Annotated in this window: 43 protein-coding genes (1 of these 43 running past the window's edge); 28 read left to right on the forward strand and 15 right to left on the reverse strand. The window is 70.7% G+C overall.

What is annotated here, in order from left to right; all coding sequences use genetic code 11:
* From dapF to hflX, 4 genes are all read left to right on the forward strand, one after another.
* Window positions 1-532, forward strand: partial view of a diaminopimelate epimerase gene (gene dapF, locus ACWDRW_RS14190; RefSeq protein ID WP_451723040.1) — the 3' portion only. Its footprint begins 338 nt before the window's first position; 532 of the gene's 870 nt are visible here — the last part of the coding sequence; its start codon lies beyond the left edge, outside the window; its stop codon occupies window positions 530-532.
* 552 nt (window positions 533-1,084) lie between these two features.
* Window positions 1,085-3,217 (forward strand): RelA/SpoT family protein, encoded by a 2,133-nt coding sequence (locus ACWDRW_RS14195; RefSeq protein ID WP_451723041.1) that lies wholly within the window; start codon window positions 1,085-1,087, stop codon window positions 3,215-3,217.
* A gap of 108 nt (window positions 3,218-3,325) precedes the next feature.
* Complete coding sequence (locus tag ACWDRW_RS14200; RefSeq protein WP_451723043.1) at window positions 3,326-4,834, forward strand: M1 family metallopeptidase; 1,509 nt, start codon at window positions 3,326-3,328, stop codon at window positions 4,832-4,834.
* A 158-nt stretch (window positions 4,835-4,992) separates the two neighbouring features.
* Complete coding sequence (gene hflX / locus ACWDRW_RS14205) at window positions 4,993-6,492, forward strand: GTPase HflX (RefSeq protein ID WP_451723044.1); 1,500 nt, start codon at window positions 4,993-4,995, stop codon at window positions 6,490-6,492.
* A 97-nt stretch (window positions 6,493-6,589) separates the two neighbouring features.
* On the opposite strand, the gene ACWDRW_RS14210 is transcribed toward hflX, so the two are convergent.
* Window positions 6,590-7,756 (reverse strand): trypsin-like serine peptidase, encoded by a 1,167-nt coding sequence (locus ACWDRW_RS14210; protein ID WP_451723045.1) that lies wholly within the window; start codon window positions 7,754-7,756, stop codon window positions 6,590-6,592.
* Window positions 7,757-7,918: 162 nt separating this feature from the next.
* Window positions 7,919-9,142, reverse strand: coding sequence for a trypsin-like serine peptidase (locus ACWDRW_RS14215; protein ID WP_451723047.1), 1,224 nt, complete (start codon window positions 9,140-9,142; stop codon window positions 7,919-7,921).
* Between the two features lie 832 nt (window positions 9,143-9,974).
* Between ACWDRW_RS14215 and ACWDRW_RS14220 the strand changes: the two genes are divergently transcribed.
* The 4 genes from ACWDRW_RS14220 (at window position 9,975) to ACWDRW_RS14235 (ending at window position 16,945) form a co-directional block, all read left to right on the forward strand.
* The gene (locus ACWDRW_RS14220) at window positions 9,975-11,516 is read left to right on the forward strand and encodes a diaminobutyrate--2-oxoglutarate transaminase family protein (protein ID WP_451723184.1); all 1,542 of its coding nucleotides are present in this window, start codon (window positions 9,975-9,977) and stop codon (window positions 11,514-11,516) included.
* A gap of 247 nt (window positions 11,517-11,763) precedes the next feature.
* Window positions 11,764-13,674 (forward strand): IucA/IucC family protein, encoded by a 1,911-nt coding sequence (locus tag ACWDRW_RS14225; protein ID WP_451723049.1) that lies wholly within the window; start codon window positions 11,764-11,766, stop codon window positions 13,672-13,674.
* 132 nt (window positions 13,675-13,806) lie between these two features.
* A complete protein-coding gene (locus tag ACWDRW_RS14230) occupies window positions 13,807-14,646 on the forward strand; it encodes a GNAT family N-acetyltransferase (RefSeq protein ID WP_451723050.1) in 840 nt (279 codons plus the stop codon).
* 310 nt (window positions 14,647-14,956) lie between these two features.
* Window positions 14,957-16,945 carry an ATP-dependent DNA helicase gene (locus ACWDRW_RS14235; protein WP_451723052.1) on the forward strand — a complete coding sequence of 663 codons (1,989 nt, stop codon included), beginning with the start codon at window positions 14,957-14,959 and terminating at the stop codon, window positions 16,943-16,945.
* Window positions 16,946-17,088: 143 nt separating this feature from the next.
* Here the strand turns inward: ACWDRW_RS14235 and lexA are convergent, their stop codons facing one another.
* Entirely contained in the window at window positions 17,089-17,868 is a 780-nt protein-coding gene (lexA, locus tag ACWDRW_RS14240; protein ID WP_250079895.1) for a transcriptional repressor LexA, read from the reverse strand.
* A gap of 577 nt (window positions 17,869-18,445) precedes the next feature.
* Between lexA and nrdR the strand changes: the two genes are divergently transcribed.
* Both nrdR and ACWDRW_RS14250 read left to right on the forward strand, forming a co-directional pair.
* Complete coding sequence (gene nrdR, locus ACWDRW_RS14245; RefSeq protein ID WP_451723053.1) at window positions 18,446-18,994, forward strand: transcriptional regulator NrdR; 549 nt, start codon at window positions 18,446-18,448, stop codon at window positions 18,992-18,994.
* Between the two features lie 165 nt (window positions 18,995-19,159).
* Window positions 19,160-22,054 (forward strand): vitamin B12-dependent ribonucleotide reductase, encoded by a 2,895-nt coding sequence (locus tag ACWDRW_RS14250; protein WP_451723055.1) that lies wholly within the window; start codon window positions 19,160-19,162, stop codon window positions 22,052-22,054.
* A gap of 81 nt (window positions 22,055-22,135) precedes the next feature.
* On the opposite strand, the gene ACWDRW_RS14255 is transcribed toward ACWDRW_RS14250, so the two are convergent.
* Complete coding sequence (locus tag ACWDRW_RS14255; protein WP_451723057.1) at window positions 22,136-22,669, reverse strand: TerD family protein; 534 nt, start codon at window positions 22,667-22,669, stop codon at window positions 22,136-22,138.
* A gap of 155 nt (window positions 22,670-22,824) precedes the next feature.
* On the opposite strand from ACWDRW_RS14255, the gene ACWDRW_RS14260 reads away from it, so the two are divergent.
* The 3 genes from ACWDRW_RS14260 to ACWDRW_RS14270 all read left to right on the forward strand — a co-directional run bounded on the left by ACWDRW_RS14260 (window position 22,825) and on the right by ACWDRW_RS14270 (window position 25,111).
* Window positions 22,825-23,430: a YdbC family protein gene (locus ACWDRW_RS14260; RefSeq protein WP_451723058.1), complete on the forward strand. Its 606-nt coding sequence runs from the start codon at window positions 22,825-22,827 to the stop codon at window positions 23,428-23,430.
* A gap of 106 nt (window positions 23,431-23,536) precedes the next feature.
* Entirely contained in the window at window positions 23,537-24,196 is a 660-nt protein-coding gene (locus ACWDRW_RS14265) for a histidine phosphatase family protein (protein ID WP_451723059.1), read from the forward strand.
* Between the two features lie 12 nt (window positions 24,197-24,208).
* Window positions 24,209-25,111: an ADP-ribosylglycohydrolase family protein gene (locus ACWDRW_RS14270; RefSeq protein ID WP_451723060.1), complete on the forward strand. Its 903-nt coding sequence runs from the start codon at window positions 24,209-24,211 to the stop codon at window positions 25,109-25,111.
* A gap of 319 nt (window positions 25,112-25,430) precedes the next feature.
* Here ACWDRW_RS14270 and ACWDRW_RS14275 read toward each other — a convergent pair whose 3' ends face one another.
* Window positions 25,431-26,978, reverse strand: a complete 1,548-nt coding sequence (locus tag ACWDRW_RS14275) for an MFS transporter (protein ID WP_451723063.1) — start codon at window positions 26,976-26,978, stop codon at window positions 25,431-25,433.
* A 184-nt stretch (window positions 26,979-27,162) separates the two neighbouring features.
* Here ACWDRW_RS14275 and ACWDRW_RS14280 point away from each other — a divergent pair, with 184 nt between their 5' ends.
* The 3 genes from ACWDRW_RS14280 (at window position 27,163) to ACWDRW_RS14290 (ending at window position 29,276) form a co-directional block, all read left to right on the forward strand.
* Window positions 27,163-27,786 carry a TetR/AcrR family transcriptional regulator gene (locus ACWDRW_RS14280; protein WP_451723065.1) on the forward strand — a complete coding sequence of 208 codons (624 nt, stop codon included), beginning with the start codon at window positions 27,163-27,165 and terminating at the stop codon, window positions 27,784-27,786.
* An 81-nt stretch (window positions 27,787-27,867) separates the two neighbouring features.
* Entirely contained in the window at window positions 27,868-28,569 is a 702-nt protein-coding gene (locus ACWDRW_RS14285; RefSeq protein ID WP_451723066.1) for a ribonuclease HII, read from the forward strand.
* 68 nt (window positions 28,570-28,637) lie between these two features.
* Window positions 28,638-29,276, forward strand: coding sequence for a hypothetical protein (locus tag ACWDRW_RS14290; protein WP_451723067.1), 639 nt, complete (start codon window positions 28,638-28,640; stop codon window positions 29,274-29,276).
* A 509-nt stretch (window positions 29,277-29,785) separates the two neighbouring features.
* Here ACWDRW_RS14290 and ACWDRW_RS14295 read toward each other — a convergent pair.
* The gene (locus ACWDRW_RS14295; RefSeq protein WP_451723069.1) at window positions 29,786-30,412 is read right to left on the reverse strand and encodes a hypothetical protein; all 627 of its coding nucleotides are present in this window, start codon (window positions 30,410-30,412) and stop codon (window positions 29,786-29,788) included.
* A 515-nt stretch (window positions 30,413-30,927) separates the two neighbouring features.
* On the opposite strand from ACWDRW_RS14295, the gene ACWDRW_RS14300 reads away from it, so the two are divergent.
* From ACWDRW_RS14300 to ACWDRW_RS14335, 8 genes are all read left to right on the forward strand, one after another.
* Entirely contained in the window at window positions 30,928-33,087 is a 2,160-nt protein-coding gene (locus tag ACWDRW_RS14300) for a RecQ family ATP-dependent DNA helicase (protein ID WP_451723071.1), read from the forward strand.
* 93 nt (window positions 33,088-33,180) lie between these two features.
* Entirely contained in the window at window positions 33,181-34,674 is a 1,494-nt protein-coding gene (locus ACWDRW_RS14305) for a DUF4192 domain-containing protein (RefSeq protein WP_451723072.1), read from the forward strand.
* A 719-nt stretch (window positions 34,675-35,393) separates the two neighbouring features.
* Complete coding sequence (locus ACWDRW_RS14310) at window positions 35,394-37,313, forward strand: glycogen debranching N-terminal domain-containing protein (RefSeq protein ID WP_451723185.1); 1,920 nt, start codon at window positions 35,394-35,396, stop codon at window positions 37,311-37,313.
* A gap of 203 nt (window positions 37,314-37,516) precedes the next feature.
* Entirely contained in the window at window positions 37,517-38,275 is a 759-nt protein-coding gene (locus ACWDRW_RS14315) for an NUDIX hydrolase (protein ID WP_451723075.1), read from the forward strand.
* A 125-nt stretch (window positions 38,276-38,400) separates the two neighbouring features.
* Window positions 38,401-40,218, forward strand: coding sequence for an ABC transporter ATP-binding protein (locus ACWDRW_RS14320; protein WP_451723076.1), 1,818 nt, complete (start codon window positions 38,401-38,403; stop codon window positions 40,216-40,218).
* Window positions 40,219-40,381: 163 nt separating this feature from the next.
* A complete protein-coding gene (locus ACWDRW_RS14325; RefSeq protein ID WP_451723078.1) occupies window positions 40,382-41,269 on the forward strand; it encodes a FadR/GntR family transcriptional regulator in 888 nt (295 codons plus the stop codon).
* 447 nt (window positions 41,270-41,716) lie between these two features.
* Window positions 41,717-43,258: an RNA polymerase sigma factor gene (locus ACWDRW_RS14330; protein WP_451723080.1), complete on the forward strand. Its 1,542-nt coding sequence runs from the start codon at window positions 41,717-41,719 to the stop codon at window positions 43,256-43,258.
* A gap of 134 nt (window positions 43,259-43,392) precedes the next feature.
* On the forward strand, window positions 43,393-44,253 hold the full coding sequence (locus tag ACWDRW_RS14335; RefSeq protein WP_451723081.1) for a S1 family serine peptidase: 861 nt from the start codon (window positions 43,393-43,395) through the stop codon (window positions 44,251-44,253).
* A 112-nt stretch (window positions 44,254-44,365) separates the two neighbouring features.
* Here ACWDRW_RS14335 and ACWDRW_RS14340 read toward each other — a convergent pair whose 3' ends face one another.
* The gene (locus tag ACWDRW_RS14340; protein ID WP_362253502.1) at window positions 44,366-44,596 is read right to left on the reverse strand and encodes a DUF7455 domain-containing protein; all 231 of its coding nucleotides are present in this window, start codon (window positions 44,594-44,596) and stop codon (window positions 44,366-44,368) included.
* Between the two features lie 439 nt (window positions 44,597-45,035).
* On the opposite strand from ACWDRW_RS14340, the gene ACWDRW_RS14345 reads away from it, so the two are divergent.
* From ACWDRW_RS14345 to ACWDRW_RS14355, 3 genes are all read left to right on the forward strand, one after another.
* Entirely contained in the window at window positions 45,036-47,159 is a 2,124-nt protein-coding gene (locus ACWDRW_RS14345) for a DNA gyrase/topoisomerase IV subunit B (protein ID WP_451723083.1), read from the forward strand.
* Between the two features lie 143 nt (window positions 47,160-47,302).
* Window positions 47,303-47,773 (forward strand): DUF485 domain-containing protein, encoded by a 471-nt coding sequence (locus ACWDRW_RS14350; RefSeq protein WP_451723085.1) that lies wholly within the window; start codon window positions 47,303-47,305, stop codon window positions 47,771-47,773.
* Entirely contained in the window at window positions 47,770-49,362 is a 1,593-nt protein-coding gene (locus ACWDRW_RS14355) for a solute symporter family protein (RefSeq protein ID WP_451723086.1), read from the forward strand. The genes ACWDRW_RS14350 and ACWDRW_RS14355 overlap by 4 nt, the downstream gene beginning before the upstream one ends.
* A gap of 89 nt (window positions 49,363-49,451) precedes the next feature.
* Here ACWDRW_RS14355 and ACWDRW_RS14360 read toward each other — a convergent pair whose 3' ends face one another.
* Genes ACWDRW_RS14360 through ACWDRW_RS14375 form a run of 4 tightly spaced genes read right to left on the reverse strand, consistent with a single transcriptional unit; the run spans window position 49,452 to window position 54,113 of the window.
* Entirely contained in the window at window positions 49,452-50,132 is a 681-nt protein-coding gene (locus ACWDRW_RS14360) for a response regulator (RefSeq protein ID WP_451723088.1), read from the reverse strand.
* On the reverse strand, window positions 50,129-51,802 hold the full coding sequence (locus tag ACWDRW_RS14365) for a sensor histidine kinase (RefSeq protein WP_451723090.1): 1,674 nt from the start codon (window positions 51,800-51,802) through the stop codon (window positions 50,129-50,131). The genes ACWDRW_RS14360 and ACWDRW_RS14365 overlap by 4 nt, the downstream gene beginning before the upstream one ends.
* Window positions 51,803-51,857: 55 nt before the next feature.
* Entirely contained in the window at window positions 51,858-52,802 is a 945-nt protein-coding gene (locus ACWDRW_RS14370; RefSeq protein ID WP_451723092.1) for a sucrase ferredoxin, read from the reverse strand.
* A 54-nt stretch (window positions 52,803-52,856) separates the two neighbouring features.
* Complete coding sequence (locus tag ACWDRW_RS14375; protein WP_451723094.1) at window positions 52,857-54,113, reverse strand: citrate synthase; 1,257 nt, start codon at window positions 54,111-54,113, stop codon at window positions 52,857-52,859.
* 110 nt (window positions 54,114-54,223) lie between these two features.
* Here ACWDRW_RS14375 and ACWDRW_RS14380 point away from each other — a divergent pair, with 110 nt between their 5' ends.
* Window positions 54,224-55,414 carry a citrate synthase gene (locus tag ACWDRW_RS14380; protein WP_451723095.1) on the forward strand — a complete coding sequence of 397 codons (1,191 nt, stop codon included), beginning with the start codon at window positions 54,224-54,226 and terminating at the stop codon, window positions 55,412-55,414.
* On the opposite strand, the gene ACWDRW_RS14385 is transcribed toward ACWDRW_RS14380, so the two are convergent.
* The 4 genes from ACWDRW_RS14385 to ACWDRW_RS14400 form a co-directional block, all read right to left on the reverse strand.
* On the reverse strand, window positions 55,411-55,995 hold the full coding sequence (locus tag ACWDRW_RS14385; protein WP_451723096.1) for a DUF6082 family protein: 585 nt from the start codon (window positions 55,993-55,995) through the stop codon (window positions 55,411-55,413). The two genes, ACWDRW_RS14380 and ACWDRW_RS14385, sit on opposite strands and share 4 nt — an antisense overlap.
* A gap of 205 nt (window positions 55,996-56,200) precedes the next feature.
* Window positions 56,201-56,437 carry a hypothetical protein gene (locus ACWDRW_RS14390; RefSeq protein ID WP_451723098.1) on the reverse strand — a complete coding sequence of 79 codons (237 nt, stop codon included), beginning with the start codon at window positions 56,435-56,437 and terminating at the stop codon, window positions 56,201-56,203.
* A gap of 97 nt (window positions 56,438-56,534) precedes the next feature.
* On the reverse strand, window positions 56,535-57,083 hold the full coding sequence (locus ACWDRW_RS14395; RefSeq protein WP_451723100.1) for a DUF6082 family protein: 549 nt from the start codon (window positions 57,081-57,083) through the stop codon (window positions 56,535-56,537).
* 219 nt (window positions 57,084-57,302) lie between these two features.
* Window positions 57,303-57,539, reverse strand: coding sequence for a hypothetical protein (locus tag ACWDRW_RS14400; protein ID WP_451723101.1), 237 nt, complete (start codon window positions 57,537-57,539; stop codon window positions 57,303-57,305).
* Between the last annotated feature and the right edge of the window lie 132 nt (window positions 57,540-57,671).

Here is a 57,671-nt window from a genome sequence, read left to right on the forward strand (position 1 = left end):
GGGCGTGAAGCGCGTCCGCGTCGACGAGGACGGCGACGTGACCGTCGGCATGGGCAAGGCGCTGCTTCCCGAAGGCGACGTCACGGTCAGTGTCGGTGAGCGGAGCTGGCCCGCGCGCAACGTGAACATGGGCAACCCGCACGCGGTGGCTTTCGTGGCGGACCTCGCGCACGCGGGTGACCTGTACGCGCCGCCGCCGTTCAGCCCGGCCTCCGCCTACCCGGACGGGGTCAACGTGGAGTTCGTGGTGGACCGCGGCCCGCACCACGTCGCCCTGCGGGTGCACGAGCGCGGCTCCGGCGAGACCCGCTCCTGCGGCACGGGCGCGTGCGCCGTCGCCGTGGCCGCGGCGCGCCGGGACGGCGCCGACCCGACGATCACCGGTACGCCCACGACGTACACCGTCGACGTCCCCGGCGGCACGCTGGTGATCACCGAGCGGCCCGACGGAGAGATCGAGATGACCGGACCCGCGGTGATCGTCGCCGAGGGCGAGATCGACGCGGACTGGCTGGCGACCCTGGCCCGGTGACCGCTGACCGCTGACCGCTGGCCAAGCGCGGCACCGGGCGCTGAACCGCTGACCACGCGCCCGCCGGGCTCTGACCGCTGGCCAAGCGCGCCGCCGGGCTCTGAACCGCTGACCACGCGCGGCACCGGGCTCTGACCGCTGGCCAAGCGCGCCGCCGGGCTCTGACCGCTGGCCAAGCGCGCCGCCGGACGCTGGGCCTCTGAGCGCCGCCGACCGCTCCCCGGTGGCCGCCGACCGCCGCCGACCGCTGAGCCGGGCAACGACTTGATATCGGTGTGCCGGGTGCCCGGTCTGCGGAGGCCCGTCCTCCGCGGCCACCCGGTCGAGGATCGAATCCCAGGTCGGCCGCAGGTCGCACGGTTCGAAACCGTAAACCTGCGAACCTTCGCTCGAATGGGTGATCCGTTTCACGCTCGGCGAGAGGCGGTCAGCCGCGCGTGATGGGCTCGGTAGCATCAAGCACCGGCCCGGACGGGGGATGCGTTGCCACCCCCTGTGCCGTGTCCGCCATTGGGGCACCCCGTCCGCCGGTCCACGCAGCCGGAGGTGCCCATGAGTGCGGAGGCCACGAACCCCGCGACGCCAGGTCCGGTAGCCGGGCCCGCCGCGCGCTGGCGGGCCCGGATCGACCTGCGGCGTCTGGGCCGTGCCGCGCTGCTCGGCCCGGCCGCCCGCGACCGGCTGCCGGACGCCATCGGCCATGTCGCCGAGGCCCACCGCGCCCATCACCCCGACGCCGACCTCGAACCGCTGCGCCGCGCCTATGTGCTGGCCGAGTCCTCGCACCGCGGCCAGATGCGCAAGAGCGGCGAGCCGTACATCACGCACCCGCTCGCCGTGACCCTCATCCTCGCCGAACTCGGCGCCGAGACCACGACGTTGACCGCCTCCCTGCTCCACGACACCGTCGAGGACACCGAGGTGACGCTCGATCAGGTCGGCGAGCAGTTCGGCGCCGAGGTCCGCTATCTCGTCGACGGCGTAACGAAGTTGGAGAAGGTCGACTACGGCGCCGCCGCCGAGCCGGAGACCTTCCGCAAGATGCTCGTCGCCACCGGCAACGACGTCCGCGTGATGTCGATCAAACTCGCCGACCGGCTGCACAACATGCGCACCCTCGGCGTGATGCGCCCCGAGAAACAGGCCCGCATCGCCAAGGTCACCCGGGACGTCCTCATCCCGCTCGCCGAACGGCTGGGTGTGCAGGCGCTCAAGACCGAGCTGGAGGACCTGGTCTTCGCGATCCTGCACCCCGAGGAGTACGAGCACACGCGGGAGTTGATCGTCGACAACGCCTCCCGTGCGGACGATCCGCTCGCCGAGGTCGCCGACGAGATGCGCTCGGTCCTCAGGGACGCCGACATCCAGGCCGAAGTCCTCATCCGGCCGCGGCACTTCGTCTCCGTGCACCGGGTGGCCCGCAAGCGCGGCCGGCTGCGCGGCGCCGACTTCGGGCGGCTGCTGGTGCTGGTCGGCGAGGACGCGGACTGCTACGGCGTCCTCGGCGAACTGCACACCTGTATGACGCCGGTGGTCTCGGAGTTCAAGGACTTCATCGCCGTACCGAAGTTCAACCTCTACCAGTCGCTGCACACCGCGGTGGCGCGCGCGGACGGGCAGGTCGTCGAGGTCCTCATCCGCACCCACCAGATGCACAAGGTGGCGGAGGCCGGGGTGGTCGCGCTCAGCAATCCCTACGCCCCCTCGTCCGACGAGCCCGTCGACGGCGAGCGCGCCGACCCCACCCGCCCGGGCTGGCTCTCCCGGCTCCTGGACTGGCAGGAAGCGGCACCCGACCCCGACACCTTCTGGTCCACCCTGCGCGAGGACCTCGCCCAGGACCGTGAGATCACCGTCTTCCGGCCCGACGGCGGCACGCTCGGCCTGCCCGAGGGGGCGACCTGTGTGGACGCGGCCTACGCGCAGTACGGCGAGGACGCGCACGCCTGCATCGGAGCGCGGGTGAACGGCCGTCTCGCGACCCTGAGCACGGTGCTGCGGGACGGCGACACGGTCCAGCTCCTCATGGGCCAGGACCCGGCCTCCGAGCCCTCCAGGGAGTGGCTGGAGCACGCTCACACCCCCGCGGCCCGGATCGCCATCCAGCGCTGGCTGGCCTCCCACCCCTCGCCGGAGGACGGCGGCGAGGACCGCCGCGCCGTGGAGGGGGCGACGACCCCTCGCCCCACGACGGAGGCGCTGTCCACGGAGGGTTCCCCGACCGCCCGCCCGGCGGCCAACGTCGTCGCCGAGCAGCCGGACGCGACGGTACGGCTCGCGGGCTGCTGCACGCCGGTGCCGCCCGACGAGATCACCGGGTTCTCGGTGCGCGGGGGAGCGGTCACCGTGCACCGCGTGCAGTGCGCGGCGGTGGCCCGTATGAAGAACACGGGCCGGCCGGAGGTCGGGGTGCGCTGGGGTGACACGACGGAAGTCCGGGTGACCCTGGTAGCCGAATCGTTCGTCCGCCCGCACCTCCTGGCGGACCTCACCGAGGCGATGGCCCAGGAGGGCGCGGAGATCGTCTCGGCGACGGTGGAGCCCCCCACCCAGCAACGCGTCCGCCACACCTACACCGTCCAACTCCCGGAGGCGGGCCACCTCCCCGCCCTGATGCGGGCGATGCGGAACGTGGCGGGGGTGTACGACGTGAGCAGGACCCAGACGCAGCCGGGGCTGTCGTAGGGCCCCAGTACCTGGGACGGGCAGCGTCGCCGACGCGCGACTACCCGTTCGGGTGGGCCGGTCGCGCGTCTCCGCTGTCTCGCGTGTCGCCGCTGGTAGCGGTGGTCCATGCCGCACACCCCCCGCCCTCACCGCCGCAAGGCCGCCGCCCTGCTCGCCTCCGCCGTGTCCGTCTGCCTCCTCGCCGCGAGCGCACCCGCCGAGCCCCGGGGCCTCGGTGACCGCCTCTTCCCCCACCTGGGCAACCCCGGCTACGACGTCGCCTCGTACGACCTCTCCTTCACCTATCCGGGCAGCAACAGCAAGCCTCTCCAGGCGGTCACCACCATCGACGCCTGGACGACGGAACCGCTCGACCGGGTCAACCTCGACTTCAGCCACGGCGAGGTCCACTCCGTGGAGCTGGACGGCGAACCGGCCGCCTTCACCACCGCGGGAGAGGACCTGGTCGTCACCCCCGAGGACCCCCTCCCCAGTGGCAGCTGGCTGCGGATCACCGTGCGGCACACCAGCGACCCGATGCCCGCGAAGAACCGTGACGGCGGCTGGGTGCGCACCGCGGACGGACTCGCCATGGCCAACCAGGCCGACGCCGCCCACCTGGTCTTCCCCGGCAACGACCACCCCTCGGACAAGGCGATGTTCACCATCCGGGTGACCGCCCCGAACGGCTACACCGCCGTGGCCAACGGCATCCCCACCGACGTGGACCGTTCCCGCGCGGCGACGACCTGGACGTACCGCACCCAACACCCCATGGCCACCGAGCTGGCCCAGGTGTCCGTCGGCCGCTCCACGGTCGTCCGCCGGACGGGACCGCACGGCCTGCCCGTCCGGGACGTCGTCCCCACCAAGGACCGCGAGCGCCTGGAGCCGTGGCTGGCCAGGACGCCGGACCAGATCTCCTGGATGGAGGGCAAGGTCGGCCGCTACCCCTTCGAGACGTACGGCGTGCTCATGGCGGACGTGGACACCGGCTTCGAACTGGAGACCCAGACCCTCTCCCTCTTCGAGCTGGACCTGTTCACCGAGCCCGCCTACCCGGCCTGGTACGTGGAATCGATCATGGTGCACGAGCTGGCGCACCAGTGGTTCGGCGACAGCGTCAGCCCTCGCACCTGGTCCGACCTGTGGCTCAACGAGGGCCACGCCACCTGGTACGAGGCCCTGTACGCGGAGGAGAAGGCCGACCGTCCCCTCCAGGCCCGGATGAAGGCCGCGTACGGTGCCTCCGACCGCTGGCGCGCCGCCGGCGGACCCCCGGCCGCGCCCAAGGTGCCCAGCCCCGGCCAGAAGATCGGCATCTTCCGCCCGAACGTCTACGACGGCGCCGCGCTGATCCTCTACGCCCTCCGCCAGGAGATCGGTCGCCCGGCGTTCGAGCGTCTGGAGCGGGCCTGGGTCGCCCGCCACAAGGACGGCGTCGCCACCACCGACGACTTCGTGGCGCTCGCCTCGGAGATGTCGGGGCGCGACCTGAGCGGCTTCCTGCACCCGTGGCTGTACGGCGAGAAGACCCCGCCGATGCCCGGCCACCCGGACTGGGAATCGGTGATCCCCGCGAAGGCCCCCACGAAGATCCCCGCAAAGGCTCCCGCGAAGATCCCCGCGAAATAAGGCGATGACGAGACGTCCCGTGCCGTGCGACCATCTTCAGGTCGGCGGCGCCCGGTACGGGACCCGGAGCCCCAGCGGTTCCGCGGGAATCTCCCGGGGCATTCGTACGTTGTGCACAATGACCGCCGTAACGGAATCCTCAACGACGTAAGGACCCAATGACCTCCTCTTCTTCCCCTTCCCAGGACACACAGCGCAAGCGTCTGGCGCACGATCACCCCGACGGTCTTCGGGCCGATGCCCTGATGGAAGAGGACGTCGCCTGGAGCCACGAGATCGACGGAGAGCGGGACGGCGACCAGTTCGACCGCTCCGAGCGCGCGGCTCTGCGCCGCGTCGCGGGCCTCTCCACCGAACTCGAGGACGTCACCGAGGTCGAGTACCGCCAGCTCCGTCTGGAGCGGGTCGTGCTCGTCGGTGTCTGGACCTCTGGGACCGTGCAGGACGCGGAGAACTCCCTCGCCGAGCTGGCCGCCCTCGCCGAGACGGCGGGCGCGCTCGTGCTCGACGGTGTGATCCAGCGCCGCGACAAGCCCGACGCGGCCACCTTCATCGGCTCCGGCAAGGCCCTGGAGCTGCGCGACATCGTGCTGGAGAGCGGTGCCGACACCGTGATCTGCGACGGCGAGCTTAGCCCCGGCCAGTTGATCGCCCTCGAGGACGTCGTCAAGGTCAAGGTCATCGACCGTACGGCCCTGATCCTCGACATCTTCGCCCAGCACGCCAAGTCCCGGGAGGGCAAGGCGCAGGTCGCGCTCGCGCAGATGCAGTACATGCTGCCAAGGCTGCGCGGCTGGGGTCAGTCGCTGTCCCGTCAGATGGGCGGCGGCAAGGGTGGCGGCCTGGCCACCCGTGGTCCCGGTGAGACCAAGATCGAGACGGACCGGCGCCGGATCCGCGAGAAGATGGCGAAGATGCGCCGGGAGATCGCGGACATGAAGACCGGCCGCGAGATCAAGCGCCAGGAGCGCAAGCGCCACAAGGTGCCCTCGGTCGCCATCGCGGGCTACACCAACGCCGGTAAGTCCTCCCTGCTCAACCGCCTCACGGGCGCGGGTGTGCTGGTCGAGAACGCCCTGTTCGCGACCCTGGACCCGACCGTGCGCCGCGCGGAGACCCCGAGCGGCCGGCTGTACACGCTGGCGGACACCGTCGGCTTCGTCCGGCACCTGCCGCACCACCTGGTCGAGGCGTTCCGCTCCACGATGGAGGAGGTCGGCGAGTCCGACCTGATCCTGCACGTGGTCGACGGTTCGCACCCGAACCCGGAGGAGCAGCTGGCGGCCGTGCGCGAGGTGATCAGGGACGTCGGCGCCATCGACGTACCCGAGATCGTCGTGATCAACAAGGCCGACGCGGCCGACCCGCTGACGCTCCAGCGGCTGCTGCGGATCGAGAAGCGTGCCATCGCCGTCTCGGCCCGCACCGGCCGGGGCATCCCGGAACTGCTCGCGCTGATCGACAACGAGCTGCCGAGGCCGTCGGTCGAGATCGAGGCGCTGGTGCCGTACACCCACGGCAAGCTCGTCGCCCGTGCGCACGACGAGGGTGAGGTGATCTCCGCGGAGCACACCCCGGAGGGCACCCTGCTCAAGGCGCGGGTGCATGAGGAGCTGGCCGCGGAGCTGGCGCCGTACGTGCCGACTCCGGCGGCCTGAGTACGCGGAAGGCCCGCTCCCCGTGTGTGGGGAGCGGGCCTTCTTTCATGCGCGGGGCCTCGACACGGGCCCTCATCCGCGGGCCTTCCAGGTGCGGTCACCGGCCGCCGTACGTCTTGCTCATGTTCTGGTAGAGCGCCTCGGCGCCCTCGCCGAGCTGCGGTCCGGCCAGCCAGGTGTTGTCCTCCGGGCCGATGGAGGTGTTGGAGACCAGCTTGGTCTCGCCGTCCACCACCCGGAACCAGCCGCCGCCGGACGAGCCGCCGGTCATCGTGCAGCCGATGCGGTACATCGTCGGCAGGGTCGGGCTGAGCGAGAACCGGCCCGGCTGGTCGAGGCACTTGAACATCTTCAGACCGTTGTACGGCGGCGCCGCCGGGTAGCCCCAGGCGCCCATCGTGCCGGACTCGGTCGCGGACGGCGCGGAGAAGTCGACGTCCAGTGCGGCACCGACCGTCTCCTCCAGTGACTTACCGCCCTGCTCCGGCTGCACGTGCAGCACCGAGTAGTCGTACGCGGCACCCGCGCCGCCCGTGGCCGAGCCGCCCTGGATCCACTCGTTCGAGGTGGAGGCCCAGTCCGCCCACCAGTTGCCATAGGGGGCGATCTCGGTGGCGTTCGCGCCGGTCAGCTCTGCCTCGGACTTGCCGAGGTCGTTGTAGGCCGGGACGAAGGCGATGTTGCGGTACCAGCCGCCGTCACCACCGGCGTGCACGCAGTGCCCGGCCGTCCACACCAGGTTGGACTTGCCCGGGTGGTTGACGTCCTTGATCACCGTGCCGGAGCACACGGCCGCGCCCTCGGGGGTGTCGAAGAAGACCTTCCCGACGGGGGCCGCGTTCTTGTGGTACGGCGTCTTCTCGGCCACGGCCTCGACGGGTGCCGGCTCCGGGTCGCTGACGCCCTGGTCGGCGGAGGCGTCCTTCACCGAGACCGTCTTGTCGGCCTCCTTCGCGGACCGCATCCGGTCGGGCTCCCACAGGCCCTCGATCACCGGGTTGACGAAGTCCTTGGCCTCACTGAGCCACTTGTCCTTGTCCCAGTCCTGCCAGCCGCCGTCCTTCCACTTGTCCACGTCGATGCCGTGGTCCTTGAGCTTGTCGGCGATGCCCTGGGGCACCTCGACCTTGCCCTGGTCGGTCGCCTGGGAGGCGCTCGGCTTGTCGCTCGCCTGATCGTCGCCGGAACCGCTGCACGCGGTGGCGGTCAGTGCCACGGCCGCGAGAAGCGCGGTGGCGGCGAGACGGGTACGTGTGGAACGCATGGTGCGGTGACCCCCGTAGAACTGCTGTGATGATTGATCCGGGCGTGCCTCTGGCACGCGACACCCCACTATGCCCGGGGAGTTGAGGGCGAACGGCGGCGGGACCGTGAAGGTTTTCCGGTCCCGCCGCGGCGGTTGCCTATCGGACCCCCGGGCGGGCGATCACTGCCCCGCGAACTTCCCGCTGACCTCGTCGAAAATGCCCTTGGCCTCCTTGCCGAGCCGCGGCCCGGCCAGCCAGCCCGACTCCACCGGGCCGATGGAGGTGTTGGAGACCAGCGCGGGCTTGCCGTCGGAGCCGGTGGCGACCCAGCCGCCGCCGGACGAACCGCCGGTCATCGTGCAGCCGATGCGGTACATCGTGGGGTCGGTCTTGTTCAGCGACAGCCGACCCGGCTTGTCCTGGCACTGGTACAGCTTCTGCCCGTCGAACGGCGGGGCCGCCGGGTAGCCGGTCGCGGTGATGCTGTCGACCTGCGGCACGGCGGGCGCGTTGAAGTCCACCGGCAGCGCCGAACCGGCCATCTCCTCCAGCGACTTGCCGCCGCTGCCCTCCTCCGGCGTCACATGGATGACGGCGAAGTCGTAGCCGGCGCCGTCACCGCCGGTCGCACCGCCCTGCTCGATCCACTGATCCGAGGTCTGCACCCAGTCGCCCCACCAGACACCGTAGGGAGCGATCTCCTCCCGGGCGGCGCCCTCCAGGGCGGCCGTCTCCATGGCGGAGTCGTTGTACGACGGCACGAACGCGATGTTCCGGTACCAGCCGCCCTTCTTGCCCGCGTGCACGCAGTGGCCCGCGGTCCACACCAGGTTGGACTTACCGGGGTTGGCCGGGTCCGCCACGACCGTCGCCGAGCAGACCATCGTGCCCTCGGGCGCGTCGAAGAACACCTTGCCGGCCGTCGGCGCGCTGTCGTGGTACGAGGCCGGCACGGCCTGCGCCTCCACCGGCGCCGGAGTCGGATCCGTCACGCCCTGGTCACCGGAGAGGTCGCTCTCCTCGACACCCTGGTCGGGCTCCTCGGCCTCACGCATCCGGTCCGGGTCCCACAGGTCCTCGATGATCGGGTTGACGAAGTCCTCGGCCTCGCGCAGCCAGTCGTCCTTGTCCCAGTCCTTCCAGGCGCCGTCCTTCCACTTGTCGATGTCGATCCCGTGGTCCTTGAGCCGGTCCTTGATGTCGTCCGGGATCGAGATCTTGTCGTCGCCCGCCGCGGCCGTCGCGGACGATCCGCCGCCACCGGCCTCGGCGCCGCCCGAGTCACAGGCGGTCGCGGTGAGCGCGAGAACCGCGGCCAGGGCGACGGCGGCCGGCAAGGGGGAGGTGCTGCGCCGCGCGCCCCTCCCTCGGCGAGCGGTGGACGACGGCCGTATCGATCGCATGATCTGACTCCCCCTGAGGTGAACGAACTCGGCGGCACTGCCGCGCTTCCGCGTCGCGCACGGCGACGACCGGTGACGGCACCACACACTATGCGCTCGCTGCGGGGGACTTCCGCCGGAACGGCAACGGTTTCGCTACAGGCTGCTGACCTGGACAACCTCCGTGGCAGATGGGTTGCGGTGCGGTCGGAGCCGGTTGCGGACGGGAGTGTTTCGGGAGGGTCGGAAGGGGTCCGGGAGCGGAGGGCAACTGGAGGCGGGCGGATGACAGTTGGCGCGGCGGGCTGCGGTTGCGGCTCGGACGGGGCGGGGACGGAGGCGGGGATGGGGGTGGATCAAGGCTGTGGCGGCCGGGGCCTGACGCGTCCGCTTCGCGACGGCGAGGGCACCTGGGTCCGTCGCGGACATCGGGCCGAAGCTCCCGTCCTGGTAAGGATCTTGACGCAACCCGTAACCGAGTGAGCGTTGAGCGGTTGGTAGCGGTGGGGGTTCTGCTGTCCGAGCGCGCCCCCGTGCCCATTTCCCCGGAGCTTCGAGTGAAGGCTCGCGGGGGTGCGTATGTCGGGACGGGCGAGGACACACGTGACCTGCTCGCCCCTGGACGGCGGGAGGACGGGGAGCGGTGGCTGTGACCGAGTCTGCGCATGGAGGGCCGGCCAGGGCGCTGGGGGTGCGTGAGGCAGGAGAAACAGACAGGGAAAAGGCTGGAGCGCCTGCGCCTGTGCCAGCGCCGGGGGCGGGTGAAGCGGACGGACGCGAGTCGGGCGGGCGCGACTCGGGCGGATGCAATTCGGGTGGGCGCGAGTCGGGTGGGCGGCGGCAGCGCGAGGGGCTGGGCGAGCGCTCCTCCTGGCACGAGGGCATCCTGAGGCGGCAATCGGCGCGCGAATCGGCGGCGCGGACTTACGCGCGCGCCCTGCCGATCGTCCCCGTACGGGCACGCGGGATGACGATCGAGGGTGCGGACGGGCGGCGGTACCTGGACTGCCTCTCCGGAGCCGGGACTTTGGCGCTCGGCCACAACCACCCGGTAGTCCTGGAAGCCATCCGCAAGGTCCTCGACTCCGGCGCCCCTTTGCACGTCCTCGACCTGGCGACCCCGGTCAAGGACGCCTTCACCACCGAACTGTTCCGCACGCTTCCACCCGGACTCGCCGACCACGCCCGCGTGCAGTTCTGCGGGCCCGCCGGAACGGATGCCGTCGAGGCCGCCTTCAAGCTCGTCCGCACCGCCACCGGCCGTGACGGGATGCTCGCCTTCACCGGTGCCTACCACGGGATGACCGCGGGCGCCCTCGAAGCCTCCGGCAACGCCTTCGACGTGCGCGTCGCCCGCCTGCCCTACCCCCAGGACTACCGCTGCCCGTTCGGCGTCGGTGGCGAACACGGCGCCGAACTCGCCGCCCGCTGGACGGAATCCGTCCTCGACGACCCCAAGTCGGGGGTACCCATCCCCGCCGGCATGATCCTCGAGCCCGTGCAGGGCGAGGGCGGAGTGATCCCCGCGCCCGACCCCTGGCTGCGCGGCATGCGCTGCCTCACCGCCGACCGTTCCATCCCGCTGATCGTCGACGAGGTCCAGACCGGCGTCGGACGCACCGGCGCCTTCTGGGCGGTGGAGCACAGTGGGGTCACACCCGACGTGATGGTGCTCTCGAAGGCCATCGGCGGCAGCCTCCCGCTGGCCGTCGTCGTCTACCACGAGGACCTCGACGTCTGGCAACCCGGCGCTCATGCGGGCACCTTCCGAGGCAACCAACTCGCCATGGCGGCCGGCACGGCGACCCTCGCTTACGTCCGAGAGAACGCCCTCGCCGAACGCGCCCACCACCTGGGCGCCCGCATGCTCTCCGAACTCGACGGACTCGTTGCCGAGTTCGCCTGCATCGGCGACGTCCGGGGCAGGGGCCTGATGATCGGCGTGGAAGTGGTGGACCCCGGCGAAACGCAAGGGCACCCGCCCCAGGCACCGGACGCGCTCCAAGCCCCGGAAGCGGGGCGAGCACCAGCCGCGGTCCGGGCTCCGGAGGTGATTTGGGCCCCGGAGGGGAGCGGGGCCGCGGAGACGATCCGGGGAGCGGAGGCGATCCAGGACCCTCTTGCGCACCCAGACCCGGAACCGAGCCAGTCCCCGCTGCGATCGCGTGCCGCTCGCCACCCCCGCCCGCCTGCCCCCGAACTCGCCGCCGCCGTCCAGCGGGAGTGCCTGAGACGAGGACTGATCGTCGAACTCGGAGGACGCCACAACAGTGTCGTACGGCTCCTGCCACCGCTGACGATCAGCGACGAGCAGGCGGCCGCCGTACTGGACCGTCTGACCGACGCCGTGCACGTGGTCGCGCACGCTCACACCGAACCCAGGCCTCACCACTGACACCTTCCTCTCCACCAGAACCACCTCTCCAGGAACAGAGCAGACGTTGGGAACCGACCAGACGTTGAACACCACCCGCGCATCCGACGAGCACCCCCCAAGGAGAGCGGACACCCCGGCGGACGCCCGCCTGTCCCACCCCGAGCCGTCGTTTGCGCCGACGCACGTCTCCGTCCCCTCACAGGGAGGCAGCCCGGAGTCGGCACCTCCGGCGACCGAGGACAGCTCGCCGTCAGGGAGCACCCTGGTGCCCTCACCGCCGCACACTCCCGCGCAGGGCGGTGCTCCCGACGCGGAACGGCTGCGCCGTCCCGCCCCCGACCTCCTGGAGCACCCCGACCCGTACGCCACGGCCCAGGCCGCCGCCGTGGAGAACCTGCTCCGCTGCTGGGTTCGGGAAGCAGGCCTTCCGGCCCCTGCGGACGGCACCCTGCGAATCCCTCTCCCCGCAAGCGGCACGGCCCTGATCGCACCGGTCCACTACTGGTCCCCAACGGGCTGGCACCGCTTCGGCCTCCCGCACCTGGCAGGTGCCCCCGAACAGTCCCCGCCCATCGACGCGGTCACGGTCGCCGCACTGCTGTCACGGGAGGCTCGGGGCGGCCCCGAAGCCATGGCCCCCCACGCCTCCCCTCACGGCACCGACCTCGTCGCCCGAGTAGCCGACTCCGTCGGCCGTACCGCCCTGTTCATCCGCGACCGCAGAGAGCGGCCCGCCGACGGCCCCGACCTCTTCCTCAGCGCCGAGCAGGCACTCGTCCTCGGACACCCGCTGCACCCCGCTCCGAAGAGCCGAGAAGGCCTCTCCGACTCCGAAGCGCGGCTGTACTCACCCGAATTGCGCGGCTCCTTTCCCCTTCACTGGATCGCCGTGGCTCCCTCCGTACTCGCCGCCGACTCGGCCTGGACCGAACGTGGCCGCCCGGTCACCGCGCCCCAGCTCACGACCAGACTCGCCGGCCCCGGGCTGCCCCTGCCCGACACCTACGCCGCACTGCCCTTGCATCCCTGGCAACTCCGCGAGGCCCGACACCGTCCGGAGATCGCCGCGTTGTTCGACGCCGGACTGCTGCGGGATCTCGGTCCTCACGGCACGCCGTGGCATCCCACCTCCTCCGTGCGCACCGTCCATCGGTCCGGCGCCCCCGCCATGCTCAAACTCTCGCTGGGCCTTCGCATCACCAACTCCCGTCGTGAGAACCTCCGCAAGGAACTGCACCGCGGTGTCGAGGTCCACCGCCTCCTTCGCTCCGGGCTGTCCGGGCAGTGGCAGACCGCGCACCCGGGCTTCGACATCGTCCGTGACCCGGCCTGGCTCGCCGTCGACGGACCGCAGGGTGACCCGGTGCCCGGACTGGACGTGATGATCAGGCACAACCCGTTCCACCCCGCTGCCGATGTCTCCTGCGTCGCCGGGTTCGTCTCCCCCCGCCCGCGGGCCGCGGCGACCGACCCGGTCGGGCCCATCCCCATCCGACCGCAGGTCGCGCTGAACAACGCCACCGAACACCACCGGCCGACCGCCTCGATCCCCACCTGGCGTTCCCGGCTGGCCGAAGTCGTCACACGCCTCGCCGCCCGGACCGGCCGACCCCGAGGCGCCGTATCCGCCGAGTGGTTCCTGCGCTATCTCGAACACGTGGTTCGCCCGGTGCTCTGGTTCGACGCCAAGGCCGGCATCGCACTGGAGGCGCATCAGCAGAACACCCTGCTCCTGCTGGACACGGACGGTTGGCCCGCCGGCGGCCGGTACCGGGACAACCAGGGCTACTACTTCCGTGAATCGCGTCGCGCGGAACTCGATGCCCGACTGCCCGGCATCGGCGAGCACAGCGACACCTTCGTCTCCGACGAGGTGACCGACGAACGCTTCGCCTACTACCTCGCCATCAACAACGTGCTCGGCCTCGTCGGTGCCTTCGGCTCTCAGGGCCTCGCCGACGAACGGTTGCTGCTCGCGGCCTTTCGCCGATTCCTCGGCGACGTGGCCTCCGGCCCCGCGTGCCTGCGAACCTCACTCCCGGCTCTTCTGCTCGACTCACCCACCCTGCGCTGCAAGGCCAACCTCCGCACCCGGCTGCACGGCCTGGACGAACTCGTGGGTCCGGTCGACACCCAGTCCGTGTACGTCACCATCGCCAACCCCCTCCATGTCTGAGCTGTGCCGTAGGACGGCCGGAACCGCCACAGCCGCCTGAACCCGAAGCCCGCGCACCTGACTTCCTGATCAATTCACCCCCCGCGTTTCCGAGGCACATGACCCACCCCGTCTTCTGAGAGGAGCGTCGCCGTGGCTCTCAACGACGCGAGCACCGACGCGAGCACCGACGCCGGTATCGACCCCGCCACCGCAGTCGGCACCGATACGGCCCCCAGCGTCTGCCCTAGTGGGGACAGCGAGGACACGCTGGAGCTACGCCTGCCGGACGAACTCCTCGCGCTGCTCGCGGCGACCGAGGACGCCGGGGCCGACGACGAGGCCGACGCCGACGAGAGCGGTGACGAGGGCGCGGGAGTGGCACCCCTTACCCAGCCCGCAGTCGTCGTGCCACCCGGCGACGACCTCCTCGACCAAGTCGTCGACTGGGGGCCGATCACCACGGCTGCGGGCGTCTTCCATCTGGTCCCCGTACGCCTCGGCCGAGACCTGCCACTCATCTGCCGCTGGATGAACGACCCCGCCGTCGCCGCCTTCTGGGAGCTGGCCGGGCCCCAAAGCGTGACGGAGGAACACGTGCGGTCCCAGATCACCGGGGACGGGCGTAGTGTGCCGTGCCTGGGTGTGCTGGACGGAACGCCGATGAGCTACTGGGAGATCTACCGGGCGGACCTCGATCCACTGGCCCGTCACTACCCGGCGCGACCTCACGACACCGGGCTCCACCTCCTGGTCGGTGATATCGCCGAGCGAGGGCGAGGCCTCGGCTCCACACTTCTCAGGGCCGTCGCCGACCGTGCCCTCGACGTGCGTCCCGCCTGTGCGCGAGTCGTCGCGGAGCCCGACATTCGCAACACTCCTTCCGTAGCCGCTTTCCTTGGCGCCGGTTTCCGGTTCTCCGCCGAGGTCGACCTGCCCGCCAAGCGAGCCGCCCTCATGGTCAGGGACCGGGCCTTGCGCGATCTGCTGTAACGGCACGCTGCGGTGTCGTCACTCTTGGTACACCGCTCGGACCGCGGGGGTTCCCGCTCTCCGCCGACTGATTTCACGTGCCGCCGAGCCCGAATCACGAGCCACCCCGAATGAGCCGCCACCCCGAATGACCCGCCACCTCCGTGGCCCGCCACCCTCACCCGTCACCCCGTGTCGCCCGTCACCCCGCATCACCCCCGCACCACACAGACTCGACCCACCCCACCCGAGGACCCCAGGACTTGATCCAGCCCTCCGCCACCGCCGTGATCACCCGTTTGTCAGTGCCGGGCCGTAGGGTGGTCGCGCTATGACGAAGCCCTCACTCCCCGAACTCCTGCACGCTGCCGTCACTGCTGTCGGCGGTACGGAGCGCCCCGGCCAGGTGACCATGGCCGAGTCCGTCGCGGAGGCGATCGACGACAACTCCCATCTGCTGGTCCAGGCCGGCACCGGCACCGGAAAGTCGCTGGGCTACCTGGTTCCCGCGCTCGCGCACGGGGAGCGCGTCGTCGTCGCGACGGCCACTCTGGCCCTGCAACGCCAGCTGGTGGAGCGTGACCTCCCGCGCACGGTCGACGCACTGCACCCGCTGCTGCGCCGCCGTCCGGAGTTCGCGATGCTCAAGGGCAGATCGAACTACCTGTGTCTGCACCGCCTCCACGAGGGCGTTCCCCAGGACGAGGAGGAGGGCCTCTTCGACCAGTTCGAGGCGGCGGCACCGACCAGCAAGCTGGGCCAGGACCTGCTGCGGCTGCGGGACTGGTCCGACGAGACCGAGACGGGTGACCGCGACGACCTCACGCCCGGCGTCTCCGACCGGGCCTGGGCCCAGGTGTCCGTGTCGTCGCGTGAGTGCCTGGGCGCCACGAAGTGCGCCTACGGCGCCGAATGCTTCGCCGAGATGGCCCGCGAGCGCGCCAAGCTCGCCGAGGTCGTCGTCACGAACCACGCCTTGCTCGCGATCGACGCCATCGAGGGCGCCCCGGTGCTCCCGCAGCACGAGGTGCTGATCGTCGACGAGGCACATGAGCTGGTCTCCCGCGTCACCGGCGTCGCCACCGGCGAGCTCACCCCGGGCCAGGTCAACCGGGCCGTGCGCCGAGCCGCCAAGCTCGTCAACGAGAAGGCCGCCGACCAGCTCCAGACCGCGGCCGAGGGCTTCGAGCGGCTCATGGAGCTGGCCCTGCCGGGCCGTCTGGAGGAGATCCCCGAGGATCTCGGCTACGCGCTCATGGCTCTGCGGGACGCCTCTCGCACCGTGATCTCCGCGATCGGCGCGACCCGGGACAAGTCCGTCCAGGACGAGGACGCGGTCCGCAAGCAGGCCCTGGCCTCCGTGGAGACCGTGCACGACGTGGCGGAGCGGATCACGAACGGCTCGGAGTGGGACGTCGTCTGGTACGAGCGCCATGACCGCTTCGGTGCCTCGCTGCGTGTGGCCCCCATGTCGGTCTCGGGGCTGCTGCGCGAGAAGCTCTTCGCGGACCGCTCGGTGGTCCTGACCTCCGCGACCCTGAAGCTGGGCGGCGACTTCAACGGTGTCGGTGCTTCCCTGGGGCTGGCCCCGGAGGGAACGGAGGGCGAGGACCTGCCGCAGTGGAAGGGCGTGGACGTGGGCTCGCCGTTCGACTATCCCAAGCAGGGGATCCTCTACGTCGCAAAGCATCTGTCGCGCCCCGCCAGGGACGGCGACCGCGGGGACATGTTGGACGAGTTGACGGAGCTGATCCAGGCCGCCGGGGGCCGCACGCTCGGGCTGTTCTCCTCCATGCGGGCCGCCCAGCTCGCGGCGGAGGAGCTGCGTTCCCGTATCCCCGAGTTCCCGATCCTCCTGCAGGGCGAGGAGACGCTCGGTGAGCTGATCAAGAACTTCGCGGCCGACCCGAAGACGTGCCTGTTCGGCACGCTGTCGCTCTGGCAGGGCGTCGACGTACCCGGTCCCAGCTGTCAGCTGGTCGTGATGGACAAGATCCCGTTCCCGCGCCCCGACGACCCCCTGATGAGCGCCCGCCAGAAGGCGGTGGAGGAGGCGGGCGGCAACGGCTTCATGGCGGTGGCCGCGACCCACGCGGCGCTGCTCATGGCCCAGGGCGCCGGTCGCCTCGTACGGGCGTCGGGAGACCGGGGCGTGGTCGCCGTGTTGGATCAGCGACTGGCCACGGCGCGGTACGGCAACTATCTCAAGGCCTCGCTGCCGGACTTCTGGTACACCACGGACCGTAATCAGGTCCGCAGGTCGCTGGCCGCGATCGACGCGGCGGCACGGCAGGCGGAGGCACAGGCAGGAGCCGAGTGAGGGGTGGTTGGCCTGACCGGCGCCGGGTCAGGCCAACCACCCCTCGGTAGCCGGCCGACATCGGGGCCGGACAAAACAGGGCCCCGGAACCGGCGCAGAGGTCCCGGGGCCCGGTCAGATCGGCGAGATCTGCCGCGCGGTGCTCACACGCGCCGCAGCACCGCCACCACCTTGCCGAGGATGGTCGCGTCGTCGCCCGGGATGGGCTCGTACGCGGAGTTGTGCGGGAGAAGCCAGACGTGGCCGTCCTCGCGCTTGAAGCGCTTGACGGTGGCCTCGCCGTCGAGCATCGCGGCGACGATGTCGCCGTTCTCGGCGACCGGCTGGCGTCGGACGGTGACCCAGTCGCCGTCGCAGATCGCGGCCTCGATCATCGAGTCGCCGACGACCTTCAGGACGAAGAGCTCACCGTCGCCGACCAGCTGCCGGGGGAGAGGGAAGACGTCCTCGACGGACTCCTCCGCGAGGATCGGCCCACCGGCGGCGATCCGGCCGACCAGCGGTACGTACGACGCGGCGGGCTTGCCGGCGGTGTCCGTGGGCTGCACGGAGGCGGCCTGGTCGGAGCCGCGCACCTCGTATGCGCGCGGGCGGTGCGGGTCGCGACGCAGGAAGCCCTTGCGCTCCAGTGCCATCAGCTGGTGTGCGACCGAGGAGGTGCTCGAAAGGCCGACGGCCTGGCCGATCTCCCGCATCGACGGCGGGTAGCCGCGTCGCTGCACCGAGTCCCTGATGACCTCGATCACCCGGCGCTGCCGGTCGGTGAGTCCGGAACTGTCGGCCCGGATGCCTGGAGGTCGGCCCGGCAGGGAGCGCTTGTGCCCCTCTGGATTCGCGGCTTCGTTCATCGCATGCACCGGCTCGAGTCGGCCCTGGGAGCGGTCCTGGGCAGTGATGGTGGCACTGTCTGCGGTGGTGGTCACGTCGGCCCCTCTCGATGGTCTCCCTGCTGGACAACGGTAGTTGGTTTCGAAAGGTTGCGCCAAACACACGTTCGAGTGAAAAAGTGCGGTTCGCCTGACGTGATCATGTGTCTGGGTGTATGGCTAACGCGGCGCCTGGCGGACAAAAGAGCCCATTGCTGTACTCTTCACCGCCGGGGTGGCGACCTCGTGGGTGGTTGCCCCAGTCTGCCATCCTGCGCCCGGCCGACCAGGACCTGGTCCCCATCTCTGCGGGAGTCCCACGACGCCTCCCTGTGGCGCTCACGGTATCTCCGCATGTGCCGTAACGGTACGGCTGCGCACCTCCGTGTTGCTCCGGGGCTCCGGCCATGTGGTGCGGCGTGACGACGCCAGGTCGCACCAGCGCGACACGCGCGCGTGGCGTGTATGTATGAGCCAATCCCCACATCTAGTGGTTGGATTGCAGCAGCAGCCCAGAAGTTGTGGTCCCCCGGGTCTTCGGGCCCTCGGTCATCGCCTATGCTTGGGGCTGCTTCGAGGGGCCCATGAGGCCCAGCGAGGCTATTGAGTCTGCTGTGAGGAGGGTTGGGAGTTCATGCACTGCCCCTTCTGCAGGCACCCCGACAGCCGCGTCGTCGACAGCCGTACGACCGACGACGGCACGTCGATCCGCAGGCGCCGCCAGTGTCCTGACTGCTCCCGTCGTTTCACGACCGTGGAGACGTGCTCGCTCATGGTGGTGAAGCGGTCGGGAGTCACCGAGCCGTTCAGTCGTACCAAGGTCATCAACGGCGTGCGCAAGGCATGCCAGGGACGGCCTGTCACCGAGGACGCGCTCGCCCAGCTCGGCCAACGGGTCGAGGAGGCGGTGCGGGCCACCGGGAGCGCCGAGCTGACCACCCACGACGTGGGGCTGGCCATACTCGGCCCGTTGCAGGAGCTCGATCTCGTCGCCTACCTGCGATTCGCCTCCGTCTACCGGGCGTTCGACTCGCTGGAGGACTTCGAGGCCGCGATCGCGGAACTCAGGGAGACACGACGTCCCGGCGCCGACGACGATGACGCGCGCGCGGGGAGCCAGGAAGACGACAGCGGGCCCGGAGGGGCGACTCACGTCCCCGTGCCCGCCAACGCCGCCGACTGACCGGCGGACCGGATCCGGGGATCCAGGCTCCGGGTCCGGCCGCGCGGCGGCGACCCAAGACCTGTTGCGGGCGGCAGCGAAAGATGCCCGCAACACCAGACAGAACACCGTGTCACGGGAACATCGTGGCACTTCAGGGCGTTTTAGCCCGTACAGGGAGGCGGCATGACAGAGACGGCGAGCGGTCCGGCACGAGGTTCCCGCACCAAGGGCACCAAGGCGACCAAGGGCCTGCGTATCGAGCGCATCCACACCACCCCCGGCGTGCACCCGTACGACGAGGTCCAGTGGGAGCGCCGTGACGTCGTCATGACCAACTGGCGCGACGGCTCTGTGAATTTCGAGCAGCGCGGCGTCGAGTTCCCCGACTTCTGGTCGGTGAACGCGGTCAACATCGTCACCAGCAAGTACTTCCGCGGTGCCGTCGGCACCCCGCAGCGCGAAGTGAGCCTCAAGCAGCTCATCGACCGCATCGTGAAGACGTACCGGAAGGCCGGTGAGGACTACAAGTACTTCTCCTCGCCCGCTGACGCCGAGATCTTCGAGCACGAGCTGGCGTACGCCCTCCTGCACCAGATCTTCAGCTTCAACAGCCCCGTCTGGTTCAACGTCGGCACGCCCCAGCCGCAGCAGGTCTCCGCCTGCTTCATCCTGTCCGTCGACGACTCCATGGAGTCGATCCTCGACTGGTACAAGGAAGAGGGCATGATCTTCAAGGGCGGCTCCGGCGCCGGCCTGAACCTCTCCCGGATCCGCTCCTCCAAGGAGCTGCTGTCCTCCGGCGGCAACGCCTCCGGCCCGGTCTCCTTCATGCGCGGCGCCGACGCCTCGGCCGGCACCATCAAGTCCGGCGGCGCCACCCGCCGCGCCGCGAAGATGGTCATCCTCGACGTCGACCACCCCGACGTCGAGGACTTCATCGAGACCAAGGTGAAGGAAGAGGAGAAGATCCGCGCCCTGCGTGACGCGGGCTTCGACATGGACCTGGGCGGCGACGACATCACGTCCGTCCAGTACCAGAACGCCAACAACTCCGTCCGTGTGAACGACGAGTTCATGAAGGCGGTCGAGACCGGCGGCAAGTTCGGCCTCCGCGCGCGGATGACCGGCGAGGTCATCGAAGAGGTCGACGCCAAGGCCCTGTTCCGCAAGATGGCCGAGGCCGCCTGGGCCTGCGCGGACCCGGGCATCCAGTACGACGACACCATCAACCACTGGCACACCTGCCCGGAGTCCGGCCGGATCAACGGCTCGAACCCCTGCAGCGAGTACATGCACCTGGACAACACGTCCTGCAACCTCGCCTCGCTGAACCTGATGAAGTTCCTGAAGGACGACGGCAAGGGCAACCAGTCCTTCGACGTCGAGCGCTTCACGAAGGTCGTCGAGCTCGTCATCACCGCGATGGACATCTCCATCTGCTTCGCGGACTTCCCGACCCAGAAGATCGGTGAGAACACGCGCGCGTTCCGCCAGCTCGGCATCGGCTACGCCAATCTCGGCGCCCTGCTGATGGCGACCGGCCACGCCTACGACTCCGACGGCGGCCGTGCCCTCGCCGGTGCCGTCACCTCCCTGATGACCGGCACGTCGTACAAGCGTTCCGCCGAGCTCGCCGCGGTTGTCGGCCCGTACGACGGCTACGCCCGCAACGCGGCGCCGCACCTGCGCGTCATGAAGCAGCACGCCGACGAGAACACCAAGGCCGTCCGCATGGACGACCTGGACACCCCGATCTGGGCCGCCGCCACGGAGGCCTGGCAGGACGTGCTGCGTCTCGGTGAGAAGAACGGTTTCCGTAACTCCCAGGCGTCCGTCATCGCCCCGACCGGCACCATCGGTCTGGCGATGTCCTGCGACACCACCGGTCTTGAGCCCGACCTCGCTCTGGTCAAGTTCAAGAAGCTGGTCGGCGGCGGCTCGATGCAGATCGTCAACGGCACCGTCCCGCAGGCCCTGCGCCGCCTGGGCTACCAGGAGGAGCAGATCGAGGCGATCGTCGCCCACATCGCCGAGCACGGCAATGTGGTCAACGCGCCCGGCCTCAAGCACGAGCACTACGAGGTCTTCGACTGCGCGATGGGCGAGCGTTCCATCTCCGCGATGGGCCACGTCCGCATGATGGCCGCCATCCAGCCCTGGATCTCCGGCGCGCTGTCCAAGACGGTCAACATGCCGGAGTCGGCGACCGTCGAGGAGGTCGAGGAGATCTACTTCGAGGCCTGGAAGATGGGCGTCAAGGCGCTCGCCATCTACCGCGACAACTGCAAGGTCGGCCAGCCGCTCTCCGCGAAGACCAAGGAGAAGGAGAAGGCCGAGGTCACGGAGAAGGCCGAGGCGACCATCCGCGAGACGGTCGAGAAGGTCATCGAGTACCGCCCGGTCCGCAAGCGCCTCCCCAAGGGCCGTCCCGGCATCACGACGTCCTTCACCGTCGGCGGCGCCGAGGGCTACATGACCGCCAACTCCTACCCGGACGACGGTCTCGGCGAGGTCTTCCTGAAGATGTCGAAGCAGGGCTCCACCCTCGCGGGCATGATGGACGCCTTCTCCATCGCGGTCTCCGTCGGCCTCCAGTACGGCGTGCCGCTGGAGACGTACGTCTCGAAGTTCACCAACATGCGCTTCGAGCCGGCCGGTATGACCGACGACCCGGACGTGCGGATGGCCCAGTCGATCGTCGACTACATCTTCCGTCGCCTGGCGCTGGACTTCCTGCCCTTCGAGACGCGCTCCGCGCTCGGCATCCACTCCGCCGAGGAGCGTCAGCGCCACCTGGAGACCGGTTCGTACGAGCCGGCCGACGACGAGGTCGACGTCGAGGGCCTCGCCCAGTCGGCACCGCGCGCCCAGGAGCTGAAGGCCGTCGTCACGCCGAAGGCCGAGGTCGAGGCGGCCAAGCCCGCCCCGAAGCAGGCCCACACCAGCGCCGAGCTGGTGGAGATGCAGCTGGGCATCCAGGCCGACGCCCCGCTGTGCTTCTCCTGCGGCACGAAGATGCAGCGAGCCGGTTCCTGCTACATCTGCGAGGGCTGCGGCTCGACCAGCGGCTGCAGCTGACGGCCAGTGGCTGACAAGTAGCTGACGAAGGAGGGGCACCGACCGTGTGGGTCGGTGCCCCTCCTTCGTCGGGAGCCGCGGTCAGGGCTGGTGGGTCTTGCCCATGGTGCGGGTGAAGGTCGCGGGGTCGTCCTCGAAGCCATGGATGCCGGGGTGGAAGTCCCAGGTGTCATCCTCCTGGCGGGCGAACTCCGCGACCGTGGCCGCCGTAGCGCCCAGGACGCCGCCGAAGTCGTCCGTGGTCAGGTCGGTGTAGCCCTCGCGGATGCGCAGGCCCGGGTGGGTCACGCTGACGAAGGTGCGCCGTGCGGACCGCTGCTGGATGACGACGCCGACCACCACGCGCGCGTACCGGCTGTCGAGCCGGTTCAGTTCCACCGTCATGACCTCGTCCCAGCCGAAGCCCTTGCCGTCGTGGCTGTCCCGGTTGAGATAGATGGTGCCGTCGGGGGACCGGCTGTCGAAGTGCACGACGAAGGCCGGATCGCCATAAGGGTCGCTCGCCAGGTAGGTCGCGGCGACGAGGTCCAGGTCCGTGGGCGGCTCCCCCGCCGGACTCGGGTCCCACCTGAGCGCGATCTCGACCTTACGGATCCCCTTGTTGAGGCCGTTCACCTGACTCCCCTTCCCCGTTCGCCATCCGCGTGCGGCCTGAACTGCCCTACAGACGAGGCCGATTGTCCATCCTGCCACGCGCGCGCGTACGCGCGTCGCAGAGCTCTCGGAGCGAGGGCGGACGATGCCACGCTCCGTGGCCTTACGATGGCGCGGTGCTGGTCAAGTGGATTCGCTGCACCGTGGTGGACCGCCGCGGTTTTGAGCGGGGGCAGCGAAAGTGGGCGGGGCTTCTGGGGGAGCCGGGGTTTCGGGGACAGGGCGGCGGCTGGAGCCGTGGTCGGCCGGGGGTGGCGCACATTGTCGCCTTCTGGGAGAGCCGCGCGTTCTACGACTCCTTCATGGCGCGCTCCCACGACCGGCTCGCGGCGTCCCAGTCGGGCACGTTCAAGGACGCCCAGGTCAAACTCTTCGACTACCGTTTCGACGTGAAGACCGGCTTCGAGCCGCGCTTCACCGACGTCGACCTGCTGCGGGTCGCGCACTGCCGGGTGCACGAGGAGCGCGCCGAGCACTTCACCCTCATGCAGGAGAAGGTCTGGAACCCAGCCATGGCCGGCTCGCCAGGCATGGTGCGCGGGCTGTTCGGCGAGGCTCCGGGCCATGAGTTCCTCGTCCTGTCCATGTGGCTGTCGGCCGCCGAGCACGGCAAGTACCGGGCGGAACGGATCGAGCGGCTCGCGCTGCGGGCCCAGACCGAGGCGGACGTCGCCTCGCTCACCGGCGACATCGTGGAGCTGGAACCCAGCTGGACGGTTTGATCATCACGCCCGTCTCCGGACGGATCACTCCCGAAAATGTGTGACCTACGCCGTATGGAGCCCGTACGAGTGCTCCATGGGCCCTTACCCGATCTAGGGTTTCGGCATGGCACGACCACGGCGCATCATCCTTGTCCGGCACGGCGAGTCAACGGGCAATGTTGATGACACCGTGTACGAGCGCGAACCCGACCACGCGCTGGCTCTCACCGAGCGGGGCTGGCGGCAGGCCGAGGAGACGGGCAAGCGACTGCGCGAGGTGTGCGGCCGCGAGCGGATCAGCGTCTACGTCTCTCCCTATCGGCGTACGCACGAGACGCTCCGCGCCTTCCATCTCGACCCCGAGCTCATACGCGTGCGCGAGGAGCCCCGGCTGCGTGAGCAGGACTGGGGGAACTGGCAGGACCGTGACGACGTCCGCCTGCAGAAGGCCTACCGGGACGCCTACGGGCATTTCTTCTACCGCTTTGCCCAGGGCGAGTCCGGCGCTGATGTGTACGACCGGGTCGGTAACTTCCTGGAGAGTCTGTACCGCAGCTTCGAGGCACCGGACCATCCCCCGAACGTGCTGCTGGTCACTCACGGTCTGGCGATGCGCCTGTTCTGCATGCGGTGGTTCCACTGGACGGTCGCGGAATTCGAGTCGCTGTCGAACCCCGGGAACGCGGAGATGCGGATGCTCGTTCTCGGGGACGACGGCAAGTACGCACTTGACCGGCCTTTCGAACGTTGGCGAGATCCGGAACCGTACGGAATCACCGGATAGAGTGGCAGAGCGATGACCGCTGATTCCTCACCCGACGGGCGCCTGGACCGCGCTCTCGCCAGTCTGCGCGGACTGTCGGTCGGAGACGCGCTGGGCTCCCAGTTCTTCGTGCCGGCGAACTACCCGCTGCTGAAGCGCCGTGAGCTGCCGACCGGCCCCTGGCAATGGACCGACGACACGGAGATGGCCTGCTCCGTGGTCGCGATCCTTGCCGCGCACTCCCGTATCGACCAGGACGCGCTGGCCCGCTCCTTCGCCGAGCACCACGACTTCGACCGGGGCTATGGCCCCGCCGTGAACCGGCTGCTTCGTCTGGTCCGGGAGGGCGGGGACTGGCGTGAGCTGGCGGCAGCGCTCTTCAAGGGGCAGGGCTCCTGGGGCAACGGCGCGGCGATGCGGATCGCGCCCCTGGGCGCCTGGTACGCGGACGACCCCGAGCAGGCCACCCACCAGGCCGAGATCTCGGCCTACCCGACGCATCAGCACCGCGAGGCCGTGGTCGGATCCATGGCGGTCGCGGCCGCCGCGGCGCTGGCCGGTGCGCCTGGTGGTCCACCCAGCGCGGAGGCGCTGCTCGACGGCGTGATCGCGCTCGTTCCCAAGAGCGCGGTGGGGGCGGGGCTGCGCCGTGCCCGCGACATGCTGGACTACGGCGACGCCGGCACCGTGGCGGCCGTACTGGGCTGCGGACGGCGCACGAGCGCGCATGACACCGTCCCCTTCGCCCTGTGGTCGGCGGCGCGCTCCCTCGGCGACTACGAGCAGGCGTTCTGGACGACCGCGCAGGTCGGCGGCGATGTGGACACTACCTGCGCCATCGTGGGCGGGGTCCTCGCCGCGGGCAAGGCCGGTAACCCTCCGGCCGAATGGGTGGAGCGGACCGAGGCGCTGCCGGGCTGGGTTCCGGGAGTCTGACCTCCCCGAAGCCCTGTTCGGCACGGCGATCGACGATCGACGATTCTTTCAGAACTCTCCGTACATATTGGGAACTCTCCGTAATCATCCGGTCGTTCTCCTGGTATCCGCGTTGTGATCCGTGGGCGCGCAGAGCCAGGGTTGCGAGGGATTACGGGGGGTGAAGAGGTTGTACGTCGTTCTGGTGCTCGGTCTCGGTCTGGGGCTGGGTCTGGTGACCGGACTGCTGGGGTGTGCGCGGATGGCCGGTCCGTCGCCCTCGCCGTCGGTTCCCCGGGCGAGGTCCGGCCATCCGCGGTCCCCTGCGACCGTGAGCGGATCAGCCCGCGATGGGGCCCGCCGTGCCGGACAGTGCTTCCAGGTCGCTCTTGCGGACCTTGATCACAAACCAGGCCGTGGCCAGGGCGAGTACGCCCATCGAGGCCGCCGCCACGAATCCCATCGAGATGCCCTGGGTGAGCACCTCGTGTCCCCAAGGGGCCGGCAGTTGCTGCGTCTCGGCGAACTGTGCCTTCTGCTCCGGGGAGGCGTCGGCCATGAACTGCGGCAGCTGCTTCTCCGCTTCGTTCTTGCTGGCCGTGCCGAACACCGTCGTCAGGATGGACAGGCCGAGCGAGCCGCCCACCTGCTGGGTGGCGTTGAGCAGGCCCGACGCCGCGCCCGCCTCGTGCTGGGCGACACCCGAGACGGCGGTGATCGTCAGCGTCACGAAGTTCAGTCCCATGCCGAAGCCGAACAGCAGCATCGGCCCCAGCACTCCGCCCACATACGAGCTGTCGGCGCTGATGAGTGCCTGCCAGGCCAGGCCGGTCACCACGAGCGCCGAACCGCCGAGCATGAACGGCTTGGGACCCAGGACCGGCAGGAACCGCTGCGACAGACCCGCGCCGAGGGCGATCACCACGGTGACCGGCAGGAAGGCGAGGCCTGCCTCGATCGGGCTGTACTCCAGCACGTTCTGCACGAAGAGGACGATGTAGAAGAACATGCCGAACATCGCTGCGGCGAGGCTCAGCATGATCACGTAGGTGCCGGAGCGGTTGCGGTCGGCGAACATGCGGAGCGGGGTGATCGGCTCCTTGGCCCGTCCTTCGATGAAGGCGAAGGCGAGCAGGAGCACCACAGCGGCGATGAAGGAACCGATGGTCAGGCTGTCCCGCCAGCCCTCGTCCGCGGCTCGGATGAACCCGTAGACGAGGGATGCCATGCCCAGGGTCGAGGTCATCGCGCCCGCGATGTCGAAGCGGCCGGTGTGCCGTTCGGACTCGTTGATGTACAGCGGGGTGAGGACGGCGATCAGGACGCCGATCGGCACGTTGACGAAGAGTACCCATCGCCAGTCGAGCCACTCGGTGAGCATGCCGCCCGCGAGCAACCCGATCGCGCCGCCGCCCGCGGAGACGGCGGCGAAGACTCCGAAGGCCCGGTTGCGTTCCGGGCCTTCGGGAAACGTCGTCGTGATGAGTGCCAAGGAGGTCGGCGAGGCGATGGCACCACCCACGCCCTGCAGGACACGTGCGGCGAGCAACTGCCAGGGCTCTTGGGCGAGTCCGCCCAGCAGCGAGGCGAAGGTGAAGAGCAGGATGCCGGTCATGAAGACCCGGCGGCGGCCGAGGATGTCACCCGCCCGGCCGCCGAGCAGCAGCAATCCGCCGAAGGTGAGCGTGTAGGAACTGACGACCCAGGTGAGGTCGGTTGTGCTGAACTTGAGCGCGTCTTGAATGTGCGGGAGTGCGATGTTCACAATCGTCGCGTCGAGTACCACCATGAGTTGGCAGGCCGCGATGACGGTGAGCGCTATGCCGGGACGGCCCTGCCTGCGGGCCGCACTTGGTTTCTGGTCCTGAATTACCTGAGAGGTTGTCACTATGGGTCCCCCATAAGCGCCTTAGTGAACGCTCGCGTTCACTGTCGCGTCAACGGTAGTGAGTCACCAGTAGTGAACGCAAGCGTTCACTCGCCCTGTGGCCGCGTGGCGTTCCCCCTGTCGCTGCCGCGCGGTCTCCCCGCATCCCCCCGAATCCCCGCTTCCTTGTTCGCTGGAGACACTGATGGTTACCTCGCGCTGGACGGCCGCCCCCGCTCAGGCGGCCTCACTGCGCCGGCGCGGCGCCGTGCTCGAACGCGCCATCCTCGATGCCACGCTGGAACAGCTCAGCACGGTCGGATGGAACGGCCTCACGATGGAGGGCGTCGCCGCCGGGGCCCAGACCGGCAAGGCCGCGGTCTACCGGCGCTGGCCGTCCAAGGAGGACCTCGTGGCCGACGCGCTGCAGGCAGGACTGCCGCGCATCGACGCGGTGCCGGATCTCGGCAGCGTGCGCGAGGATCTGCTCGCGCTGTGCCGTCTCGCGCGGGACTCCATGTACTCACGCCCCGGTTTCGCGCTGCGCGCCGTCATTCACGAATGCGATCAGCGTCAGGCCGAGCGGTTCCATAGCGTGATCTTCGAGGGTGTCGTGGAGCCGACGCTCAAGCTGCTGCGCGAGGTCATCACCCGCGGAATAGAGCGGGGAGAGGTGCGTTCCGACGCGGCCAACGGATGCGTCTTCGACGCCATCCCCGCGATGATGATGTACCGCTCCAAGATGCGCGGGAGTGAATGGGGGAACGAAGAACTGGCCGAGATGATCGATCAGCTCATGATGCCGCTGCTCAGGCCGAGCGCGGAATGACCGCGAGGGGCGGGGGTGGGGAACCGCTCGGGGAAACCGGGGTACCGCCGGGTGATCGGGGCGGCGTACGCTAAGGGCGCCATGCCGTACGAACCACCTACTCACACCGTCGAGCGCTCACTCCGCGCCACGACTGGAGCGAAGGTCATTGCCGGTGTCGACGAGGTGGGGCGCGGCGCCTGGGCCGGGCCCGTCACCGTCTGCGCCGCGATCACCGGACTGCGCCGGCCCCCTGAAGGGCTCACCGACTCCAAGCTGCTCACCGTCAAGCGGCGCACCGAGCTCGCCTTGGTGCTCCAGAAGTGGGTGACGTCGTACGCCCTCGGCCACGCTTCGCCGGAGGAGATCGACGAACTGGGGATGACGGCGGCGCTGCGGCTGGCGGCGGTGCGTGCCCTGGACGCGCTGCCGGTCCGCCCCGAAGCGGTGATCCTCGACGGCAAGCACGACTACCTCGGTAACCCCTGGAAGGTCCGGACGGTGATCAAGGGTGACCAGTCGTGCGTGGCGGTGGCCGCGGCCTCGGTGATCGCGAAGGTTCAGCGCGACAAAATGATGGCCGAACTGGGTATCGACCATGCAGACTTCGGTTTTGCGGACAATGCCGGGTATCCGTCGCCCGTGCACAAGGCCGCGCTGGAGGTGCGGGGGCCCACCCCGTACCACCGCTTGTCGTGGGCGTATCTTGATGCGCTGCCTCAGTGGCGGCACCTCAAGAAGGTCCGCAGCTGGGCGGAACGGAGTGCTCCGGAGATCGAGGGTCAGCTCGGCTTCGATTTCTGACCGTTCTGTTCGCACTCATGTGCCACCCGTTCACGTGAGCCGCACCAACGTTTGATAAATATCAGCCCATGCCTCTCATTCCCGAGGAGCCTCAGATTCACGAGAGTGCCCAGGGTCCCCGCGCCACGCCGGCCAGTGGCCGCACCGCGCCGACCCCCCGCCCCGTACCCGGTCCGCGTCCCGCGGCTCCGTCGCGTCCCGGTCGTCCCGGCCCCCCGCGGCCCACGGCGCCGGCGCAACGCACGCCCCGTGACGTGGCCGCGACCAAGCCCGGACCCTCCGGTCCGGCTGCCCCCGTCTCCGCGCCGGCTGCGGCGACTCCGCAGATCCAGCTGATCCCGGCCTCGGCCGAGGGTGCGCTCGATGCTGCCGAGGAAGCCGTCGACCTGCTGCTGGAGTCGGGCCGTTCCCCGGGTGACGTGCTGGTGATCACCACCGGCGAACATCACCCGTGGGCCGCCCATGAGCTGTCCTTCGGCGAAACCTCCTACTGGGCCCAGCACGACGCGGGCGACGACGTCTTCTACGCGGACGCCGCCGTCGCGAGCCGTGCGGCCTCGCGTGCCGTGGTCGTGGTCGCCGTCAACGGCGGATCCGAGGCCGCTGCCGCCTCCGCCCTGCCTCTGGCCCTCGGTCGGGCCGGCGCCCTGCTGATCGTCTGCGGCGACCCGCAGCAGATCAACTCGGTGCTCGGCGCGGGCGTCTGAACCGCCCTCCGGCTGGTCCGGGGGCGGTCGGCGACCGAGGGCCCGCTGCGGCGTACCGGCACGGTGGGGACTTCGGCGTGCGCGGACGAGCGCACGCCCGGTTCGGTAGCGGCGTCACGGTGGGTGACGGCCGTCCGTCGCAGGGCGTGGCCGTGCCGTCCGGCACGGATATCGGCCGTGTCGCCCGGCGGGGGTGTCGGCCGTGTGCTCGGCGGGGGTGTCGGCCGTGCGTCCGTGTGCATGGGCCCTGCCGCTCGTAATTGGGCGTCGGTCGGCCCGTCCGTCTTGGGTGGGCCACTCGTCCTTGGGTGTGTGCCACTCGTCCGGGTATTCGCCGCCCTCACGGTATTCGCCGCCCTCATGGGTGCGGCAGCCCGAGGGAGGATCGGCAGCCCGTGGGAGGATCGACAGCCCGAGGGGATCGGCCGTCCCAAGGGCGTCGGGTGTCGTGCGGGGACATGCCCCTGAGGCCGGGGACACGTTCCTCCTCAGGGGGTCGCCCCGATGCCTCAGCGGGCCGCCGCGCGGCGCAAGAGCTCCGAGGTGGCCCCACCGGTGCGGGGCGGAGGGGGCGGTGACTCGGAGGTCGCGAACGGCTCCGGCGCCGAGTCCATGCTGGGGCGACGGCCGCCGCGCCCTTCGCCGAGTACCTGCCAGCCGTCACGCGTCAGCGTGATGTAGGCACCGCAGCGCAGGCCGTGCAGTGTGCAGGCGTCACGCAGACCCCACATCCATGCTCCGTCCTCCTCCGTCCAACGCGCGTCGCCGTCGCGGCAGTAGAGCAGGACGGCGGTCCGTACCGGGGTGCGGCGGCGGAGGTCGTGCGGGATGACCCGGCGCAGTTGGTCGAGCAGGACGTTGCGGAACATCCAGCCGTCGGCCGGGGCCGTGCGCCGGGTGAACGAGGCGCTCGCCCTCAGGCGCTCATCCGGGTCGAGTACGGCCACGATGGCGGTCGAGGGTTCGGGACGGTGCCGGGAGTGCAGTCCGCTGACGACCTCGCGGGGATTGCGCAGCAGGGGGATTCCGGCGGCGGCCCACTCCGCGGGCTCCAGTACGCGGCCCAGCGCGGCGGCGGACAGGTCGGTGGAGGTTGACGTGGATGCCGCGGGGGACGGAGCGAATCCGAAGGTCACGGTCCTCCCTTCGGCTACGCGCCCACACTGAGGGCGGGGTGGAAATCGGGGGAGCGCACACCGCAATGGAGCCCTGCCGGACCACGGGCACAAGCCGTGCGGGGAGCGGACCTCAATTCTTCCCTTCGAACTGGGTTGCGGCAACGAGCAATTGGAACGGCAGACCGATATAGGGCAGTGTGTGTCTTATATCCCTACCCCGCGCGTCACCTGGTGACGCGCGGGGTGCGAAGGTCTTCGGCAGGACCCTCGATCACACCGCGCGCGGAACGCTCAAGGAGGCCGGCTTCGAGCACGGGAGCCGGCATGACGTGGGCATCTGGCAGCGCTTGATTTAGCCGTCCGGGTGCCGCCGCGCTCGGTCAGGCCGATCAGGCCGGTCAGCGAGACCGGAGGGTTTTCCCGGCACTGGTGCGCGTCGCCCTCGGCCCAGCTGATCACACACCCACGCGCGCGGAGGCGTCCTCGGGAGGCTGGAGTGGCTGATTGTCAGTGGCATCGGGTTGCATGGAGGCATGGACGAACCGGAACTCCGTACCGAAGCCGACGCCATCCTGGGCCAGCTGGTCGGCGACCCAGGAGGATCGGCCCGCCTGCGAGAGGACCAGTGGCAGGCCGTGGCAGCGCTGGTACGGGAGCGTCGGCGCGCGTTGGTCGTACAGCGCACCGGATGGGGCAAGTCGGCGGTGTACTTCGTCGCCACCGCCCTGCTACGGCGGCGCGGCTCAGGCCCCACGGTGATCGTCTCGCCCCTGCTGGCGCTGATGCGCAACCAGGTCGAGGCGGCGAAGCGGGCCGGCATCCAGGCGCGCACCATCAACTCGGCCAACCCGGAGGAATGGGACGCCATCCACGATGAGGTCGAGCGGGGGGAGACCGATGTGCTCCTGGTCAGCCCGGAGCGCCTCAACTCCGTCGACTTCCGCGACCAGATGCTGCCCAAGCTCGCGGCCACGACCGGCCTGCTGGTGGTCGACGAGGCGCACTGCATCTCCGACTGGGGCCATGACTTCCGGCCGGACTACCGTCGGCTGCGGGCGATGCTGGCCGAACTGGCACACGGAGTACCCGTCCTCGCGACCACCGCGACGGCCAACGCGCGGGTGACCGCGGACGTGGCCGAGCAACTCGGGACCGGCGCCGGGGAGGCGCTGGTACTGCGCGGCCCGCTGGACCGGGAGAGCCTGCGGCTCGGGGTCGTACAACTGCCGGACGCCGCTCACCGGCTGGCCTGGCTGGCCGAGCACCTGGACGAGTTGCCGGGGTCGGGCATCATCTACGCCCTCACCGTCGCCGCGGCCGAGGAGGCCACCGCATTCCTGCGGCAGCGCGGTTTCCCGGTGGCTTCCTACACGGGACGCACGGAGAACGCCGACCGCCTCCAGGCCGAGGAGGACCTGCTCGCCAACCGGGTGAAGGCGCTGGTGGCGACCTCGGCTCTCGGGATGGGCTTCGACAAGCCGGACCTGGGCTTCGTGGTGCACCTGGGGTCGCCGTCCTCGCCGATCGCCTACTACCAGCAGGTGGGTCGGGCCGGCCGAGGCGTCGCCCACGCCGACGTGCTGCTGCTGCCGGGCAAGGAGGACGAAGCGATCTGGCGCTACTTCGCCGACACCGCCTTCCCGCCCGAGGCCCAGGTCCGGCAGACCCTCTCGGCCCTCGCAGGGGCCGGACGACCGCTGTCCGTGCCGGCCCTGGAGGCGGCCGTGGATCTACGGCGCAGTCGTCTGGAGACCATGCTGAAGGTGCTGGACGTCGACGGCGCGGTCAAGCGGGTCAAGGGCGGCTGGATCGCCACGGGAGCCGAGTGGGTGTACGACGCCGAGCGCTACAGCTGGGTGGCGCGGCAGCGGACGGCCGAGCAACAGGCCATGCGCGAGTACGCGAGCACGACCGGCTGCAGGATGGAGTTCCTGCGCCGACAGCTGGACGACGAGGGCGCGACACCATGCGGCCGCTGCGACAACTGCGCGGGACCCTGGGCCGATTCATCCGTTACGGCGGAGGCGTTGACGGGTGCGGCCAAGGAACTGGACCGGCCCGGGGTGGAGGTCGAGCCGCGACGGATGTGGCCGACCGGGATGCCCGCCCTGGGCATCGAGGTCAAGGGTCGTATCCCCGCCGGGGAACAGTGCTCCACGGGCCGCGCGCTGGGGCGGCTCTCGGACATCGGCTGGGGCAACCGCCTGCGTCCCCTGCTGGCCGAGAACGCGGCGGACGCTCCCGTCCCCGAGGACGTCCTGCGGGCCGCGGTGGGCGTGCTGGCCGACTGGGCGCGCTCTCCCGGCGGTTGGGCTCCGGGCGCCAAGGACGCGTCGGCGCGGCCGGTGGGGGTGGTGGCGGTCCCGTCGCTGACGCGGCCGCGGTTGGTGGGCACGCTGGCCCAGGGGATCGCGGACATCGGGCGGCTGCCCTTCCTCGGCGCGCTGACGTACGTCGGGCCCGGCGGAGGGCATGCCGTGCGGCGGAGCAACTCTGCGCAACGGCTGAGGGCGCTGTCCGGCGCGTTCAGCGTGTCCGATGAACTCGCCGCGGCCCTGGCGAGCTCTCCCGGTCCTGTGCTGCTCGTGGACGACTACACCGACTCCGGCTGGACGCTGGCGGTCGCGGCCCGTCTGCTGCGGCGGGCGGGAAGCGGGGAGGTTCTTCCGCTGGTGCTGGCAGCGGCGGGCTGAGTCACCCCGGGCGGCTTGCCGAATTGCCATGTCCCTGCTCGGAGTTATCCACAGGGTCAAGCGGAGATTCGCGTTCCGCGAGATCGTCGTGACATGACGAATCACGGCGAAACCGCTGGAACCCCCGAAAACAGCGACATCACGGGACGCGAGACGCACCCCGCGAACCAACTCGACTGCACCGCCTACGAAGACCACGGAGGCGAACGACAGGTCACCCTGCGCACCCCGGCCGAACTGGCCGACGCGCTGCCGTACCTGCTGGGCTACCGACCCGAGGACAGCATCGTGCTGGTCGCCCTGCATGACCGCGACGGCCGTGGCCGCTTCGGCGGGCGGGCCCGGCTCGGCATCCCCACCAGCCCGGACGACTGGCCCTCCGCGGCGCGGCAGTTGGCGCACGGACTGGTCACGGGCAGCGAACGCCGGGGCGCCCGCCCCGAACAGATCGTGGCCTACGTCTGCCAGGAGCCGGCACCGGGCGAGTCCGGCCGAGAAGTCATGGAGCGTTTGCGCCCGCTGGCCCAGAAGCTGCGCACCGAGTGCGGCCACCTCGACGTCCCGGTGATCGAGGCGCTCTGCGTATCCGAGGGCCGCTTCTGGTCCTACTGCTGCGCCGACGACGACTGTTGCCCCGCCCACGGAACACCGATGGGCCTGCCGGGCACCTCAGTCCTGGCCGCGGCAGCTACCTACGCCGGCCTGCAGGTGCGCGGCACCTTGCGTGAACTGCGGGCCAGGATGTTCCCCTGGGAAAGCTCGGCCGCGCTGGAACAAGAGATCGCCCTCGACACCGTGAGCATGGCCTTGGTCCCACGGATCCTCGACGACGCGAGCCGGGCGGAGGTGGCCGCGGAGACCCTGGAACTGGCGGGGCAGGTCCGCGAACGCCTCGCCGGAGCATCACCCGTCTCCGGCACGCTCACGGCGGACCTGCGCGACGACGGTCTGCTCACTCATGACGAAGCGGCCCGGATCATCCTCGGTCTCCAGGACCGTGGCACCCGCGACCGCGCCGCCGAGTGGATGGAGGGCGACGAGGCCGGTCCCGCCCTGCGCCTATGGCGAGCCCTGGCCCGCCGCTGCGTCGGACCCTACGGCGAGTACGCCGCGGCACCGCTCACCCTCGCGGGCTGGGTGGCCTGGTCCACGGGCGACGAACTGGAGGCCCGCGAGGCACTCGCCATGGCTCTCGGAGCAGACCCCGACTACCTCTTCGCCCGCCTTCTCCACCAGGCCTGCAACGAGGGCCTGGACCCCGAGTCGGTCCGCCGCTGCCTGCGCGCGGACCGCACGGGCCGCGGGACGACCGCTTCTGCGCCCCCTTCGGACGGCAGCACCAGCCCGGCACACACCGCCCCGAAGGCCGACGCCTCCTCACCGCAGCACTCTCGGCCGGTCGGCGGGGGAGGGGGCGGAGGAGGCCGAGGTGGTCGGCGGCCCGGGGCGAGGGTTCCGCGTCCGCGTACTCCGCTGGGCGGAACGCATCCCGGCGCACCGCGTAAGCCCCGGAGCACGCGCGCAACGGGCCGACGACAGGGTGCCCGCCAGGACGGGACGAACCCCGGGCCTGAGGGGGAGGCATGAATCTCACCGATGTGCGTCCCCTCACCGCCCGTCCGGCTGGGGACCCCGCCCCCGGGCGGGATGTGATCATCCGCCACGCCGGCGGTACCCATTCGGCCGCGTCATCCGCCCTGGGGCGTGACCCTGAGCAGGGTCGCCCCGTTCACCTGAGTGGCGGATCGCCTGGACGGGCCGCGCCGTCGACCTGCCCAGGTACCCCCGGATCGACCACCCGGCGCCGAGCACGCCCCAGGCGCACCGAGCGCAGAGGAAGCCGCCCCATGCACCAGCCGACTCCGCCCTCCGCTGCCGACCACAACCGCTCACTCGGACCGCGGCCCGCGCCGCCGTCGGGGCCCGGGTACCAGGGGCCGCCCCAGGCGGGCGGGCTGGACAACCCGTTCCCCCTCGGCGATCACCGCCCTTCCACGCACCCTGCCGAGCCCGCACCCCCGCCGCCGACCCGCGCACCACAGCCGACACCGCCACCGCCACCTCCGCGTCCGGGAGCCGCGCCCCCCGGCACCTCCGTCCCACCGTCAGGAGCCGCGCCTTCGTCGCCACCCGGCGCCTCCCTCCCACCATCAGCAGCGGCACCTCCACAGCCCCGCGGCACCCCCCTCCCACCCCCAGGCGCCACACCTCCTCCACCCCGCGGCACCCCTTTCCCCCCACCCCCAGGAGCCATCCCCCCTCCACCCCGCCGCCCCTCCGACCTGCCACCCACCCACGCCGCCCTGATCTGCGTAGCCCTCCCCGCCCTCGCCATCTCCACCGAACACGGGCAACTGACCGGACAAGGGCTGGAGGGCTTCTACCGGGCAGGCCGGCGCGTGCTCTCCCGTTGCCACGTGCGCGTCGCGGGACGTGAACCCCTTCCCGTAAACGCCCGGATGACCGCCGCGGACCGAGCTCGCTTCGTCGCAACGTTCCGCGCCTCCCCGGACGCGGGCCCGGACCCCGACCTCGTCGTCGAGCGCATCCGCCACGCGGACGGCACCGAGCGGATCACCCTGCACAGCGCGGCCCCGCGCCCCCTGCACCTGCCGGTCGAGGTCGCTCTGGGCACCGACCTGGCCGACCTCGGCGCCATCGCGTCCGGCAGAACCGGCCCCGAACTGCCCGCCAGCGTCCACGACTCCGGCCTGCGCTGGACAGGCGCCACCGGAAGCTCGGCCGTCACCGCCGACCCGCCGCCCACCGACGCCCTCGCCTCCGCGGGTCTGCTGCGCTGGGAGTTCGAGCTGCCACCCGGAGGCAGCGCCAGCGTGGAGCTGCGGGTACGGCCGGACGAAGCCGGACCTGTCCGAGCCGTGGGCCGAGCATCGGCGACGACTCCGCTGGCCCCCGCCAGTGCCGCGGGCGACCACCCCGGCGTCCAGGCGCTGCTGCGTACCAGCGTCGAAGACCTCCGGGCACTGCTGCTGCGCGATCCCACGCACCCCTCCGACACCCACCTCGCCGCAGGGGTGCCCTGGCGCTGCGGACTGGCGCCGGCCGAAGCCCTCGCCGCCGCCCGGATGACCCTGCCCCTCGGCACCCGCCTCGCCATCGGCACGCTGCGCACCCTGGCCCGCACCCAGCTGACCGATGCGGGAGCCCGGTCCGGCATGATCCCGGGTTCGTGCCGGGACGCGGGCACCCATCTGCCACCGAGCTGCACGGCCACAGAGGCCACGCTGCTGTTCCCGGCGCTCCTCGCCGAAGCCCGACGCTGGGGCCTCCCCGAGAAGGAGGCGGAGGAACTCCTCCCGGCCGCCGAGCACTGCCTGACCTGGTTGCGCACGACCGTGGGGGACGGCCTGTACCTCTGCGACCCGCACCCGGGCGGACCGCAGCGCTGTGAGACCCAGGCCCACGCCCACCGCGCGGCACTGCTCGGCGCCGATCTGCTCGACGCGTTCGGCAGACCGGGCGGGCCGGGGCTACGGGAGTGGGCGAGGAGCCTGAGGACCGCGTTCCAGCGGGACTTCTGGATCGACGACCTGGGCGGCGGCCGACCCGCGGCGGCCCGCCTCCCGGACGGGCGGCTCGTGCCGCACCTGGGCGCGGCCGCCGCCCACCTCCTCGACACCGGCCTGCTGGGCGGGGGCGAGGCGGCGCCCGGACTCCTCGACAAGGTGCAGACCGAGCAACTCGCCCGGCTGCTCGGCGGCCCCGCGATGGACTCCGGCTGGGGACTGCGCGGCCTGGGAGCCAAGGAAGCGGGATTCAACCCCTTCGGTCACCGCGGCGGAGCCGTCCGCACCCACGAGACGGCCGTCGCCGTGGCCGGCCTGATCGCGACCGGCTACGAGAAGGAGGCGAACGGGCTGCTGCGCGGCGCCCTGGCGGCCGCCGAGGCCTTCGGCCACCGACTGCCGGAGATGTACGGCGGCGAGCAGCGCACCGACGGGAGCGCGCCGCTCCCGCACCCCGCGGCCTGCCGCCCGGCCGCCACCGCGGCGGCGGCCGGGGTATTGCTGCTGACGGCCCTCGCCGGCATCCGCCCCGACGCGCCCGCGGGCACCGTCACCCTCCGCCCCGCCGCCAGCGCCCCCCTCGGGGAACTCGTCCTCACCGGTCTCCGGGTCGCGGGCGCCCCCTTCTCCGTACGCGTGGGCCGACTCGGCCTCGCCATGGTCGAGGAGGCCGCGGACGGGCTCCAACTGGGAGTGTGACTCGACGGCGGTGAGGCCACGGGGGAGCGCCCCGCAAGCAGCCGCCCCTTCATGACGCGTCGCTGCCCAGCGCCGCACCAGTCCCCACACCCTCACCCCCCTCCGCCACCTCAAGGAAGCCGATCACCGAGCGAACTCGATCAACGGCCGATGCGACCACAGAAGGGAGTGTTTATCGTCAGGCAGACGACTATGATCGCCGCATGCCCTACGACCCGTCAGCCTTTCCGCCCTTCGCCGTCACCGTGGACCTGGTCGTGCTGACCGTGCGCCGCCATGCCCTGTGCGCGCTGGCGGTACGCAGGGGCGAACCGCCGTTCCAGGGGCGCTGGGCCCTCCCCGGCGGATTCGTACGGGCCGACGAGGACCTGGCCCAGGCGGCGGCGCGGGAACTGGCCGAGGAGACCGGCATGCGGGCCCACGACCCCTCCGTACCGGTCCAGGACAACGGCGCGCACCTGGAACAGCTCGCCACCTACGGCGACCCCAAGCGGGACCCGCGGATGCGCGTCGTCAGCGTTGCGCACCTCGCCCTCGCCCCCGACCTGCCCGCACCGCGCGCGGGCGGCGACGCGAGCAACGCACGCTGGGCGCCGGTCGAGGAGCTGCTCCAGCAGGGGGGCCACGGCCGCGACGGCGAACCCCTCGCCCCGCTCGCCTTCGACCACGCCCAGATCCTGTCCGACGGAGTGGAGCGCGCCCGCTCCAAGATCGAGTACTCCTCGCTGGCCACGGCGTTCTGCCCCACCGAGTTCACGGTCGGGGAACTGCGCCGCGTCTACGAGGCCGTCTGGGGCGTGGCCCTCGACCCGCGCAACTTCCACCGCAAGGTGACCGGCACCCCGGGCTTCCTCGTCCCCACCGGCGGAACCACCACCCGCCAGGGCGGCCGACCGGCCCAGCTCTTCCGGGCCGGCGGTGCCACCCTGCTCAACCCCCCGATGCTGCGCCCCGAGGTCTGAGGCGAGCGTCGCGGGCCGGGCTCGCGAGCGAACGGCGAACACCGGTCCGAGCCAGCCGACTGCCGCCCCGGGAGCGGGCCTTGCGGTGCCCGAAAAACCGGACATAGCGCGCTATCTTGCTTCGGGTGATCCAGGCCTTCGGACTGACCAGCGATTCCCGCAAGGAGCTTCCGCCCGCCGTCGACGACGTCTCCTTCGAGGCGCGCGCCGGCCACGTCACCGCACTGCTCGGAACAGCAGGTGCAGGCAAGACGACGGCACTCAGACTCATGCTCGAACTCCAACAGGGCCGTGGACTCACCTACTTCAGAGGCCGCCCTCTGCATCGGATCGCCCATCCCTCGCGCGAGGTAGGCGTCCTGCTGGGCGATGTGCCCGGGCATCCCGCCCGCACGGTCCGCGGACACCTGCGCATGCTCTGCGCCGCCGCGGGGGTCCCCGTACGCCGTGCCGACGAAGTCCTCGAAGTGGTCGGCCTGGTCAGCCTGCGCGACGAACGCCTCGGCACCCTCTCCCGCGGCATGGACCGCCGCCTCGGCCTGGCCTGCGCCCTGCTCGCCGACCCGCACACACTGGTGCTCGACGACCCGGCCGACGGGCTCTCCGCCCGCGAGAGCCGCTGGCTCTACGGCGTACTGCGCGCCCACGCCACCCAGGGCGGCACGGTTTTGCTGACCACCGCCGACCCCAAGGAGGCCGCGCGCACAGCGGATCGCGTCATCACCCTGGACCAGGGCCGACTGGTCGCCGACCAGGACGCCGCCGACTTCTCCCGCACCCGCCTGCGCCCCCGCGTCGCCGTCCGCACACCGCACGCCACCCGCCTCGCCACCCTCCTCGCCAAGGACGCCCGTACGGCACAGCGCTCCGTGGAGGTCGTCCGCGAGAGCGGCAACCGCCTCTCCGTGTACGGCAGTACCTGTGCCGACATCGGCGAGACGGCCTTCCGCCACGGCATCCTCGTACACCAACTCGCCGACGAGATCGGGGACATGGGGCCCGGTGCGGCCACGAACGACCCGGCGGGCGCACAGGAGCCCTCGTCGACGGAGGACACGCGCGAACCGGCCCCTGAGCGCGACCCGCACGCCCCCGCCACCTCCGCCGCCGATCCCCGGCCCTCCGCCCCCTCCCCTCTCCCCGCCCTCCCGCCCCCCATCTCCGTCCGCCCCGCCCCCAGCCCTCTCCGCCCTCTCCGCTACGAACTGCGCCGCGCCGCCGGGATCGGTACCGGGTTTGTCACCGCCGCCGTCGTGCTCGTCGTGTCCGCGCTCACCGCTCTGGTGCTCGCCCGCATCGGGCACACCCCGCAGGGGCGGCTGCTGGCCGCCTGGCCGCGGGAGCTGCCGTTGCCGCCCGCGGCGCTGGGAGCGGGGCTGCTCGGCGCGCTGGCGTTCGGGGACGAGTTCCGTCACCCCGCGCTGGCGGCGGACCGCGGCACCGTGCCCCGCAGGCTGGGACTGCTCGCCGCCAAGCTCCTCGTCTCCGGGGTCACCGCGCTGTCGCTGGCCGTCGCCACGGTGGGGTGCGATGCGGAGGTGCTGTATCTCGTATACGGACGGGAGCTGGCGGAGGTTCCCGGGGACTGGCTTTCGCTGAGCGCGAGTTGGGTCGGGCTGGTGGTCGGGTGTGCGTGGGCGGGAGTGCTGGCCGCCGGGGTGTTCCGTTCCACCAGCGCCGGTCTCGCTGCCGTGGTCGCGGTGCCCCTGCTCGTCGTACCCCTGGTGCACAAGGCGCTGGAAGGGCCCTCCGTGCGGTCGGCGGCCGGGTTTCCGCTGCGGCTCAGGGAAGTGCTGCTGATGCAGTGGCCCTTCGGGGGCGAGCGGTATGTGGCGGCCGTCGCGCGTGTGGTCGTCCAACCCGTGGGCGGCGCGCTGGCGTTGTCGCTGACGACGCTGCTGTGCGCGTATCTGCTCACGACCCTGCGCAGCAGGGTCCGATGACCGCCTTCCGTCCGCTTCCGGTACTCGCTGTGCGCACAACTCCCCGGGGAAAGCCCATTTCTTTCCGATAAGGCGTCAATTGCGACGGGGTGAGCGATCACCCTTTCGTGTGCTTTTCACCAAAGACCTCAAGGGAGTTGGAGAGGGCGCCGACAAAGGATCCGTGAGTACCCTTGCGCACACCATGATGACCGCCGCCCGCGCCACCGACTCCGGTCTGGTCGGCCCGGGCGAACTCGACCGCTACCCCTACGCCGAGGCCCCTGTCGCCGCCCGCGTCGGAGCCCCCTCCTGGGAGGGCGCGGAGCCAGAGCTGGGCCGCGTGGGCCGGCGCGCCGCGGGCAGCCGCGGACGCGGGCTGCACGGCCAACTCGTCCAGCAGCTCGGCCAGATGATCGTCTCCGGCGATCTGGGTGCCGACCGTCCGCTGGTGCCCGAGGAGATCGGCCAGCGGTTCGAGGTCTCCCGCACCGTCGTCCGTGAGTCGCTCCGGGTCCTGGAGGCCAAGGGCCTGGTCAGTGCCCGGCCGAACGTCGGCACGCGCGTGCGCCCTGTCAGCGACTGGAACCTCCTCGACCCGGACATCATCGAGTGGCGGGCCTTCGGGCCGCAGCGCGACGATCAGCGCCGCGAGCTGAGCGAGCTGCGCTGGACGATCGAGCCCCTCGCCGCGCGCCTCGCCGCGGGACACGGCCGTGAGGACGTCCAGCAGCGGCTGGCCGACATGGTCGAGATCATGGGCCACGCCATGGGGCAGGGTGACGCGCTCACCTTCTCCCGCGCGGACGCCGAGTTCCACTCCCTGCTCATCCAGGTCGCCGGCAACCGCATGCTGGAGCATCTCTCCGGGATCGTCTCGGCCGCGCTCCAGGTGTCCGGAGGCCCGGTCACCGGTTGTGACCGGCCGAACGAGTCGTCGCTGGGTCATCACGGCCGGATCGTCGACGCCCTCGCGGCCGGTGACGGCGCGGCGGCGGAGACGGCGATGCGGCAGCTTCTGACCGTCCATCCAGAGGTGGAGCGCGTGGTTCCCGCCCCGCGCGAGCACTGACCGCGCCCCACGGGCGGCGCGGCCGGGGATGCCTCCCCCCTCCTGTGGCATCCCGGCCGGCGAACCGCCTCCCGTCGGACCCCGCAGGATCCGGGTGATCCTGCGGGGTCCGACGGTGCGGCGAGACGACGGCGTGGGCGGCGTACCCTCGGGAAGGGCCCGGCCATGGGTGGATCGGGCCCCGACGGACCACCTCTGACCGCATCTGACCGTTTTTGCGCGCTTACGGGGTGTGACTCGGGCCACGCAGATTGGGCGTAACGCTCGTGGGAACAGCGCGATGACCTAAGAGGTGACAGCCGCGGAGGGAATACGGACGCCATACATGGCGCTGTGCATCTTCCCGGCCCCCGCCCGCACCGTCGGCCCATCCCCAGGCCGGTGGTCGGCTCCTGTCCGCTGTGGACGGGGCCGGAAGCCGTTTTCCAACGTTCCGAGAGGTTGTTCGTGTCGGCCAGCACATCCCGTACGCTCCCGCCGGAGATCGCCGAGTCCGTCTCTGTCATGGCGCTCATTGAGCGGGGAAAGGCTGAGGGGCAGATCGCCGGCGATGACGTGCGTCGGGCCTTCGAAGCTGACCAGATTCCGGCCACTCAGTGGAAGAACGTACTGCGCAGCCTCAACCAGATCCTCGAGGAAGAGGGTGTGACGCTGATGGTCAGTGCCGCGGAGCCCAAGCGCACCCGAAAGAGCGTCGCAGCGAAGAGTCCGGCCAAGCGCACCGCCACCAAGACGGTCGCGGCGAAGACGGTGACCACCAAGAAGGCCACCGCCACCGCCACGCCCGAGGCACCCGCCGCCGACCCGGCCGTCGAGGACGAGGCGCCCGCGAAGAAGGCCGCTGCCAAGAAGACGACGACCGCCAAGAAGGCGGCCGCGAAGAAGACGACCGCCGCCAAGAAGACGGCGGCCAAGAAGACGACCGCCGCGAAGAAGGACGACGCCGAGGTTCTCGAGGACGAGGTCCTCGAGGACGCCAAGCCCGGCGAGGGTGAGCCCGAGGGCGCCGAGAGCGCCGGCTTCGTGCTCTCCGACGAGGACGAGGACGACGCGCCCGCGCAGCAGGTCGCCGCCGCCGGCGCCACCGCCGACCCGGTCAAGGACTACCTCAAGCAGATCGGCAAGGTCCCGCTGCTCAACGCCGAGCAGGAGGTCGAGCTCGCCAAGCGCATCGAGGCCGGTCTGTTCGCCGAGGACAAGCTGGCCAACGCCGACAAGCTGGCCCCGAAGCTCAAGCGCGAGCTGGAGATCATCGCCGAGGACGGCCGCCGCGCCAAGAACCACCTGCTGGAGGCCAACCTCCGACTGGTGGTCTCCCTGGCCAAGCGCTACACCGGCCGCGGCATGCTCTTCCTGGACCTCATCCAGGAGGGCAACCTCGGTCTGATCCGCGCGGTCGAGAAGTTCGACTACACCAAGGGCTACAAGTTCTCCACGTACGCCACCTGGTGGATCCGTCAGGCGATCACCCGCGCGATGGCCGACCAGGCCCGCACCATCCGTATCCCGGTGCACATGGTCGAGGTCATCAACAAGCTCGCGCGCGTGCAGCGCCAGATGCTCCAGGACCTGGGCCGCGAGCCCACCCCGGAGGAGCTGGCCAAGGAACTCGACATGACCCCGGAGAAGGTCATCGAGGTCCAGAAGTACGGCCGCGAGCCCATCTCCCTGCACACCCCGCTGGGCGAGGACGGCGACAGCGAGTTCGGTGACCTCATCGAGGACTCCGAGGCCGTCGTCCCGGCCGACGCGGTCAGCTTCACGCTCCTGCAGGAGCAGCTGCACTCCGTCCTCGACACGCTGTCCGAGCGCGAGGCGGGCGTCGTCTCCATGCGCTTCGGTCTCACCGACGGTCAGCCGAAGACCCTCGACGAGATCGGCAAGGTCTACGGCGTCACGCGCGAGCGCATCCGTCAGATCGAGTCCAAGACGATGTCGAAGCTGCGCCACCCGTCCCGTTCGCAGGTGCTGCGCGACTACCTCGACTAGGACGCGGTCGTACGACGCCGAAGGCCCGGTTCCCTGTTCGGGAGCCGGGCCTTCGTGTGCCCACGCGGGGTGCGGGGCGCCGCCGGGTGGATCACTCTGGGTGTCTCATGACCACCCCTGAGTGAGGAGCGCCCATGCGTCGTCCCCTGGTCCGGGCACTGTCCCGGCCGCTGGTCCTGGCCGCCGCCGCTGCCGTCATACCCCTGGCGTCCGCCGCCCCCGTGGCCGCGGACAGCGTTGTCGTCGGCGGATTCCCCGTCGATGTGTCCGACAGCCCCTGGACGGTTGCGGTCTCCAGCCGTGACCGGTTCGGAGGTACGCGCTCGGGGCAGTTCTGCGGCGGTGTCGCCGTCGGCCCCACCACCGTGCTCACCGCGGCCCACTGCATGGGCGAGGACGTGCTGGGGGAGCCTCCGGACCAGGTGGACGACCTCAAGGTCGTCGCGGGCCGCACGGACCTGCGCTCCACCGAGGGCCAGGAGATCGCCGTACGGGAGACGTGGGTGAATCCCGAGTACGACAAGGTCACCAATGCCGGGGACTTCGCCGTGCTCACCCTCGCCGAGCCGCTGTCGGAAGGCTCGGTGATCGGGATGGCGGCGGCCGGGGATCCGGCGTACACGGCGGGGACGCCGGCCATGGTCTACGGGTGGGGTGACACCACCGGCGGCGGTGACTACCCGGCCGGGCTGCGAGCGGCCCGGGTGCACGTACTGTCCGACAGTCTGTGCGAGCGGGCGTACCCCGGCGGGGGGGACGGCTCCTACGCCGCCGACAGCATGCTGTGCGCGGGTGAGGTGCTGGGCGGGCGGGACGCCTGTCAGGGGGACAGTGGGGGACCGCTGGTCGCCCAGGGGCGGCTGGTGGGGCTGGTGTCCTGGGGGAGCGGCTGCGGCCGCCCGGGCAGCCCCGGGGTCTACACGCGGGTGTCCGACGTCCTCACGACCCTGCGCTGGGACACCGGCGCCACGAGAGGGCCGCGTACAGGCTTCTGAGCGGGGCTCCGCGGTCCGGGCACGCGTAAGGGCGGCTGTCCCTGATCTTCAGGGGCAACCGCCCTTACGCCGGCCTTATGCCTGGAGCTGGCTCGTCGTGGACGCGAGTGTGTCAGCGCTCATCTTCGGAAGCGGTGGCGGGAACGGCCGTCAGCCGCTCTGTCTCGTCCTGTATCTCAGCGGCGATCTTCTTGAGTCCCGGCTCGAACTTGCGGCCGTGGTGGGCGCAGAAGAGCAGTTCTCCGCCGCTCACCAGGACGACGCGCAGGTATGCCTGGGCGCCGCAACGGTCGCAGCGATCGGCGGCCGTCAACGGGCTCGCGGGGGTCAGAACAGTAGTCACGTCGCCTCTTCTCTAGCTCGACGAGCTGTCGTACCAGGGTCAACATCCAACCAGCCCGAAAACGTTCCCGCTCGTGGCTTTTCCTTGAAAAAATCTTTCCAGGCGGCTGGCTGCTGCCGGTTGGCGGCGAATGTGCCGTATTGCGTGTCTCTGTGTCGTACGGGTTCGCGCAGTCGGTCGGTGTCGGTCCTCCGGCTGGATTGCCGGTTTGTTCATGAGGACGTGCCCGGAGCCTAAATGGTTCATGCCTCGAAGGGAACGTGATATGTACTTCACTCCATCGAGGGATCGAACATGTATACGACGCTGGGCTACTCTGCCGAGAGACGAGGGTGGCGTTACATCGGCTCTACCAGGCCTCGGTACCCTCTGAGCGGCGACCGAAGCCGCGCCCTTACCCCAAAGGGCATCACCTGAAATTCAGCGAGGAGCGAACCGCGTGACCGCCGAGACGTCCGTGCCGTCCACAGCGCTGCTGGCAGGAGCAGACCGGGACGGTTCCAACTACACCGCGCGGCACCTCCTCGTCCTCGAGGGCCTCGAGGCGGTGCGCAAGCGCCCGGGCATGTACATCGGCTCGACCGACAGCCGCGGTCTGATGCACTGCCTCTGGGAGATCATCGACAACTCCGTCGACGAGGCCCTCGGGGGCTACTGCGACCACATCGAGGTCGTCCTCCACGACGACGGCTCGGTGGAGGTCCGGGACAACGGCCGGGGCATCCCCGTCGACGTCGAGCCCAAGACCGGCCTGTCCGGTGTCGAGGTCGTGATGACCAAGCTGCACGCCGGCGGCAAGTTCGGCGGCGGCTCCTACGCCGCCTCCGGCGGCCTGCACGGCGTGGGCGCCTCCGTGGTGAACGCCCTGTCCGCGCGGCTCGACGTCGAGGTGGACCGGGGCAGCCAGACCCACTCGATCAGCTTCCGGCGCGGTGTGCCCGGCGCCTTCGCCTCCATGGGGCCCGACGCCAAGTTCGAGGCCAAGAGCGGCCTGCGCAAGACCAGGAAGAAGTCCAAGAACGCCTCCGGCACGCGCGTGCGCTACTGGGCCGACCGCCAGATCTTCCTCAAGGACGCCAAGCTCTCCCTGGAGCACCTGCACCAGAGGGCCCGCCAGACGGCCTTCCTCGTGCCCGGCCTCACCATCGTGGTGCGCGACGAGTACGGCCTGGGGGAGGGCGGCAGCAAGGGCGAGGAGTCCTTCCGCTTCGACGGCGGCATCAGCGAGTTCTGCGAGTACCTGGCGACCGACAAGGCGGTCTGCGACGTCCTCCGCCTCTCCGGCCAGGGCTCCTTCAGGGAGACGGTCCCGGTCCTGGACGAGCACGGCCAGATGACGCCGACCCAGGTCACCCGGGAGCTCGACGTCGATGTCGCGCTGCGCTGGGGCACGGGCTACGACACGACCCTGAAGTCGTTCGTGAACATCATCGCCACGCCCAAGGGCGGCACCCACGTGGCCGGCTTCGAGACCGCGGTGACCAGCACGCTCAACGAGGTCCTGCGCGCCAAGAAGCTGCTGCGCGTCGCCGAGGACGACATCGTCAAGGACGACGCCCTGGAGGGCCTCACCGCCGTCGTCACCGTGCGCCTGGCCGAGCCCCAGTTCGAGGGCCAGACCAAGGAGGTCCTCGGCACCTCGGCGGCCCGCCGCATCGTGAACACGGTGATCACCAAGGAGCTCAAGGCGTTCCTGACGTCCACCAAGCGGGACGCGGCCGCCCAGGCCCGGGTGGTCATGGAGAAGGCGGTCGCCGCCGCGCGCACCCGCATCGCGGCCCGCCAGCACAAGGACGCGCAGCGCCGCAAGACGGCCCTGGAGTCCTCCTCGCTGCCCGCCAAGCTCGCCGACTGCCGCAGCGACGACGTCGAGCGCAGCGAGCTGTTCATCGTCGAGGGAGACTCCGCGCTCGGCACCGCGAAGCTCGCCCGGAACTCCGAGTTCCAGGCACTGCTGCCGATCCGCGGCAAGATCCTCAACGTCCAGAAGTCGTCCGTGACCGACATGCTGAAGAACGCCGAGTGCGGCGCGATCATCCAGGTCATAGGAGCGGGCTCGGGCCGGACCTTCGACATCGACGCGGCCCGCTACGGCAAGATCGTCATGATGACCGACGCCGACGTGGACGGCTCCCACATCCGCTGTCTGCTGCTCACGCTCTTCCAGCGCTACATGCGGCCGATGGTCGAGGCGGGCCGGGTCTTCGCGGCCGTACCGCCACTGCACCGGATCGAGATCGTCCAGCCCAAGAAGGGCCAGGACAAGTACGTCTACACGTACTCCGACCGCGAACTGCGCGACAAGCTCATGGAGTTCCAGAGCAAGGGCATCCGCTACAAGGACTCCATCCAGCGCTACAAGGGACTCGGCGAGATGGACGCCGACCAGCTGGCCGAGACCACGATGGACCCGCGCCACCGCACCCTGCGCCGCATCAACCTCTCCGACCTGGAGGCGGCCGAGCAGGTCTTCGACCTGCTGATGGGCAACGACGTCGCGCCGCGCAAGGAGTTCATCTCGTCCTCGGCGGCGACGCTGGACCGCTCGCGCATCGACGCGTAGGCGCTCGCAGCACGCGGGGTGGGCACGGCTCGGGCCGGGCCCGCCCCCGTTCATGTGCGGCACACTCCGGACGAATCACCTGATGGGGTGAAGGGCGAGGGGAACAAGAGTCGGGGATCTTCCCGTTCTGTCCATCCTTGGGCATGCACTCAAGCAACGGTCGCTCCCACGCGCGCGTGCGCTACGACGACCCCTGGTACGACGCGCTGGCCTCTGGCTGGGGCGAGGCGGACGCCCCCGCCGACGCCGTCCCCGCGGCCCGCGAGGAGGACGTCAGGGACGCGGCGGACGTCTACCTGGAGGTGCAGCGCAGCGCCGCCTTCCAGGAAGTGCGCAGCCGGTACCGCGGGTTCGTGGTGCCGGCGGTCATCGGCTTTCTGGCCTGGTACATCGGCTACGTCGTCACCGCCACCACCGCTCCGGCGCTGATGGCCCGACCGGTCGTCGGCGCGGTGAACGTGGCGATGCTCGCCGGACTCGGACAGTTCCTCACCACGTTCCTGCTCACCTGGGCCTACGCCCGCCACGCGCGCCTGCGCCGCGACCGGGCCGCCCTCGACCTGCGCTGGGACACCCAGGAACTGACCCGGGGCACGAGGGGCGGCACTCCGTGACGGGCGATCACCAGACCCTGGCGCTGCTGCTGTTCAGCGCGTTCGTCGCCGTCACCCTGGCGATCACGACCTGGGTGAGCCGCCACCGGCACGGTTCGGCGGAGGAGTTCTACGCCGGCGGCCGACTCTTCTCCCCGATGGAGAATGGTTTTGCCATCTCCGGCGACTACATGTCGGCCGCTTCCTTCCTCGGCATCTCCGGACTGATCGCTCTCTACGGCTACGACGGACTGCTGTACTCGGTGGGCTTCCTCGTGGCCTGGCTCGTCGTGCTCTTCCTGGTCGCCGAACTGGTCCGCAACTGCGGCAGGTTCACCCTCGCCGACGTGGTGGCCGCGCGGATGAGCGAACGGCCCGTACGGATCGCGGCGGGAACTTCCTCGGTCACCGTGTCCGTTCTGTATCTGGTGGCGCAGATGGTGGGTGCGGGCAGTCTGGTCGCGCTGCTGCTCGGCGGTCAGGGCGAGGCGGCGCAGACCTGGACCGTCATCGCCGTCGGCGCGCTCATGGTGATCTATGTGTCGATGGGAGGGATGCGGGCCACCACGTGGATCCAGATCGTCAAGGCGGTCCTGCTGCTCGGCGGCACCGTCGCGCTGACCGTGCTCGTCCTGGTGCGGTTCCACGGCGACTTCGACCGACTGCTGCTCACCGCGGCCGAACGCAGCGGCCACGGCGAGTCGTTCCTCGCCCCCGGGCTCAAGTACGGCGCCGACTGGACCGCCCGCTTCGACTTCATCAGCCTCGGAATCGCCCTGGTCCTGGGCACCGCCGGGCTGCCGCACATCCTGTCCCGCTTCTACACCGTGCCCACCGCGCGGGCGGCCCGGCGCTCGGTGGTGTGGGCGATCGGGCTGATCGGCGGCTTCTACCTGATGACGATCGTCCTCGGCTTCGGCGCCGCCGCCATCGTGGGCACCGACGCGGTACGCGGCTCGAACGCCGCGGGCAACACGGCCGTACCGCTGCTGGCGCTCGATCTGGGCGGTGGAGCCGACTCCACCGGGGGAACGGTTCTGTTCGCGATCGTCGCCGCCGTCGCCTTCGCCACGATCCTCGCCGTCGTCGCCGGGATCACGCTCGCCTCCTCGGCGTCCGTGGCGCACGACCTGTACGCGTCGCTGCGGCGCCGGCACGCCAAGCCGCGCAGCGAGGTCGCCGTCGCACGGGTCGCCGCGGTCGGCATCGGGGTCGTGGCCATCGGGCTGGGCCTGCTCGCCCGCGATCTCAACGTCGCCTTCCTGGTGGGCCTCGCCTTCGCGGTCGCCGCCTCCGCCAACCTGCCCGTGCTGCTCTACTCGCTGTTCTGGCGCGGCTTCACCACACGCGGCGCGGTCTGGGCGGTGTACGGCGGGCTCGTCCCGGCCGTGACCCTCGTGCTGGTGTCGCCGGTGGTGTCCGGCAGTCCCGAATCCCTGTTCCCCGGCGTCGACTTCCAGTGGTTCCCGCTGCAGAATCCCGGCATCGTCTCGATCCCCCTCGGCTTCTTGGCCGGCTGGCTCGGCACGGTGACCTCCGCCGAGGTCCCGGACGAGGCCAAGCACGCGGAGACCGAGGTGCGCTCCCTGACCGGCGCTGGAGCGGCGTAGCGCCCCGCGCGCGAGACAACGGTCCGCCGTATCCGTATGGAGGTGGGCGGGTACGGCCGCTTCCCCCGCCCCCACCACAGGCCGTGCCCCTAGGCGCGGGTCGCCCACAGGTAACGGTGTTCCGGGCGGCCCGCGTCGCCGTACTTCAGGGTCAGTCGCGCGCGGCCCGTGCGCTCCAGGAGCTTCAGATAGCGCTGGGCGGTCTGCCGGCTCACGCCGGTGCGCTCCGCGATCTCCTGGGCCGACAGGGGGCCTTCGGCGTCGATCAGGGCACGGCGCACGAGATCGGCCGTGGTGGGCGAGTGGCCCTTGGGCAGCTCCGGCTCCGAGGGCGTGGACAGCGCGCCGAAGATCCGGTCCACCTCGGCCTGCTCGGCCTCCCCGCCGCCGTCCAGGGTGCGGCGCAGCCGCGCGTACGCCTCCAGCTTGACGCGCAGGCCCGCGAAGGCGAACGGCTTGACCAGGTACTGCAGCGCGCCGTGCCGCATCGCCTCCTGGACTGTGGAGACGTCCCGGGCCGCCGTCACCATGATCACGTCGGTCCGGTGACCGCGCCGCCGCATCTCCCGTACGACCGACAGGCCCGTGTCGTCGGGCAGGTAGTGGTCCATCAGGACCAGGTCCACCCGGGGCAGCTCCTCGACCTGCCGCAGGGCCTCAGCCGCGCTGTGCGCCTCGCCGGCCACGTGGAAGCCGGGCACCTTCTCGACGTAGGCGGCGTTGACCCGGGCGACGCGTGTGTCGTCGTCCACGACCAGGACCTCGATCATCGCGACTCCTCCTCGGCGGTCCGGTGGGCCGGGGGCCCGGTGAGGGCCGGCTCGCCGTCCGGCTCGGTGAGGGCCTCGGGCAGGACGACGGTGAACTCCGCCCCGCCGCCATGCGCCCGGTCCACGGTGGCGGCGCCGCCCTGCCGTTCGGCGAGTCTGCGGACCAGGGAGAGCCCGATCCCGCGCTCACGGTGGGCCGGAGCCTCCTTCGTGGACCAGCCCTCCGTGAAGATCAACTCACGCTGTTCGGCCGGGATTCCCGGCCCCGTGTCGCGCACCCTGAGGACGACTGTCCGCCCTTCGGTCCGCAATTCGACCTCCACGCGCGCGTGCGGGGCGCCCGCGACCGCGTCCAGGGCGTTGTCCACCAGGTTGCCGACGACCGTGACGATGCCCCTGGGATCGATCAGCTTGTCCGGGAGCCCTGTGCGGTCCGACAGCAGCAGCGCGACCCCGCGCTCGGCGGCCACGGTCGCCTTGCCCACCAGCAGCGCCGCGAGCAGCGGGTCCCGGATCTTCTCGGTGACCTGTTCCGCGGTCGCCCGGTGGTCGCCGACCACCTCGCCGACGAACTCCACGGCGTCGTCGTACATCTCCAGCTCCAGCAGCCCGAGCAGCGTGTGCATGCGGTTGGCGTGCTCGTGGTCCTGGGCGCGCAGGGCGTCGATCAGCCCGCGCGTGGAGTCCAGTTCACGGCCCAGCTGCTCCAGCTCCGTGCGGTCGCGCAGGGTGGCGACCGCGCCGCCGTCGTCGGTGGGCATGCGGTTGGCGACCAGGACGCGCTGACCGCGCACCGTGAGCAGATCGGTGCCGGTGACCCGTCCGGCCAGCACATCGGCCGTACGACCCTTCCCCAGCGCCTCGTCCGGGGAGCGGCCGACGGCCTCGTCACCGATGCCGAGCAGCCGGTGCGCCTCGTCGTTGAGCAGGCGGACACGGCCCGAGCGGTCCAGGGCCACGACGCCCTCCCGGATGCCGTGCAGCATCGCCTCGCGCTCCGCGAGCAGCGCCGAGATGTCGGAGAAGGCGAGGTCCCGGGTCTGCCGCTGGACCCGGCGCGAGATCAGCCAGGCGGCCAGCGCGCCGACGGCCAGGGCGCCTCCGGCGTACGCCAGCAGCTCGGGGATGGCGTGGATGAGCCGGGCCCGGACACTGTCGTACGCGATGCCCACCGAGACCGCGCCGACGATGTCGCCGTCGCTGTCGCGCAGCGGCACCTTGCCGCGGGCCGTGCGGCCCAGGGTGCCGCTGTCGATCTGCATGACCTCCCGGCCCGCCAGGGCCTGCCCGGGGTCGGTGGAGACCGTCCTGCCGACCTCGTCGGGTGTGGGGTGCGACCAGCGCACGCCCCGCCAGTCCATCACCACGACGTACTCGGCCCGCGTGGCCTCGCGGATCCGCTCCGCCTCCCGCTGGACCGGCCCGTCGGCCGTCGGCGGCGTGTCCACGACGTTCTGGGCGATCTGCGGCTCGACGGCCGTGGTCTGGGCGATGGCGAGGGCCCGGCGCATGGCCTGGTCGTCGAGCTGGTTGCCGAGCGGTGCGAGGAACAGGCCGGTCGCGAGCACCGCGACTCCCGCGGCGATGGCCACCTGCATCAGCAGCACCTGGGAGAACATCCGCCGCGGCAGGCCGAGGCGCAGGCGGCGCGCGGAGGGGGTGGGGCTCATACCCACGACGGTACGTGGGGGTGGCGGGACCACCGAAGGGGGTGTGGCCCGAGTCTCAGCCGGCGAGCGCCGTGGTGATCGCCAGCTCGCGCACGGCCTCCACGTCCATCCGCGCCGGCGAGCCCAGCACCGAGGTGCCGCAGCTCTCCGCGCGGGGCGGCGACGCGGCGCCCTGGGCGACGACGACGTGCCAGTGGCGTCCGTCGGCGTGCGCGACGGTCACCGTCCAGCGCGGGGCCGCGCCCTCGGTCCGTACGACGCGCAGCGCGTCCGCCGCGTACTCGCCCACGGCCGTGCGCACGGCCAGCTCGGCCGCCTGCCCCGGCCGCTCCCAGGCGGAGTTGCCGCGGCACCCCTCGACGACGATCCGCCCCTCCCGCGCGCGGTGCAGGATCTCCTTGACGGAGTGCGCCTCGGCGCGGCCGTAGGCGTAGCCGTACGGCAGCACCAGCAGCGTCGGGGAGAAGCGATGTCCGCCCAGATGGGTGACCTCCCAGATGCCCTCAACGCCGGAAGCGGCGAGCTCCGCGGCGAGCGGGCGGCCGAGGAGGGCGCAGCAGCGGTCCCGCTTGCCGTTGGTGCACACGAGGGCGAGCGGGTCGCCGGTGTGCGGGCTCGCCTGGAGCACGGCGTCGAAGACACGGTGGTCGCCCTTGCCGAGCGCGGCGAAGTCCAGGTCGAGCAGCGCACGCGGATCACCGAGCGTGGCGCCGTGCAGCCAGGTGTTCCCCGGGGTGGTGTGGGCGGCGTACACCTGCCGGGCGGTGGGCGTTCTGCTGTCGGCGTGCCGCCCGGGACGGCGGATGAGCGCGATCCGTACGCCGGTGCCCTTGGCGGCCGCCTCCACGGCGCGGCCCAGCGCGGGGTCCAGATGGCTCGAGGTGAGCGCCCTGGCACCCCACGGACCGGGCTGCTCCAGCAACAGCCAGGTCCTCGCGGTGGCCGCGGTGCCCGCGATGGGCTCGTCGAGGTCGCGGGAGACACTTGAGCAAGTACTCACGAAGGTGAGCCTAACCTGAGTTGATCCGGAGTGGCTCACCGTCCCGCTCGTGTCCTACTCCGGCAGGGGTCGGGGCGGCCTTGGGCCGACGTAGTGCCCGGTGGGCCGCATCCGCAGCGGGCGCTCGCCGTACTCCTCCAGCGCGTGGGCGATCCAGCCCGCCGTCCGGGCCACGGCGAAGATCGTCTCGCCGGCGGTGGCGTGCATGCCGCTGGAGGCGGTCAGCACCGCGAGGGCCAAGTCCACGTTGGCGTGCAGCGGGGTGTGACGGGCGGTCGTGGCGACGATGTCGCGGGCCGCGGCGAGGGCGGGCTCGGCGCCCGGGACCTCCTCCAGGAGCCCGAACAGCACCCGCGCGCGGGGGTCCTCGCCGGGGTAGAGCCGGTGGCCGAGTCCCGGGATTCGGCGGCCTGCCCGCAGCTCCTCCGCGATCACCGGTGCCGCGTCGCCGCGGTCGAGGACGTCCAGCAGCAACCGGTGGGCGAGTCCGCTGGCCGCGCCGTGCAGGGGGCCTTCGAGGACGCCCAGGCCCGCGGAGACGGCCGCGTAGGCGTGGGCGCGGGCGGAGGCCGCGACGCGGACGGCGAGCGTCGACGCGGCGAGGTCGTGGTCGACGAGCAGGGCGAGCGCGGTGTCCAGGGTGCGCAGCGACGCCTCGTCCGCGGGGCGGCCGCTGAGCCGGGCCCACAGCCGGTGGGCGAGCGGGCCCGTGTCGCGGTGGTCGCGCCGGACCGGCGGCAGGGCGGCGACGAGGGTGGGGATGAGACTGCGCGCGGTGCCCAGTACGGCGTCCTCGGACAGGTCGAAGCGCAGGGGGTCCGCGGTCGCGGCGGCGATGGCGGCGACCCTCAACCGGTCGGTGGGCCCGGTGTGTTCGGGCAGGGCGTCGACCGCGCGGCGGGCGGTGGCGACGGCGGATTCGGGGGCGCTGAAGGTGATGCCGGGGCGCAGCCGCCCGGTCCACAGCCACTCGGCGACCTCCTCGTAGGAGTGCCGTACGGCGAGTTCGGCCGCGTCGACCCCGCGGAACCAGTATCGGTCCGTGCCGATGAACGTGATGCGGGTCCGAACCGACAGTTCGCCCCCGGAGCCCGAACCGCCGCCGCTCTCCCGCCGGTTGCGCCGTGCCAGCGCCTCGACCTCCTGGGCGTCGAAGGTGCTGCCCCGGCCGCTGGGGACGCGTTGGCTGCTGAGCTGACCGCGGCTGACGTAGGCGTACACGGTCTCGGGCTTCACGCCGAGGAGTTCGGCGGCCTCTTTGGTGGTCAGCCGCCGGGTCGTGCGACCGGCGTCGGGCTGTTGATCGCGCATGAGGGTCACCGTATCCGTTGAACAACCCATTGACCCATGTATTGACTCAATCAATATTGACAAGGATTGAGTCAAGCATGGACAGTCGAATCAAGTTCAGGGAGGAAATCATGTCCGTCAACAGGTCGGTCACCCCTCTTGTCGAGGCGCCGCGAGGGCTCGCCGGTGTCGTCGTCACCGACACCGCCATCGGTGACGTCCGAGGGCTCGATGGCTTCTACCACTACCGCCAGTACTCCGCCGTCGAACTGGCGCGGACCCGCGGCTTCGAGGACGTCTGGCATCTCCTGGTGCACGGGGAGTTGCCGGACGCCGAACAGGCCGCCGCGTTCGCCGCCGGGACGGCCGCGCTGCGGTGCCTCCCTGATGAAGTACGGGCGGTTCTGCCCGCCATCGCCGCGGGGAGCGGGAGCGCGGGGGGCTCGGGGCCGCTGGCCGGCATGCGGACCGCGCTGTCGCTGCTCGGCGCGGTGCGGGGCTTCCGGCCGGTGTACGACATCGGCGCGGACGAACGCCGCCGGGACGCGCTGGAGGCGGTGGCCGCCGTGCCGACGCTGCTCACCGCGCTGTACCGGCTGGGGCAGGGCCTTGAGCCGGTGGAGCCGCGGAACGACCTGTCGTATGCGGCGAACTACCTGTACATGCTGACGGGTTCGGAGCCGGATCCGGTACGGGCCAGGGCCGTCGAGCAATACTTGATCTCAACCATTGATCACGGATTCAATGCGTCAACGTTCACGGCACGGGTCATCACGTCGACCGGAGCGGACGTCGCGGCCTGTCTGGTGGGAGCGGTGGGCGCGCTGTCCGGTCCCCTGCACGGAGGCGCTCCCAGCCGGGCGCTGGACACCCTGGACGCGATCGGTACGCCCGACCGCATCGACCCGTGGATCCGTGAACGTGTCCTCGCCGGTGACCGCATCATGGGCTTCGGCCACGCCGTCTACCGCACCGAGGACCCCCGCTCCCGGATGCTCCGCGAGATCGCCCAGGGCTTCGGCGGCCCCCGCGTGGAGTTCGCGGTGGAGGTCGAACGCCAGGTGGAGTCGATCCTCGCCGAACTGAAGCCGGGCCGCGAACTCCACACGAATGTCGAGTTCTACGCCGGAGTGGTCATGGAACTCTGCGGCCTCCCCCGAGAGATGTTCACCCCGACCTTCGCGGCGGGCCGCGCGGTCGGTTGGAGCGCCAACATCCTGGAACAGGCGGAAGACCACAAGATCATCCGCCCGGCGGCGCGGTATGTGGGGCCACGCGCTCCTCGTCCCGTGCCGGGGTCGGCCCGGGAAGTTGCTGACTAGACGTCTGGGGGCCTGGGCGAGGGGCCTGTCCGATTGGCCTCAGTTATGGCCGTCTCGAAGATTCGGAACAGCCGCCCTTCGGCGCTTTCGGGTGGTAACAGGGATTTGGCGGCACGGGACGCGGACCAGTAGCGATTGAAGGCCGGGCTGCGGACCAGGTTCCGTGCGTGCACGAGCATTTCCTCATCGGTCAGGCCACCCCATCTGTAGGCAAGCAAATAATGACCGAATGTGAGATTGGCGAACAGATGCTGGCGCAGTTCCTCCTCCGAGACGCCCGGATAGTCGTTCCAGACCTGGGCCAGAGCGGGATGCTCCATCTGCATCTGGGTCAACTGCACGTGCAAAGCGCGCAGATCCGCTTCCGCGCTTCTGCGGAGTTCGTTGCGGGAAGCGGTCAACTCCGCACGTTGCAGCGACAGCTCTTGGCGCTGCATTCTGATTTCGTTTTGCTGGAGCAGAAGGGTTACCACCAGGAGAATGAGAGCCATGCCGGAGAAAACTGCACTGACTCCTCCGAAATATCCACCTAAGACACTTCGTTGGGTGGCGGTTTCCCTGCTCTCGTTGGTTTCCTCCACAGCCGCGATCAGCCAGTCGCTGACAACTAAGGAAGCTGAGGCAACGAGAGCGAGGGCCGTAACGCTTGTAGCAAGCCAGACGGCAGTCCGCTTGGCTGTTTGGCGCGAAGGAACGCGAGCCACGTCGACTTCCCTCCCCGAAGAGGGGAAAGCTCTACCCGTGAAGGCTGCAACGGAAACGTGCGCGACGTCCTGGGGCGCTGGGCTACATGTCGGGGATCTCAGCCTTGGCGCGGATCAGCGTCTCACGGCTGATCACGACGATGCGCTCGTAGTCCGCCCGGCTCGCACCGGGGGGCAGCTCATCTGTCAGTGCGGCTGTGGCCTCTGTGCCGATCACGGCGAAATTGCCATCGCTCAATTCGAAGATGTCGGGGCACGTTTCACCTGACAGGCTGCCGCGCTCGCGCGGGGACGCACCAATACGGCGAACGATCTTCAAGGAAGTACTCCTCGTAGGTGGTCAAGGCGCACAGACTATAGACCCGTTGTGAGTGCGGAATCCCTCGAACCCAATCGCTCCCTTCACACAACCGGCCCTAGTCATGGGGGGCTTCTCCCACCACCCACCACTCCTCCGTGCCGGCTTCGTCCAAGTCGCGAAGCAGGCGGTCCACCATGTGGCCAACTCGGGCCTCGGTCGAGGAATCCGCCAGGCTGGCCCGATGAGGTCGGGTGGCTTCCCAGTACTCGCGGAAGATGGGGTTCTGGCACACCACCCGAAGATGACCATGCAGTTCTTCGAGACTGACGGTGCCGATTCGGTAAGCGAGAAGCGCGTTGGTGTAGATGGCGTTGGCGAAGAGGTACTGGCGGCGTTTGAGTGGTGTCACATCGTCAACGGTGCTGAGGACCGCGGCAAGGTCTGGGTCGTCAATGGCCTTGCTCAACAGGGAGAATTGGAGTTGTTGCTGTTGGACCAGTTGCAGGTGGCGGCTCCCGGCTCGTTCCAACTGCTCGATCCGCCAACGTAGTTCGTCGAGCCTGCGCTGTCGTCTGCTCACCATCGCGAGCGCGCCCGTTGTGAGGGCCAGCGCCGCTGTGATCGTGTAGCCGAACTGGCTCTTGCCAAGGTTCCGTGCGGGCATGCCAACCCTTGCGTCGGGCACCCGTCCACCGGTCGCCGGGTGCGAGTCGACAGGGAGCGTACCGGTCCGGAACGCCCCATTGTCCACCGTCGCACGGGCGACCTCCGGTGCTGGGCCCGGGCGGTGGACAGCGCCGACCGGGCAAGCCGAGAGTGGGGAGAAACGCCGCCTGGCTCGGCACCGAGGACATCGGCGCCGAGCCAGTGAGGAGCTGTGGCCCTACGCGTCGGGAATGTCGTGCTTGGCGCGTAGCAAGGTCTCGCGGCTGATCACGACGATGCGCTCGTAGTCCGCACGCGCTGCGTCGGGCGGCAGTTCGCCGTCGAGAGCGGCTGTGGCCTCCGTGCCGATCACGGCGAAGTTGCCATCGCTCAATTCGAAGATGTCGGGGCACGTCTGCCCAGTACCGCTGCCGCGCTCCCGGGGTGAAGCGCCGACTCGACGCACGATCTTCAAATCCGTTCCTTGGTGGGTCGAGGGACGGGCCGACACGCGCCCCGGACGCCCCGCGGGCTGATGACCTCTCTAGCGTCCAGCGAAGCTCGTGTAAGCCCACGGATGCTCATGAGTGGCCGCGGGCCCTTTTGG

The organism is Streptomyces sp. NPDC003635 (genome assembly GCF_053587635.1).

Coding starts and splice junctions, on each gene's coding strand:
- ACWDRW_RS14195 (WP_451723041.1), top strand. CDS start 1,085: ATGAGTGCGGAGGCCACGAACCCCGCGACGCCAGGTCCGGTAGCCGGG.
- ACWDRW_RS14200 (WP_451723043.1), top strand. CDS start 3,326: ATGCCGCACACCCCCCGCCCTCACCGCCGCAAGGCCGCCGCCCTGCTC.
- hflX (WP_451723044.1), top strand. CDS start 4,993: ATGACCTCCTCTTCTTCCCCTTCCCAGGACACACAGCGCAAGCGTCTG.
- ACWDRW_RS14210 (WP_451723045.1), bottom strand. CDS start 7,756: ATGCGTTCCACACGTACCCGTCTCGCCGCCACCGCGCTTCTCGCGGCC.
- ACWDRW_RS14215 (WP_451723047.1), bottom strand. CDS start 9,142: ATGCGATCGATACGGCCGTCGTCCACCGCTCGCCGAGGGAGGGGCGCG.
- ACWDRW_RS14235 (WP_451723052.1), top strand. CDS start 14,957: ATGACGAAGCCCTCACTCCCCGAACTCCTGCACGCTGCCGTCACTGCT.
- nrdR (WP_451723053.1), top strand. CDS start 18,446: ATGCACTGCCCCTTCTGCAGGCACCCCGACAGCCGCGTCGTCGACAGC.
- ACWDRW_RS14250 (WP_451723055.1), top strand. CDS start 19,160: ATGACAGAGACGGCGAGCGGTCCGGCACGAGGTTCCCGCACCAAGGGC.
- ACWDRW_RS14265 (WP_451723059.1), top strand. CDS start 23,537: ATGGCACGACCACGGCGCATCATCCTTGTCCGGCACGGCGAGTCAACG.
- ACWDRW_RS14270 (WP_451723060.1), top strand. CDS start 24,209: ATGACCGCTGATTCCTCACCCGACGGGCGCCTGGACCGCGCTCTCGCC.
- ACWDRW_RS14280 (WP_451723065.1), top strand. CDS start 27,163: ATGGTTACCTCGCGCTGGACGGCCGCCCCCGCTCAGGCGGCCTCACTG.
- ACWDRW_RS14285 (WP_451723066.1), top strand. CDS start 27,868: ATGCCGTACGAACCACCTACTCACACCGTCGAGCGCTCACTCCGCGCC.
- ACWDRW_RS14290 (WP_451723067.1), top strand. CDS start 28,638: ATGCCTCTCATTCCCGAGGAGCCTCAGATTCACGAGAGTGCCCAGGGT.
- ACWDRW_RS14300 (WP_451723071.1), top strand. CDS start 30,928: ATGGACGAACCGGAACTCCGTACCGAAGCCGACGCCATCCTGGGCCAG.
- ACWDRW_RS14305 (WP_451723072.1), top strand. CDS start 33,181: ATGACGAATCACGGCGAAACCGCTGGAACCCCCGAAAACAGCGACATC.
- ACWDRW_RS14315 (WP_451723075.1), top strand. CDS start 37,517: ATGCCCTACGACCCGTCAGCCTTTCCGCCCTTCGCCGTCACCGTGGAC.
- ACWDRW_RS14335 (WP_451723081.1), top strand. CDS start 43,393: ATGCGTCGTCCCCTGGTCCGGGCACTGTCCCGGCCGCTGGTCCTGGCC.
- ACWDRW_RS14350 (WP_451723085.1), top strand. CDS start 47,303: ATGCACTCAAGCAACGGTCGCTCCCACGCGCGCGTGCGCTACGACGAC.
- ACWDRW_RS14360 (WP_451723088.1), bottom strand. CDS start 50,132: ATGATCGAGGTCCTGGTCGTGGACGACGACACACGCGTCGCCCGGGTC.
- ACWDRW_RS14365 (WP_451723090.1), bottom strand. CDS start 51,802: ATGAGCCCCACCCCCTCCGCGCGCCGCCTGCGCCTCGGCCTGCCGCGG.
- ACWDRW_RS14375 (WP_451723094.1), bottom strand. CDS start 54,113: ATGCGCGATCAACAGCCCGACGCCGGTCGCACGACCCGGCGGCTGACC.
- ACWDRW_RS14380 (WP_451723095.1), top strand. CDS start 54,224: ATGTCCGTCAACAGGTCGGTCACCCCTCTTGTCGAGGCGCCGCGAGGG.
- ACWDRW_RS14395 (WP_451723100.1), bottom strand. CDS start 57,083: ATGCCCGCACGGAACCTTGGCAAGAGCCAGTTCGGCTACACGATCACA.